Origin of the sequence: Streptomyces sp. NBC_00464, from assembly GCF_036013915.1 — a bacterium.
GTDB lineage: Bacteria > Actinomycetota > Actinomycetes > Streptomycetales > Streptomycetaceae > Streptomyces.
On sequence record NZ_CP107899.1, the window covers coordinates 2,466,785 to 2,522,121 of the forward strand.

57 protein-coding genes (2 of these 57 running past the window's edge) are annotated in these 55,337 nt (G+C 71.4%); 36 read left to right on the top strand and 21 right to left on the bottom strand.

Annotation, left to right across the window (positions count from 1 at the left end; genetic code table 11):
* The 3 genes from trhA to OG912_RS10700 all read left to right on the top strand — a co-directional run.
* On the top strand, positions 1-405 hold the 3' portion of the coding sequence (gene trhA / locus OG912_RS10690) for a PAQR family membrane homeostasis protein TrhA (RefSeq protein WP_326738381.1). The gene continues 297 nt to the left of window position 1, outside the view; the window shows 405 of its 702 coding nt (coding positions 298-702); the start codon falls outside the window, past its left edge; its stop codon occupies positions 403-405.
* Positions 406-559: 154 nt separating this feature from the next.
* Positions 560-2,077, top strand: a complete 1,518-nt coding sequence (locus tag OG912_RS10695; RefSeq protein WP_327709152.1) for an MFS transporter — start codon at positions 560-562, stop codon at positions 2,075-2,077.
* Positions 2,078-2,088: 11 nt separating this feature from the next.
* Positions 2,089-2,721 carry a TetR/AcrR family transcriptional regulator gene (locus OG912_RS10700; RefSeq protein WP_326738379.1) on the top strand — a complete coding sequence of 211 codons (633 nt, stop codon included), beginning with the start codon at positions 2,089-2,091 and terminating at the stop codon, positions 2,719-2,721.
* Positions 2,722-2,727: 6 nt separating this feature from the next.
* On the opposite strand, the gene OG912_RS10705 is transcribed toward OG912_RS10700, so the two are convergent.
* On the bottom strand, positions 2,728-4,749 hold the full coding sequence (locus tag OG912_RS10705; RefSeq protein WP_327709153.1) for a thioredoxin domain-containing protein: 2,022 nt from the start codon (positions 4,747-4,749) through the stop codon (positions 2,728-2,730).
* A 244-nt stretch (positions 4,750-4,993) separates the two neighbouring features.
* Between OG912_RS10705 and OG912_RS10710 the strand changes: the two genes are divergently transcribed.
* The 4 genes from OG912_RS10710 (at position 4,994) to OG912_RS10725 (ending at position 10,710) form a co-directional block, all read left to right on the top strand.
* Positions 4,994-6,289: a hypothetical protein gene (locus OG912_RS10710; RefSeq protein ID WP_327709154.1), complete on the top strand. Its 1,296-nt coding sequence runs from the start codon at positions 4,994-4,996 to the stop codon at positions 6,287-6,289.
* A gap of 131 nt (positions 6,290-6,420) precedes the next feature.
* Positions 6,421-7,008, top strand: coding sequence for a DUF2975 domain-containing protein (locus OG912_RS10715; protein WP_327709155.1), 588 nt, complete (start codon positions 6,421-6,423; stop codon positions 7,006-7,008).
* Positions 7,008-7,241 carry a helix-turn-helix domain-containing protein gene (locus OG912_RS10720; protein ID WP_327709156.1) on the top strand — a complete coding sequence of 78 codons (234 nt, stop codon included), beginning with the start codon at positions 7,008-7,010 and terminating at the stop codon, positions 7,239-7,241. Before OG912_RS10715 ends, OG912_RS10720 begins: the two co-directional genes overlap by 1 nt.
* Positions 7,242-7,482: 241 nt before the next feature.
* A complete protein-coding gene (locus OG912_RS10725; RefSeq protein ID WP_327713390.1) occupies positions 7,483-10,710 on the top strand; it encodes a tetratricopeptide repeat protein in 3,228 nt (1,075 codons plus the stop codon).
* Between the two features lie 98 nt (positions 10,711-10,808).
* Here the strand turns inward: OG912_RS10725 and OG912_RS10730 are convergent, their stop codons facing one another.
* Positions 10,809-11,531 carry an ArsR/SmtB family transcription factor gene (locus OG912_RS10730; protein WP_327709157.1) on the bottom strand — a complete coding sequence of 241 codons (723 nt, stop codon included), beginning with the start codon at positions 11,529-11,531 and terminating at the stop codon, positions 10,809-10,811.
* 109 nt (positions 11,532-11,640) lie between these two features.
* Between OG912_RS10730 and OG912_RS10735 the strand changes: the two genes are divergently transcribed.
* The 5 genes from OG912_RS10735 (at position 11,641) to OG912_RS10755 (ending at position 16,185) form a co-directional block, all read left to right on the top strand.
* On the top strand, positions 11,641-12,141 hold the full coding sequence (locus tag OG912_RS10735; RefSeq protein ID WP_327709158.1) for a GNAT family N-acetyltransferase: 501 nt from the start codon (positions 11,641-11,643) through the stop codon (positions 12,139-12,141).
* Positions 12,142-12,148: 7 nt separating this feature from the next.
* A complete protein-coding gene (locus tag OG912_RS10740) occupies positions 12,149-13,141 on the top strand; it encodes a transposase family protein (RefSeq protein ID WP_327709159.1) in 993 nt (330 codons plus the stop codon).
* 443 nt (positions 13,142-13,584) lie between these two features.
* Entirely contained in the window at positions 13,585-14,727 is a 1,143-nt protein-coding gene (locus OG912_RS10745) for an MFS transporter (protein WP_327713391.1), read from the top strand.
* 1 nt (position 14,728) lies between these two features.
* Entirely contained in the window at positions 14,729-15,568 is an 840-nt protein-coding gene (locus OG912_RS10750) for a sulfurtransferase (RefSeq protein ID WP_327709160.1), read from the top strand.
* Entirely contained in the window at positions 15,565-16,185 is a 621-nt protein-coding gene (locus tag OG912_RS10755; RefSeq protein ID WP_327709161.1) for a VOC family protein, read from the top strand. Before OG912_RS10750 ends, OG912_RS10755 begins: the two co-directional genes overlap by 4 nt.
* A gap of 80 nt (positions 16,186-16,265) precedes the next feature.
* Here OG912_RS10755 and OG912_RS10760 read toward each other — a convergent pair whose 3' ends face one another.
* Both OG912_RS10760 and mca read right to left on the bottom strand, forming a co-directional pair.
* On the bottom strand, positions 16,266-16,511 hold the full coding sequence (locus tag OG912_RS10760) for a hypothetical protein (RefSeq protein WP_327709162.1): 246 nt from the start codon (positions 16,509-16,511) through the stop codon (positions 16,266-16,268).
* Position 16,512: 1 nt separating this feature from the next.
* Positions 16,513-17,394 carry a mycothiol conjugate amidase Mca gene (gene mca / locus OG912_RS10765; protein WP_326738367.1) on the bottom strand — a complete coding sequence of 294 codons (882 nt, stop codon included), beginning with the start codon at positions 17,392-17,394 and terminating at the stop codon, positions 16,513-16,515.
* 151 nt (positions 17,395-17,545) lie between these two features.
* On the opposite strand from mca, the gene OG912_RS10770 reads away from it, so the two are divergent.
* Both OG912_RS10770 and greA read left to right on the top strand, forming a co-directional pair.
* On the top strand, positions 17,546-17,956 hold the full coding sequence (locus OG912_RS10770; RefSeq protein ID WP_327709163.1) for a DUF4307 domain-containing protein: 411 nt from the start codon (positions 17,546-17,548) through the stop codon (positions 17,954-17,956).
* A 189-nt stretch (positions 17,957-18,145) separates the two neighbouring features.
* Positions 18,146-18,643, top strand: a complete 498-nt coding sequence (gene greA, locus OG912_RS10775; RefSeq protein WP_326738365.1) for a transcription elongation factor GreA — start codon at positions 18,146-18,148, stop codon at positions 18,641-18,643.
* A gap of 141 nt (positions 18,644-18,784) precedes the next feature.
* Here greA and OG912_RS10780 read toward each other — a convergent pair whose 3' ends face one another.
* The 3 genes from OG912_RS10780 to ilvA all read right to left on the bottom strand — a co-directional run bounded on the left by OG912_RS10780 (position 18,785) and on the right by ilvA (position 22,025).
* Positions 18,785-19,636 carry an ABC transporter permease gene (locus tag OG912_RS10780; protein WP_327709164.1) on the bottom strand — a complete coding sequence of 284 codons (852 nt, stop codon included), beginning with the start codon at positions 19,634-19,636 and terminating at the stop codon, positions 18,785-18,787.
* Positions 19,633-20,637, bottom strand: a complete 1,005-nt coding sequence (locus OG912_RS10785; protein ID WP_327709165.1) for an ATP-binding cassette domain-containing protein — start codon at positions 20,635-20,637, stop codon at positions 19,633-19,635. The genes OG912_RS10780 and OG912_RS10785 overlap by 4 nt, the downstream gene beginning before the upstream one ends.
* Positions 20,638-20,795: 158 nt before the next feature.
* Complete coding sequence (ilvA, locus tag OG912_RS10790; RefSeq protein ID WP_327709166.1) at positions 20,796-22,025, bottom strand: threonine ammonia-lyase; 1,230 nt, start codon at positions 22,023-22,025, stop codon at positions 20,796-20,798.
* A 316-nt stretch (positions 22,026-22,341) separates the two neighbouring features.
* On the opposite strand from ilvA, the gene OG912_RS10795 reads away from it, so the two are divergent.
* The 6 genes from OG912_RS10795 to OG912_RS10820 all read left to right on the top strand — a co-directional run bounded on the left by OG912_RS10795 (position 22,342) and on the right by OG912_RS10820 (position 25,673).
* Positions 22,342-22,872, top strand: a complete 531-nt coding sequence (locus tag OG912_RS10795; RefSeq protein WP_327709167.1) for a MarR family winged helix-turn-helix transcriptional regulator — start codon at positions 22,342-22,344, stop codon at positions 22,870-22,872.
* 71 nt (positions 22,873-22,943) lie between these two features.
* Positions 22,944-23,438 carry a sigma factor-like helix-turn-helix DNA-binding protein gene (locus tag OG912_RS10800; protein ID WP_326738360.1) on the top strand — a complete coding sequence of 165 codons (495 nt, stop codon included), beginning with the start codon at positions 22,944-22,946 and terminating at the stop codon, positions 23,436-23,438.
* Entirely contained in the window at positions 23,435-23,686 is a 252-nt protein-coding gene (locus OG912_RS10805) for a hypothetical protein (RefSeq protein ID WP_327709168.1), read from the top strand. Before OG912_RS10800 ends, OG912_RS10805 begins: the two co-directional genes overlap by 4 nt.
* A 152-nt stretch (positions 23,687-23,838) precedes the next feature.
* Complete coding sequence (locus tag OG912_RS10810) at positions 23,839-24,246, top strand: YciI family protein (RefSeq protein WP_327709169.1); 408 nt, start codon at positions 23,839-23,841, stop codon at positions 24,244-24,246.
* Positions 24,247-24,262: 16 nt separating this feature from the next.
* Entirely contained in the window at positions 24,263-25,408 is a 1,146-nt protein-coding gene (locus tag OG912_RS10815) for an RNA polymerase sigma factor (RefSeq protein ID WP_327709170.1), read from the top strand.
* A 73-nt stretch (positions 25,409-25,481) separates the two neighbouring features.
* Positions 25,482-25,673 carry a DUF1059 domain-containing protein gene (locus tag OG912_RS10820; protein WP_327709171.1) on the top strand — a complete coding sequence of 64 codons (192 nt, stop codon included), beginning with the start codon at positions 25,482-25,484 and terminating at the stop codon, positions 25,671-25,673.
* Between the two features lie 97 nt (positions 25,674-25,770).
* Here OG912_RS10820 and OG912_RS10825 read toward each other — a convergent pair whose 3' ends face one another.
* On the bottom strand, positions 25,771-26,916 hold the full coding sequence (locus OG912_RS10825) for a cystathionine gamma-synthase (protein ID WP_327709172.1): 1,146 nt from the start codon (positions 26,914-26,916) through the stop codon (positions 25,771-25,773).
* Positions 26,917-26,983: 67 nt separating this feature from the next.
* Here OG912_RS10825 and OG912_RS10830 point away from each other — a divergent pair, with 67 nt between their 5' ends.
* From OG912_RS10830 to OG912_RS10850, 5 genes are all read left to right on the top strand, one after another.
* Positions 26,984-28,087: a hypothetical protein gene (locus OG912_RS10830; protein WP_327709173.1), complete on the top strand. Its 1,104-nt coding sequence runs from the start codon at positions 26,984-26,986 to the stop codon at positions 28,085-28,087.
* 88 nt (positions 28,088-28,175) lie between these two features.
* Positions 28,176-28,298 (top strand): hypothetical protein, encoded by a 123-nt coding sequence (locus OG912_RS10835; RefSeq protein WP_327709174.1) that lies wholly within the window; start codon positions 28,176-28,178, stop codon positions 28,296-28,298.
* A gap of 74 nt (positions 28,299-28,372) precedes the next feature.
* Positions 28,373-29,038: a peptide-methionine (S)-S-oxide reductase MsrA gene (gene msrA / locus OG912_RS10840; RefSeq protein WP_327709175.1), complete on the top strand. Its 666-nt coding sequence runs from the start codon at positions 28,373-28,375 to the stop codon at positions 29,036-29,038.
* A 46-nt stretch (positions 29,039-29,084) separates the two neighbouring features.
* Positions 29,085-29,486 carry a YrdB family protein gene (locus OG912_RS10845; RefSeq protein WP_327709176.1) on the top strand — a complete coding sequence of 134 codons (402 nt, stop codon included), beginning with the start codon at positions 29,085-29,087 and terminating at the stop codon, positions 29,484-29,486.
* 159 nt (positions 29,487-29,645) lie between these two features.
* A complete protein-coding gene (locus OG912_RS10850) occupies positions 29,646-30,014 on the top strand; it encodes a hypothetical protein (protein ID WP_327709177.1) in 369 nt (122 codons plus the stop codon).
* Between the two features lie 119 nt (positions 30,015-30,133).
* Here OG912_RS10850 and gdhA read toward each other — a convergent pair whose 3' ends face one another.
* Positions 30,134-31,507, bottom strand: a complete 1,374-nt coding sequence (gene gdhA, locus OG912_RS10855) for an NADP-specific glutamate dehydrogenase (RefSeq protein WP_326740747.1) — start codon at positions 31,505-31,507, stop codon at positions 30,134-30,136.
* A gap of 628 nt (positions 31,508-32,135) precedes the next feature.
* Between gdhA and OG912_RS10860 the strand changes: the two genes are divergently transcribed.
* The gene (locus tag OG912_RS10860; RefSeq protein WP_327709178.1) at positions 32,136-32,600 is read left to right on the top strand and encodes an RDD family protein; all 465 of its coding nucleotides are present in this window, start codon (positions 32,136-32,138) and stop codon (positions 32,598-32,600) included.
* Positions 32,601-32,659: 59 nt separating this feature from the next.
* Here OG912_RS10860 and OG912_RS10865 read toward each other — a convergent pair whose 3' ends face one another.
* The 4 genes from OG912_RS10865 to OG912_RS10880 all read right to left on the bottom strand — a co-directional run bounded on the left by OG912_RS10865 (position 32,660) and on the right by OG912_RS10880 (position 37,070).
* Positions 32,660-33,343, bottom strand: a complete 684-nt coding sequence (locus OG912_RS10865; RefSeq protein WP_327709179.1) for an ABC transporter ATP-binding protein — start codon at positions 33,341-33,343, stop codon at positions 32,660-32,662.
* Between the two features lie 123 nt (positions 33,344-33,466).
* A complete protein-coding gene (locus tag OG912_RS10870; RefSeq protein ID WP_327709180.1) occupies positions 33,467-34,921 on the bottom strand; it encodes an ABC transporter permease in 1,455 nt (484 codons plus the stop codon).
* A gap of 157 nt (positions 34,922-35,078) precedes the next feature.
* Positions 35,079-36,347 (bottom strand): L,D-transpeptidase, encoded by a 1,269-nt coding sequence (locus OG912_RS10875; RefSeq protein WP_327709181.1) that lies wholly within the window; start codon positions 36,345-36,347, stop codon positions 35,079-35,081.
* 285 nt (positions 36,348-36,632) lie between these two features.
* A complete protein-coding gene (locus OG912_RS10880) occupies positions 36,633-37,070 on the bottom strand; it encodes a hypothetical protein (RefSeq protein ID WP_327709182.1) in 438 nt (145 codons plus the stop codon).
* Between the two features lie 139 nt (positions 37,071-37,209).
* On the opposite strand from OG912_RS10880, the gene OG912_RS10885 reads away from it, so the two are divergent.
* Positions 37,210-37,497, top strand: coding sequence for a hypothetical protein (locus OG912_RS10885; protein ID WP_327709183.1), 288 nt, complete (start codon positions 37,210-37,212; stop codon positions 37,495-37,497).
* Positions 37,498-37,560: 63 nt separating this feature from the next.
* On the opposite strand, the gene hutH is transcribed toward OG912_RS10885, so the two are convergent.
* The 5 genes from hutH to OG912_RS10910 form a co-directional block, all read right to left on the bottom strand.
* A complete protein-coding gene (gene hutH / locus OG912_RS10890) occupies positions 37,561-39,111 on the bottom strand; it encodes a histidine ammonia-lyase (RefSeq protein ID WP_327709184.1) in 1,551 nt (516 codons plus the stop codon).
* A gap of 35 nt (positions 39,112-39,146) precedes the next feature.
* Positions 39,147-40,361: a GGDEF domain-containing protein gene (locus OG912_RS10895; RefSeq protein WP_327709185.1), complete on the bottom strand. Its 1,215-nt coding sequence runs from the start codon at positions 40,359-40,361 to the stop codon at positions 39,147-39,149.
* Between the two features lie 96 nt (positions 40,362-40,457).
* Positions 40,458-41,270 carry an enoyl-CoA hydratase/isomerase family protein gene (locus OG912_RS10900; protein WP_327709186.1) on the bottom strand — a complete coding sequence of 271 codons (813 nt, stop codon included), beginning with the start codon at positions 41,268-41,270 and terminating at the stop codon, positions 40,458-40,460.
* A 78-nt stretch (positions 41,271-41,348) separates the two neighbouring features.
* Positions 41,349-42,518, bottom strand: coding sequence for an adenylate/guanylate cyclase domain-containing protein (locus OG912_RS10905; protein WP_326738339.1), 1,170 nt, complete (start codon positions 42,516-42,518; stop codon positions 41,349-41,351).
* A 137-nt stretch (positions 42,519-42,655) separates the two neighbouring features.
* Complete coding sequence (locus tag OG912_RS10910) at positions 42,656-43,558, bottom strand: biotin--[acetyl-CoA-carboxylase] ligase (RefSeq protein ID WP_327709187.1); 903 nt, start codon at positions 43,556-43,558, stop codon at positions 42,656-42,658.
* A 157-nt stretch (positions 43,559-43,715) separates the two neighbouring features.
* Between OG912_RS10910 and OG912_RS10915 the strand changes: the two genes are divergently transcribed.
* The 4 genes from OG912_RS10915 (at position 43,716) to OG912_RS10930 (ending at position 46,414) form a co-directional block, all read left to right on the top strand.
* Positions 43,716-45,299 carry an acyl-CoA carboxylase subunit beta gene (locus OG912_RS10915; protein ID WP_326738337.1) on the top strand — a complete coding sequence of 528 codons (1,584 nt, stop codon included), beginning with the start codon at positions 43,716-43,718 and terminating at the stop codon, positions 45,297-45,299.
* A gap of 14 nt (positions 45,300-45,313) precedes the next feature.
* A complete protein-coding gene (locus tag OG912_RS10920; protein ID WP_250968010.1) occupies positions 45,314-45,520 on the top strand; it encodes an acyl-CoA carboxylase epsilon subunit in 207 nt (68 codons plus the stop codon).
* A 72-nt stretch (positions 45,521-45,592) separates the two neighbouring features.
* Positions 45,593-45,721, top strand: a complete 129-nt coding sequence (gene mmpB, locus OG912_RS10925; protein ID WP_093900106.1) for a morphogenic membrane protein MmpB — start codon at positions 45,593-45,595, stop codon at positions 45,719-45,721.
* 75 nt (positions 45,722-45,796) lie between these two features.
* Positions 45,797-46,414 carry a Maf family protein gene (locus tag OG912_RS10930; RefSeq protein WP_327709188.1) on the top strand — a complete coding sequence of 206 codons (618 nt, stop codon included), beginning with the start codon at positions 45,797-45,799 and terminating at the stop codon, positions 46,412-46,414.
* A gap of 16 nt (positions 46,415-46,430) precedes the next feature.
* Here the strand turns inward: OG912_RS10930 and OG912_RS10935 are convergent, their stop codons facing one another.
* On the bottom strand, positions 46,431-46,889 hold the full coding sequence (locus OG912_RS10935; RefSeq protein WP_326738335.1) for a hypothetical protein: 459 nt from the start codon (positions 46,887-46,889) through the stop codon (positions 46,431-46,433).
* 393 nt (positions 46,890-47,282) lie between these two features.
* On the opposite strand from OG912_RS10935, the gene OG912_RS10940 reads away from it, so the two are divergent.
* Both OG912_RS10940 and OG912_RS10945 read left to right on the top strand, forming a co-directional pair.
* Positions 47,283-49,037, top strand: a complete 1,755-nt coding sequence (locus OG912_RS10940; RefSeq protein ID WP_327709189.1) for an acetyl/propionyl/methylcrotonyl-CoA carboxylase subunit alpha — start codon at positions 47,283-47,285, stop codon at positions 49,035-49,037.
* A 211-nt stretch (positions 49,038-49,248) separates the two neighbouring features.
* A complete protein-coding gene (locus tag OG912_RS10945) occupies positions 49,249-49,875 on the top strand; it encodes a TetR/AcrR family transcriptional regulator (protein ID WP_443061083.1) in 627 nt (208 codons plus the stop codon).
* 77 nt (positions 49,876-49,952) lie between these two features.
* Here the strand turns inward: OG912_RS10945 and OG912_RS10950 are convergent, their stop codons facing one another.
* Both OG912_RS10950 and OG912_RS10955 read right to left on the bottom strand, forming a co-directional pair.
* A complete protein-coding gene (locus OG912_RS10950) occupies positions 49,953-50,906 on the bottom strand; it encodes a DeoR/GlpR family DNA-binding transcription regulator (RefSeq protein WP_326738332.1) in 954 nt (317 codons plus the stop codon).
* A gap of 197 nt (positions 50,907-51,103) precedes the next feature.
* A complete protein-coding gene (locus OG912_RS10955; RefSeq protein WP_327709191.1) occupies positions 51,104-52,543 on the bottom strand; it encodes an NAD(P)H-quinone dehydrogenase in 1,440 nt (479 codons plus the stop codon).
* A gap of 218 nt (positions 52,544-52,761) precedes the next feature.
* Here OG912_RS10955 and OG912_RS10960 point away from each other — a divergent pair, with 218 nt between their 5' ends.
* The 3 genes from OG912_RS10960 to OG912_RS10970 form a co-directional block, all read left to right on the top strand.
* A complete protein-coding gene (locus OG912_RS10960) occupies positions 52,762-53,199 on the top strand; it encodes a gamma-glutamylcyclotransferase (protein ID WP_024490113.1) in 438 nt (145 codons plus the stop codon).
* A 135-nt stretch (positions 53,200-53,334) separates the two neighbouring features.
* Positions 53,335-54,159: a purine-nucleoside phosphorylase gene (locus OG912_RS10965; protein ID WP_327709192.1), complete on the top strand. Its 825-nt coding sequence runs from the start codon at positions 53,335-53,337 to the stop codon at positions 54,157-54,159.
* Positions 54,160-54,391: 232 nt separating this feature from the next.
* A protein-coding gene (locus tag OG912_RS10970) for a phospho-sugar mutase (protein ID WP_327709193.1) crosses the window boundary here: on the top strand, positions 54,392-55,337 show its 5' portion. 698 nt of this gene lie beyond the right edge of the window; the window shows 946 of its 1,644 coding nt (coding positions 1-946); it begins with the start codon at positions 54,392-54,394; its stop codon lies beyond the right edge, outside the window.

Below are 55,337 nucleotides of genomic sequence, written 5' to 3' on the forward strand. Positions count from 1 at the left end.
CTGATCATCGCGGGCACCTACACCCCGCTGACCCTGCTCCTGCTGCCCGAGTCCACCGGGACCCCGCTGCTGTGGGCGGTCTGGGCGGCGGCGGTCGCGGGCATCGCCTTCCGGGTCTTCTGGGTCGGCGCCCCGCGCTGGCTCTACACCCCGTGCTACATCGCGATGGGCTGGGCGGCGGTCTTCTTCCTGCCGGACTTCATGCGCACCGGCGGGATCGCGGTGCTGGTCCTCGTCGTCGTCGGCGGGCTGCTCTACAGCGCCGGCGGCGTCATCTACGGCATCAAGCGACCGAACCCGTCACCGCGCTTCTTCGGCTTCCACGAGGTCTTCCACTCGCTGACCCTGGCGGCCTTCATCGTCCACTACGTCGGCATCTCGCTGGTGGCCTACAACCACAGCTGAGCACTCCACTCCCCTTTCCCCTCGATCAGGGCCGCGGCTGCCGAGCCGCGGCCCTTCTTCATGCCCGGACGCAGGAGGTGCACCCGGATAGATTGACACTCACCATCTTTTGAGAGTTACTGTCACTTGACTGCAACTCTCAAAGGAGTAGGCCATGAACCGACGCTGGTGGGCCCTGGGCGCGCTGGTGGCGAGCATGCTCGTCCTCGGCTTCGATATGACGATCCTCAATGTGGCCCTGCCGACCATGGCGGGAGATCTCGGCGCCACCACCGGTGAACAGCAGTGGATGGCCGACGCCTACGTCGTCGTGTTCGCCGCTCTGATGCTTCCGGCGGGCCTGCTCGGCGACCGGTTCGGCCGCCGGCAGATGCTCATCACCGGCCTCGGCATCTTCCTCGTCGGTTCACTCGCCGGCACGCTCGCCGACGGAGTGCCCACCGTGATCGCCGCCCGCTGCGTCATGGGCGTCGGCGGCGCGCTCATCATGCCGCTCGCCCTCGCCGTGCTGCCCTCGCTCTTCGGCGAGCCGAAGGACCGGATCAAGGCCATCGGCATCGTCTCGGCCGCCTCCGCGCTCGGCATGCCGCTCGGCCCGATCCTCGGCGGCTGGCTCCTGGACCACTTCTGGTGGGGCTCGATCTTCCTGGTCAACGTGCCCATGGTCGGCATCGGCATCACCGCCTGCGTGTTCCTGCTCCCCGAGACCCGGGACCCCGCGTCGCCCGAGGTCGACATCGTCTCCACCGCACTGACCGCGACCGGCCTCGGCGCCCTCATCTACGCGATCATCGAGGCGCCGGGCCGCGGCTGGGGCGACCCGCTGGTGCTCGTCGTGCTGGCCGCCGGTGCGGCGCTGATCGCCGCGCTCGTCGTACGGGAACGCAAGGCCGCCCGCCCGATGCTCGACATGTCCCTGCTGCGGCAGCGGCCGTTCCTGCTCAGCGCGCTCGCCGCCACACTCGTGATGTTCGTGATGGCGGGGCTGATGTTCATCCTGCCCGGCTACCTCCAGGCCGTCCTCGGCCACGACGCCTTCGGTACGGGGCTGCGGATGCTGCCCATGATGGGCGGGCTGATCGTCGCCGCGAAGGCCGGCGGCCCGGTCACCGCACGGTTCGGAGCCCGCGCCACGATGTCGGCCGGACTCGTCGTCCTCGCCTTCGCCGCACTGCTCGGCAGCCGTACGACGGTCGACAGCGGCTACGGCTTCACCGCACTGTGGCTCTCCGTCGCCGGGGTCGGCTTCGGCTTCGCCGTCGTCCCCGCCATGGACGCGGCCCTCGGTGCCCTGCCCGCGGACCGGGCGGGCAGCGGGTCCGGACTGCTGATGACCGTGCGACAGACGGGCAGCGCGCTCGGGATCGCCCTGCTGGGCAGCCTGCTCGCCGGCGCCTACAGCGGCCGGCTCGACACCACGGGTGTACCCGCGGGTGCCGCGGACACGGCCGGGGACTCCGTCGTCGCCGCCCACGCCGTCGCCGCGCGGCTCGGGGCGCAGCGGCTCGCGGACTCCGCCGACGCGGCCTATGTGCACGGGATGAGCCTGGTCCTGCTCGTCATCGGCGCGACGGCACTGGTCAGCGCCCTGCTGGTCGGGGCGTTCCTGACCACGGCGGACCGGCGGCCCGCGGAGTCCGCGGACGTGGCCGCCGCCCCCGTCGATGCGTGACAATGGCGACCATGGCCGCCACCTCCCGTATCCCCTCCTTCACCGCACCCGGCGCACAGCCCCCGATGGGGCTGCGCGAGCGCAAGAAGCTCAAGACACGGGTCGCGATCCGGCAGGCGACGTACCGCCTCATCCAGGAGCAGGGCTACGAGGCGACGACCATCGAGCAGATCGCGGAGGCGGCCGAGGTGTCGCCGAGCACGGTGTTCCGGTACTTCGCGACGAAGGAGGACATCGTCCTCACCGATGAGTACGACCCGATCATGGAGGCCGTCCTGCGGAGCCGTCCGCTGGACGAACCTCCGCTGGAATCCCTGCGGTTGATGATGCGCGAGGCGCTGACGTCGTTCGTCACCGCGGAGGACGAGGAACTGCGCCAGCGCACCCGCCTGATGGTGGAGGTCCCCGCCATCCGGGCCCGGATGACGGAGACCATGTCGGACACGGCGAAGGTGCTCACCGGGGTGCTCGCCGACCGCACCGGCCGCAGCCCGGACGACCTGCAGATCCGGGTCTTCATCGCGGCGGTGCTCGGCGCGCTGCGCGAGGTCACGCTGTACTGGGGCGAGCACGGCCAGGAGGGCGACCTGATCACCATGGTCGACGAGGCGCTGAACATGCTGGAGGGCGGCCTGCTGCTGTGAGCCGCCTCAGGAGCCGGCGCCCCTGAGCGCGCCGGCCAGCACCTCCGGGTCCGTGGTCGGCGCCTCGCACACGAAGTGCCTGCACACATAGGCCGTCGGCGCACCGTCCACCATCGGGCGGTCCGCCAGCAGCGGGAACTCCGTACCGGCCGTCTCCCCCGCCGCCACCACCGCGCCGGGCGCCTGCCCCAGCAGAGCCGTACGGTGCAGCGCACCGCCGACCGGTCCGGCGACCGCCACCTCGCGCGGCCCGTCGAGCAGCGCCTCGGCCACCGCCAGCCCCCAGCCGGTGAACCGCGGCGCCCGCGGCCCCAGCGCCTTCACCACGCCCAACGCCCCCTCCGCAGCCGTGCGGTGGGGTTCCGATCCGGTGTACGCGGCGTACGAGAGCAGCGCTCCGGCCGCCGCGGTCCAGCCCGCCGGCGTGGCACTGTCGGTGGGGTCCTGCGGACGGCGGATCAGCTGCTCGGCGTCGTCCGCCGTGTCGTACAACTGCCCGCCCTCGCCGGTGAAGTGCTGGAGCACGATGTCCGTCAGGAAGCCCGCGAACTCCAGCCAGGCGCCCTCGCCTGTGACGGCGGCCAGGGCCAGGAGGCCCTCCGCCACATCGCCGTAGTCCTCCAGCACCCCGGCGTGCTCGCCGGCACGGCCGTCCTTCGAGGTACGGACGAGCCGGGCGACGGGGCCCATGTGGAGCCGCACCAGCAGATCCGCCGCCTCGGTGGCGCGCTCGATCAGGTCGGGGCGGCCGAAGTAGGCACCCGTCTCGGCGAGCGCGGCAATGGCCAGCCCGTTCCACGCCGCTACCACCTTGTCGTCCCGCCCCGGCCGCGCGCGCAGCTCACGGGCGGCGAGCAGCCGGGCCCGTACATCGGCGGCGCGGGCCTCGTCCGTGGCATCCGCCGACGGGAGCTGGAGCACCGAGGAGCCCTCCTCGAAGGTGCCCTCGTCGCTCACCGCGAAGAGCTCCGCGGCGAACACGGCGTCCTCCTCGCCCAGCACCTCGCGCAGCTGCGCGGGGGTCCAGACGTAGTACGCGCCCTCGACGTGCTTCCCGCTCGCGTCCTCGCTGTCGGCGTCCAGCGCGGAGGCGAAGCCGCCCTCGGCCGTGCGCAGTTCGCGGACCATGAAGTCGGCGGTCTCCAGCGCCACCCGGCGGGCGAGCTCGGAGCCGGTGGAACGCCACAGGTGGGCGTAGACGCGGCAGAGCAGCGCGTTGTCGTAGAGCATCTTCTCGAAGTGCGGGACGACCCACTCGCGGTCCACCGCGTAGCGGGCGAAGCCGCCGCCCAACTGGTCGTAGATCCCGCCCCTGGCCATCGCCTCGCAGGTGTCGGCCGCCATCTGGAGTGCGCCGTCCGCCCCGGTGCGGGCGTGGTGGCGCAGCAGGAACTCGATCGTCATCGACGGCGGGAACTTGGGCGCGCCACCGAAGCCGCCGTGCTTCTCGTCGTACTCGCGGGTCAGTCCGAGCAGCGCCTGGGCGAGCTCCGACTCTCCGGGAACACCCTCGCCGCCCTGGGTGAGGGTGCGCTCGGACAGGTCGCGGACGATGCGCGAGGCGACCTCGCCGACCTCGTCCCGGCGGTCGGTCCAGGCCGCCGTCACGCCTTCGAGCACCTGCCGGAAGGACGGCAGGCCGTGGCGGGAGTCGGGCGGGAAGTACGTGCCGAAGTAGAAGGGCTCGGCGTCCGCGGTGAGGAAGACGGTCATCGGCCAGCCGCCCTGGCCGGTCGCGGCCTGCACGGCCTCCATGTAGACGGCGTCGACGTCGGGGCGCTCCTCGCGGTCGACCTTGACGTTCACGAAGTGCTCGTTCATGTACGCGGCGGTGGCTTCGTCCTCGAACGATTCGTGCGCCATGACGTGACACCAGTGGCACGCGCTGTAGCCCACGCTCAGCAGGACGGGCACGTCGCGCCGTCGGGCCTCCTCGAAAGCCGCGGGCTCCCACGCCCACCAGTCGACCGGGTTGTCCGCGTGCTGAAGGAGGTACGGGGACGTGGCGTGCGCGAGTCGGTTGGACATGCCTCCATCCTTGCGCACGCCCGTGCGTGCCACCTAAGCGCCACGGGCGGGCACTGCTGGTGCTGGATACGCGACTCCGGTGGATCGACGGAGATCTGGTTCGTGTCCGTTTCCAGGGATGCGATCCGAATGTTCGCCACTCCCGTACAACCCCAGGGCGGTGCCGGAGGTCTCCTGAACGAACAAACGTTCTTGCGTTGTTCCGATGCCCGTATCAGTCAAGCCACTTCATACAGAGGTTTCCATGGCCCATGCTTCTCCTCGCCGCCGCACTCTCCGCCGGACCGCAGGCGCCGTCGGCGCCGTAGCCCTGATGGTGCTGGGTGCCGCGCCCGCAGACGCCGCAGACCCGGACACCGGTCTCGTGATGGGCAAGATCGGCCCGATCGACGGGGTGAAGCCGGGCAGCGAGCTCGACCTGCCGGGGTCCTTCACGAACACGGGCACCGAGGCGCTCGACAAGGTCTGGATGATCTGGTCCGCGACCATCGGCCTCAGCTATTCCCACCCGACGCCCTCCAACTGCTCGACCGAGAACTACGGTGGCGCCGACGAGGCGCCTCAGTCCTACCTCCTGATCTGCGAGTTCGACCAGCCGGTGAGCCCCGGTGTCGTCTACGCGCCCGAGGGGCTGAAGCTGGGGATCAACGACAGCGCCCTGAACGACGAACTGTCCGTGAGAGTCAGCAAGAGCCCCATCCAGATCCCGGAGGGCGGGCCGACCCCGGGCACCGGGCCCGCGGTCAAGCTGGTGGAGCGACCCGACGAGACCCCGGCCGCTCCGGGCTCCACCGAGCCCGCCTCGGCCAGGACGAACGTGACCGCCAAGAGCTCGGCCGACTTCCAGGTGACGGGCGCCCACCTGAAGGGCAAGGTCGGCGACACGGTCCCGCTGGCGGTGAAGTTCACCAACGCCGGACCCGGCTGGGTGGCAGGGGAGCCCTACGAATCCGTGGTCAACGTCCATATCAAGATGCCTGCCGGCACGACGGTCACCGGGACCCACTCCTGCCGGGAGGAGGGGCAGGGGGCGTACGTCTGCGGCACCGACGCCTCGTTCATGCACCCGAACACCGAGCACACCTACAAGTTCAACCTGAAGATCGACAAGGCCGTCCCCGGGGCCAAGGGCTCGGTGACCCTCGACAAGAAGTCCCGGCCCTTCGACCCGGTCAAGTCGAACGACTCGGCGGACATCCTGCTCGACGTCGAGGGCGCCGGCTCCACGGGCGGCAGCGGCTCCACGTCCGGCTCCGGCGGTTCGGGGACGTCCGGCTCCGGCAGCTCCGGCTCCACGTCCGGCTCCGGCGGCTCGGGCACGGCCGCCTCCGGCGGTTCCGGCTCGGCGTCCGGCTCCGGGACCTCCGCCACGGGCGGCAGCTCCGCCTCGGGCACCTCGGGCTCGTCCGCCACGGGCGGTGACCTGGCGGAGACCGGTTCCGGCTCCACCCTGCCCCTCGCGGCCGCGGCCGCCGGCGCCGTCGTCCTCGGGGCCGGCGGAGTCCTGGTGGCACGCCGTCGCGCCGCCCGGCAGCGGTAACGACGCCTGACCGGACGGGGCGGGCTCACGCCCGCCCCGTCGCATCAGGCCGCGCCGGAAGCATCGACTTGTCGAATATCGATATGCTCCACTAGTGTCCTCCATATCGACCATCGATATGGAGGACTGCGGTGAACACGCGACTCATGAAGACTCTGGCCTCGGTCACCTTCGGCCTGGCGGTGCTCTGCGGGCTCGCGTTCCTGGGCACGGCGGCCTCGCACATGCTCGACGACGGCGCGGTCTGCGTGAAGACGGATTTCTGGGCCAACGCCTCGTTCGGGCCGGAGGGCCCGCCTGTCGGCAAGGGCGTGGACGCGTCCAGCAGCACCGCGCTCCTCTGCCAGGACAGCCCCTCCGCGGGACAGCGGGCCGCCGACCTCGGGGGCGAACTGCCCTGGCTCCTGTTCGGTTCGCTCGCGCTGCTGCTCTTCTCCCGGCTGCTGTCGGGCGTCCTGGAGCAGGGGCCGTTCACGGACACGGTGGCACACCGGCTCTCGGCTCTCGGCTGGCTCGTCACCGCGGGCACGCCGCTGGCCGGCCTCGTCGCCGGCTCGTCGCAGTCCTGGCTCGCCGGGAGCATGGCGCCCGTGGTGGGCTCCGAGTTCGAACTCTCCGGCCCGATGGCACTCGTCCTCGCCGGCCTGGGCGCGGTGATCATGGGGAGGATCATGCGCGAGGGTGTGCGCATGCGCGAGGACATCGAAGCGACCATCTGATGCCCGAAGACGAGATCCACGGGATCCGGATCCACCTCGACCGGGTCCTCGCCGAGCGCGGCATGACCCTCACCGAGCTGTCCGCACAGGTGGGCATCACCGTCGTCAACCTGTCCGTGCTCAAGAACGGACGGGCCAAGGCCGTACGCTTCTCCACCCTGTCGAAGATCTGCGAGGTCCTCCGGTGCCAGCCGGGGGACCTGATCACCTTCGACCCCGCCGGACCGGCCTGACCATCACCGGCACGGGCGAGGCGGGACCCCTCCGTCCGCCACGGGTGTGCGCATGGACGGCGCTTCAACTGCCCTGTGATCACGTCCACTTGTGATACCGAGTAACCCCGGCGGCGTCACCGCGTCGGCGCAGTCCCGCAGACTCCCTGTTGCGCACCGCCCCCAGGCAGGAGACTGGTCCTCCATCGCGGCCGGACGCCGGACCGGTCCAAGGGGCAGGAACCGAGGGGGACCCATGCGGATGCGGGACAGCCACCGGGCGGAAGCCGAACGGCTGTTGGCACGGGCCGTGGAGGAAGAGGTACGCCGCTCGGGCGGCCGGACCGACCCCGGCGCGCTGATGGCACGCGGGCGGGCCGCGCTCGATTCGCTGGCGGCCGGGGTGGGCGAGGAGTACGCCGCGTACACCCAGGCGCTCGATGCCACGACGGCCGGGCAGCAGCCGCTGGCCCAGCGGTTCAGCCGGGCGACGCTCGGAACACCGCTGCTGGTCACGGGAGTTGCCGCCGTCGCAGCTTTCGGCGCGGACGTGGCGCTCGGCACCGCGGGCGGCCTGGCACTCGGCGCGGGCGCCGTCGTGGCGGTCGCGGGCGCCACCGCCACCGTCGCCAAGGTCACCGCCTCGCACTGGCCGGCCGCCCACCGCCGGGCCGGTGCGCTCGGGCAGCCGGGCGGGACGGAACAGCTGCGCCTGCAGTGGCTGACGGCGCTGGAGGTACGGGGCATCCGCCCCTTCGTCGACCAGCAGCGCATGCTCACCGCCTCGTCCCGCACCCCGGCGAAGAAGAAGGCCGCCGCCGACCGTTCGACGCCGCAACTGCGCGGCGGGGACCGCAGCGCGGCAGCCCGGATGCGCTCGCTGCTTGAGCAGTCGTTCAGTCATCTGCCGGATCCGGAAGGGCTGTTCGCGGGCCGGCGGGCCGAACTGGCCCGGATCGCCCAGTGGGTGCACGCGGCCCGCGCGTCGACGGAGACGAAGCCGACGGTCGTCGTGCTGCACGGGCCCCCTGGCGCCGGGCGCACCGCGCTGGCCGTGCGGGCGGCGCACAGCCTGAAGGACCAGTTCCGGGGTGCCTGCGTGGTCGATCTGCGCGGCGGCGCCGACGACGAGCCGCCGCTGCCGACCCGGGACGCGCTGCTGCATCTGCTGAACCGGCTCGGCGCCCCCCGCGAGCAGCTGCTGTTCCGCGACAGCTCCTCCGCCGAACAGCAGGTGCGCCGGCTGAGCGAGCTGTACCACCAGCATCTGACCGGCACCCCGGTGGCGGTCGTCCTCGACGACGCGAGCGATGCCGAGCAGGTCCGCACCCTGATACCGGAGCGTTCGGACAGCCTCGTCCTGGTCACCGCCCGTGAGCCGCTCGATCTGCCGGAGTCCCTGCCGGCCTGGGTGCATCAGCTGGAGGTCGGGGCGCTGGACGCGGCGGGGGCGGAGGAGCTGCTGCGCGAGGCGTCCCAGGAGGACGGGCAGGGGCTGTACGACCACGCGGCAGGCGAGGCGATCACCGAGCTGTGCGGCGGGCTGCCGCTGGCGTTGCGGATCGCGGGGTCCTCGCTCGGGGAGCGCACCCCGAGCGCGCTGGCCGCCGACCTGGCCGCGTACGGGCCGGTTCCGCCGGCCGAGCGGGCCCTGTGGCTGCGCTACACCGACCAGCCCGAGCAGGCGCGGCGGCTGCTGCGCCGGCTCGCGCTGGCCGGCCGGGCCAGCCTGGGCGCCGCGGCGGCCGCCGCGCTGCTGTCGGCCGACGAGCAGGAGGCCGGCCGGCTGCTGACGGCCCTGTCCGGGGCCGGCCTGCTGGACCATGTGCGGGGCTCTCGCTACCGGCTGCACGATCTCGTACGGGGCTTCGCCCTGGCCCGGCTGAACGACGAGGAGGAGGCCGCGGACCGCACGGCCGCGCAGGAGCGGCTCATCGCGAACTACGCCGAGCTGGCGGGTGCGGTGATCCGGATGGTGGACGGCAAGATGTCCACCCGGGCCGGGCAGTTCGGGCCGCACGGCTTCGGCTCCCTCGACGCGGCGCTGCGCTGGCTGGACGACGAGTCGAGCTTCATCACCTCCGCGCTGCGGCACAGCGAGGGCGTCGACCAGGGCGCGGTGCTCGACCTGCTGGGCGCGCTGTGCGACTACTGCCTGCTGCGTGGTGACCTCTACCGGCTGGGCGAGATCAGTGAGTTGACGCAGGCGGTCGACCAGGGGCTGCTGGAGCGGTCGGTGCAGTGGCGGACCGGAATCGCGGCCCGTCAGCTCGGCGAGCTGGACAAGGCCCGCACCACGCTGTCGTCCGTCGTCGGCCTGTACCGGGAGGCGCAGAACGATTCGGGTACGGCGCTGGCGCTGTGCTCGCTCGGCATCACGCTGCACCACCAGGGCAATCTGACGGAGGCCGCGGCGCGGCTGCGCGAGGCGATCGAGCTGCAGGCCTCCGCGGCGCAGGCGGAGGACCGGGCCTGGTCGCTGCACGCGCTGGCCGCGGTGGAGCGCGACCAGGCCCATCTGGCCGAGGCGCTTGAGCTCCTGGACACGGCGCTGGTCCTGCACCGCGAGGGCGAGTCGCTGCACGGGGAGGCGTGGACGCAGTTCCAGCTGGGTCAGGTGCTGCTGCGGATGGGCGATGTGGAGCGGGCCGAGGCGGCGCTGCGTACGGCGCTGGATCTGTACGGGCGGACGCGTGACGACCGGGGCGAGGCGTGGGCGCTGACCCAGCTGGCCCGGGCCCGGCTGCTGGACGGTGATCCGGCCCCGGCGGTGGAGCAGTTGAACGCGGCGCTGGGCCGCCACCGCGACAACGAGGACGCGCGGGGCGAGGCGTGGACGCTGTACTACCTGGGCCAGGCCCTGGAGGAGGCCGGCGACACCGATCAGGCGGTGCGGCAGCTGGAGCGGGCCCGGACGATGTTCTCGCGGATGCGGGACGTGTACGGGCTGGCGTGCGCCCGGCACCATTCGGGGCGGGTCACCCGCGATCAGCGGGCCGCGCAGACGGGCAACCTGCGCAATTCCGGTTTCGCCCGTCAGCTGCTGGTGGACGCGCGGGCCGATTTCCGTCGTATCGGGGTCGCCCACGGGGAGGGGTGGACCTGTCTGGAGCTGGCCCTGATCGATGCGGGCAACCAGCGTGCGCCGCAGGCCCTGGAGTTGTGCGGTGAGGCGGCGGCGCTGTTCGACTCGTACGGCGATGCGCGGGGTGCGGACTGGGCCCGTTTCCTGCGGTGCACGCTGCTGCCGTACGCCTCGCCGGGCGGCATCGAGGTGGGCACGGTGGTGGCCCAGCAGGAGCTGGCCGACCTGGTCGCGGCCGGCCATGCGACGCGGGACGCGAAGTTGGAGGACTGCGCGGAGGCGTTCCGGGTGGTCCTGAACCGGGGTGTGCACCTGGAGGACGGCTGGCAGGCCTGGCGTCTGGGCCTGACCCCGACCCGTCAGGCCCGGGAAATCATGGGTGTGCCGGTCCCGGGAAGGCCGTGAATGGGCGCTTTCCCGGCAGCGGGACCGTCAGGGCGGGGAGAGTCCTTTTCGCCGGCTTGATCACGCGTAGGTGTGGCCCGGTCAGGTCCGGTTCAGGATCAGAGTTCAGCTGGTGGCAGGCCGAGGTGGTCGTGCAGTGCCCGGCGGCCGGCGGGTGTCACGAGGAGGGCGCGGGTGGTGCCGATGCGTGTCATCCACCCGGTGCCGAGTGCGTGGGCGGACAGCGCGGCGCCCACCGCGCCGGCCAGGTGGGGACGGCGCTCGGTCCAGTCGAGGCATGCGCGCACCGGTGGCCGGCGTGAGCCGGCGGGTACCGTGATGCCGACCTCGGCAAGCCAGAGGGCGCCCTTGCCCGTCAGGCCCGGCTCAGGTCCCCACTCCAGGAGTTGGCGTTCGACCATCGCGTCGGTGATGGCCAGAGCGGTGGTTCCGGCCAAATGGTCGTAGCACAGCCGGGCGCGGGCCAGTGCCTGCTGCCGGCCGGAGGCCGACAGCGAGCGTGGTGGGGCGCTGGGCTTCGGGGCCAGCGCGGCAAGGCTCTCGATCAGTTCGACCACTCTGCGGTCGGCCACCCGTACGTAGCGGTGGCGTCCGTGCCGCTCCTCGACGAGGAGCCCGCCGTTCACGAGCAGGTTCAGGTGCGAGGTCGCGGTGGACGGCGCGACTCCGGCATAGCGCGCGAGCTCGTTCGCCGTCCAGGCCCGGCCGTCGAGCAGCGCGAGGCAGAAGGCGGCCCGGGTGCCGTCGGCCAGCAGTCTGGCCACGCCCGCCAGGTCCACACCCACATCCTGGCCTGCACGCTGAATGTCCACGGTGCCCATTGTCGCCGACGTCCCTTCGACGTCCGTCGAAGCGTCCCCGTCCTAGCGTCGGCCCGTGCGCCGGGCTCACCGGCCCCGCACCCGCATCCGCTCACGTACTGGAGCAACCATGCCTGCGTCCGACACTGCCGTCACCGCCTCCCACCAGCCCGACCCCCAGACGGACTGCGTACTCACCGACGCCCCCAACCCGGAGGACGCCGCGGCAATCTCCGACGCGCTGGACCGCTTCAACATCGAACACACGGGAATCGCCGACCGCAGACCTCTGGCCGTCCTGGTCCGTGATCCCGATACCCACCAGGTGGTCGGCGGACTGACCGGGCGTACCTCGCTCGGGCTGTTCTTCCTCGACCTCTTCTACCTGCCGGCCCGGCTGCGTGGCAGCGGGCTGGGAACAGAGATCCTCCGGCAGGCCGAGGACGAGGCTCGTGCCCGTGGCTGCCGCACGGCCGTGCTCTACACCATCACCTTCCAGGCCCCCGGCTTCTACCAGAAACACGGGTGGAAGCGGCTGGGAGAGGTGCCCTGCGATCCGCCGGGCACCAGCCGCGTCTTCATGACCAAAGAACTCACCGCATCGACTGGTGAACCAGTCCGGTCCCGGTAAGGTCGCCGTGCTCGATGCACCATCATCTGTTCCGTCCGCTCTGCACCTGCCACAGGCCGCGTCCGGGGCGTCACGGCCCGAGGCGGTGGTGCCGTCCGGTCTGCTCGCCGCACTGTCCCTGGTGCCCGATCCGAGGAATCCGCGCGGCGTGCGGTTCCGGCTGGCAACGCTGCTCGCAGTCGGCGTGTGTGCACTCACCAGCGCCGGACGCAACTCCCTGACCGCCATTGCCGCGTGGGTACGCCGCTGCGACCAGGATGTACTGGCCCGGCTGGGCTGCCCCTTCGATCCCTTTACCGGCCGGTTCAAGGCTCCGGGCGAGCGCACCCTGCGCGATGTATTCGCCCGCGTCGACCCCGCGCTACTCACCGCCGCCGGTTTCACCAGACTCACCACACTCCAGGCCCGCCCGGTGACCGCGACCGGCCCGGACGGGATCGTCGAGCGCGAACAGCGCCGCGCCCACCGGATCGCCCAGAACGAGACGGACCCGCCGCAACCGCGTCGTGCGGCCTTCGCCGTGGACGGCAAATGCCTGTGCGGAGCGGTCCGCGCGGACGGCAGCCGTGTCTTCGTCCTGTCCGCAGTGCGCCACCACGATGCGTTGACTGCTGCTCTGCGCGAGATCAGTGCGAAGACGAACGAGATACCCGAGTTCGCTCCGCTGCTGGACACCCTCGACGGTCAGGACCTGACCGGCTCCGTCGTCACCGTCGACGCCCTGCACGCCCAGACGAGCCACGCTCGCTACCTCGTCGAGGACCGCCAGGCCCACTACCTGCTGTCGGTGAAGAACAACCAGCCCACCCCGGCCCGCCAGTTGACCAAACTGCCCTGGTGGCAGGTACCGCGATCGACCCGCAGGACCGTGCGGACGCCCTGCGGGAGCGCCTCGCTGCTCTCCTCGCGCGGATGCTGCGCGGACCTGCCGAGATCACCGAGTTCGCCGAACGGCTCGCCCTGGAGCTGGAGTTCCTCGACGAGTTCCAGACGGAGCTGATGCGCCGGCACGCGGTGAGCCGGCTCGCCGACGAGGCCACGGCACACGGCCTGCGCCCCTCTCCGCTTCAACTGCGGGCGGTCCGCGAGTCCGTCGCCGTCGCGCACGGCTACGAGGACTGGCCCTCCCTGGCCGGCGACGTCACCCCGGCCGGCGTGGACGGCACGGAGCGTCTCTACGGGGCGCTGCCGCTCCACTGGGTCGAGGAGGCCTGCGACCGGCTCGCACTCGCCCGCGCCTGGCAGGCCGGAAACACGCCGGCCGGCGGCGCCGCAGCCCGGATCCCGGCAGCCGCAAGCGGTCAGGACCGCATCCCCGGAAGCCGCGCCGCGGCGGACGGCGGACGGGGCATGACCGCGTCCGACACCGACCGGCCGGACACGCAGGAGACCGCCAAGGCCGGCGCGCTCGTCACCTGGCGCGAGGCGCCGGCGGCGGCCCGGATGCTGGTGATCGGCACCTTCGTCCACCGCCTCGGCAGCTTCCTGGTCCTCTATCTGACGCACCGCGGCTTCTCCGACGGGCAGGCGGGCACCGCCCTCGGTGTGTACGGCGCCGGCATGGTGTTCGGCGTCCTGGTCGGCGGCTGGCTCTCGGACCGGCTCAGCCCGCGCACCACGATCGTCGGCTCGACAACGCTCACCGCGCTCCTGCTGCCCGCCCTGCTGTACCTGCACACCATCGGCCCGATGCTGGTACTGGTGGCACTGATCGGCGCCGTCGGCCAGGCGTACCGGCCCGCCTCCACCAGCGCGTTGAGCAAGCTGGTGCCCGAGAGCAGGCATGTGATGCTCTTCGCCATGGTCCGCCTGGCCACCAACCTGGGCACCGGCATCGGGCCCGTGCTCGGCGCGGCCCTGGTCCTGGTCTCCTACCAACTCCTCTTCTGGGGCGAGGCCCTGGCAACCCTCGGCTTCGCACTCGCCGCCTTCTTCGCCCTGCGCGGCGGCGGCGTCGGCCTCTCACACCCCAAGGGCGGGGCGGCCGGAAAGGAGGAGACCGGCAGCTACCTGGAGGTGCTGCGCGACCGCCGCTACCTGATGTTCCTGTGCGCGCTGCTGACCACCTCGGCCGTCTACATCCAGTACGTCTCCACGCTCCCGCTCGCCGTGACGGCCGCCGGGCTGAGCGTGATGTCGTACGGCATCCTGGTCGGACTGAACGGCGTCGTGGTCGTGGCCTTCGAACTCCTGGTCGCCAAGCGGGTCCAGCACTGGCCGCGCCGCGTCGCGGCCGTCACCGGGGTGGTGCTGACCGCCGTCGGCGTGGCCGCGTACGCCCTCCCGTGGGGCATGGCCGGCTTCGTCCTGGCCACGGCGGTGTGGTCGTTCGGCGAGACGGTCGGCTATCCGACGCTCTCCTTCGCGTACCCCGCACAGGCCGGACCGCGCCGGCTGCGCGGGCGCTACCTCGGCGCGTCCAACTCCGTCTACGGGCTGGGCTGCGCGATCGGACCGGTGATCGGCACGGCGGTATGGAGCGGCGCCGGTCGCGGACTGTGGCTCTGGTGCGGGGCGTTGGGCCTGGTCGCTGCCATCATGACCTGGGCGGGAGTGGTACCCGCCCGGCCCGAGCCGAAGGAGTGAGATGACCGAGACGAACCCGCTGATCCAGGTCGACGAACTGCGCGCGCTGCTGGCGGACGGGGCACCGCCCACCGTGCTCGACGTCCGCTGGAGCCCGCAGGGCCCGACGCCGGCCCAGCGCTACCTGGACGGCCACCTCCCCGGAGCCGTCCGGGCCGACCTGGACGCCGACCTGGCCGCACCGCCCGGCCCCGGCGGCCGGCACCCGCTCCCGGACGCCGAGACCTTCCTGGCGGCGACGCACCGGCTCGGCATCGACCGGGACCGGCCCGTCGTGGTCTACGACCAGCGGGACGCCACCATCTCCGCCCGTCTGTGGTGGATGCTGCGCCACTACGGCCATCCTTCGGTCCGGGTCCTGGACGGCGGCTACGAGGCGTGGGCCGGGGCCGGCGCACCGGTCGAGACCGGGCCGGGCACACCGGTGGCCCCGGGCGCCTTCACCGGCACGCCCGGCGGGCTGCCGCTGCTGACGGTGGACGAGGTCCCGGACGCCGCCGCCAAGGGCTTCCTGCTCGACTCCCGGCTCCCGGAGCGCTTCCGCGGCGAGGTCGAGCCCCTGGACCCCGTCGCCGGGCACATCCCGGGGGCGCTCTCCGCGCCCACCTTCGACAACAGCGCCCCGGACGGACGGTTCCGCTCCCCCGAGGAACTGCGCCGGCGCTTCACCGGCCTGGGCCTCACCCCGGACCGTCCGGTGGCCGCCTACTGCGGTTCCGGGGTGACCGCCGCACACCAGGTCCTGGCGCTGCGGCTGGCCGGCTTCGACGCCGCCCTGTACGCGGGCTCGTGGAGCGAGTGGGTCGCGGACCCGGCCCGGCCCGTGGCCGTGGGTGCATGACCGCGCTCGATCATCTGATCCTCGCGGCCCCCGACCTGGAGCGGACCGTCGCCTGGCTGGAGGAGGGGCTCGGCATCCGGCTCGCCCCGGGCGGCAGCCACCCCACCGCGGGAACCCGCAACTTCCTGCTGGGCCTGGGCGATTCAGCCTATCTGGAGGTGCTCGGCCCGGACACCGGGCAGAGCGTGCCGCCCGCGCAGCTGCCGTTCGGCCTGGGCCGGCCCGGCCACCCCCGGCTCTGCACCTGGGCCCTGCGGGTCACCGATGTGGACGCCCGGGTGGCCGCCGCACGCGCTGCGGGCCACGACCCGGGTGAACCCGCGACGATGAGCCGGGTGGATCCGCGCGGAGGCGTCGTGAGCGGCAGGATCACCCCGCCACGGGCCTTCGAGGACGGCGGTCTGCTGCCGTTCCTGGTGGACTGGGGCACCACGCCGCACCCCGCCCGCGACCTGCCCAGGGCCGAGCTGGCCGCCCTGCACGGCTACCACCCGGCCCCGGACCCCGTCCGTCACGCCCTGCGGGCCGTGGAGGCGGACCTCACGCTCCGCCGCGGGAGCCGTCCCGCCCTGGTGGCGACGGTGCGCACGCCGGACGGCGAGCTCACGCTGATCTGATCAGCGTGCCCCGTCGCCGTACCGGCGGGCAGGGGCGGGGCGGGACCGGTCACCCGGTGCCGCCCCGCCCCTGCCCGCGCCTACTTCCGCTTCGCGGAGCCCGCGGGCTCCGCCGCACCCTTCGCGCCGGCCTGCTCCTTCGGCTCCTGCGGAGCCTCCTCGAAGTCGACCTTGCCCATGTGCCGGTTCATCGACTTCATCAGCAGCCACACGCCCACGGCGAGCGCTGCGAAGACGATGAAGCCGAGGACCCCGGGGGTCACCTTGTTCTTGTCCAGTTCCTCGGCGAGCGGGACGAGGTGCGTCAGTGCCTGAGTCGCGTACATATCAGGCATTGTCGCGGATGCCCGCGAAGAGGTCGCTCTCGGGGAGGGAGGTATCGACGAGAGACTTCGCCAGCTCGTACTCCTCGGTCGGCCAGACATCCCGCTGGATGTCCATCGGAACGCGGAACCAGCCACCGTCCGGGTCGATCTGCGTCGCGTGCGCGATCAGCGCCTTGTCGCGGATCTCGAAGAAGTCCGCACACGGAACGTGCGTGGTCAGCGTGCGCTCGGCGCGCTCGAACTCCTTCCAGCGCTCCAGCCAGTCCCCGTACGGCGACTCCAGGCCACGGGCGAGCAGAGCCTCGTGCAGCGCGACCGTGCGCGGCTTGTTGAAGCCCTGGTTGTAGTAGAGCTTCTGCGGCGTCCAGGCGGGGCCGAACTCCGCCTCGGGGAACTTCTCGGTGTCCGCCGCACCCTCGAACGCGATCATCGAGATCGTGTGGGTCATGATGTGGTCGGGGTGCGGGTAGCCGCCGTTCTCGTCGTACGTGGTGATGACCTGCGGCCGGAACGCGCGGATCTTCGCGACGAGGCGGCCCGCCGCCACGGTCTCGTCCTCCAGCGCGAAGCAGCCGTCGGGCAGCGGCGGCAGCGGGTCGCCCTCGGGCAGACCCGAGTCGACGAAGCCGAGCCACTCCTGCTTGACGCCCAGGATCTCCCGGGCCTCGTCCATCTCCTTCTTGCGCACCTCGTGGATGTTCTTCTCGATGTACGCGTCGCCCTGGAGTTTCGGGTTGAGGATGGAGCCACGCTCGCCTCCCGTGCAGGTCACGACCAGCACGTCCACCCCCTCGGACACGTACTTGGCCATGGTGGCCGCGCCCTTGCTCGACTCGTCGTCGGGGTGGGCGTGCACGGCCATCAGTCGAAGCTGCTCAGTCAAGACTCGATCCTCAGTGATTGGTCGCCATCAAGGGTGCCGTCCCGCGGGGACGTCGGTGTGGGGTGGCGGTCGGGTGGCGCACGGGCGGCTTCTATAGTGACCGAACACGGGGGTGGAAAATTCCTCGATCCCCGGTACGGGAGGAACGATCATGACGGCGGTACGCGAGACGCCTCCCGAGAACCGCTACGGCCGCTCCGCGGACCAGCGCGCGGACCGCAAGCTCAAGATCATCGGTTCGGTCCTCGGCGTCGCCCTGCTGGGTGTGGTCGGCTGGATCGGTTACGACTACGTGGGCGGCCAGGGCCTCAGCGCCGAGATGATCAAGTTCAAGGTCGCATCGGACGACCGCGTCGAGGTGCACCTGGAGGTCCGCAAGGACCGGGACGCCAAGGGCTACTGCACGCTCCGCTCGCTGAGCGAGGACGGCATGGAGGTCGCCCGCAAGGACTTCCGCTTCGACGGGGAAACCGACCGGATCGACCAGGTCCTCACCCTGCGTACGACATCCAGGGCGACCGCCGTCGAACTGCTCGGGTGCACGGACGACGACGGGGCGTAGCGTTGACCGCCGCACGGGTGACCTGAGCGACTCCTGGCCGTCCTGACCTGCGGTTCGACACTCTCAGCCATTTACCTCCTCCCCCTTTCCCCGGCGAATTGTTAGGCTCGTGGTTTCGCCCACCCGTGGAAGCGCATGCTTCGGGGTAGGGCGATGCTTTGTATTCCCAGTACCGACGAGGAGCACCCTGTGACCCAGACCAGCGAAAACGTCACCTGGCTCACGCCGGAGGCGTACAGCCAGCTCAAGGCCGAGCTGGAGCACCTGTCTGGTCCCGCGCGCACGGAGATCGCCGTCAAGATCGCGGCGGCCCGTGAGGAGGGCGACCTGCGCGAGAACGGCGGGTACCACGCGGCCAAGGAGGAGCAGGGCAAGATGGAGCTCCGGGTGCGCCAGCTGACCCAGCTCCTGGAGCACGCGAAGGTCGGCGAGGCACCGGCCGACGACGGCGTGGTCGAGCCCGGCATGGTCGTGACGATCGCCTTCGACGGCGATGACGACGACACGACGACCTTCCTTCTCGCCTCCCGCGAGTACGCGAGCTCGGACATCGAGACGTACTCCCCGCAGTCCCCGCTCGGCGTGGGCGTGAACGGCAAGCGGATGGGCGAGAGCGCCGAGTACGAGCTGCCGAACGGCAAGACCGCCACGGTGAAGATCCTGTCGGCGAAGCCGTACTCCGGCTGATCCGCACACCCGACGCACACAGCACGAAGCCCCGGCCGCATCCTGGATCTCCAGGGGCCGGGGCTTCCTGCTGTGCTGGGACGGCGCGCTCAGGCAGCGAGATCAGGCGGCAAGATCAGGCGGCGTGCTCGGACGGCGTGGTCAGACGGCCACCGAGCGGTACTTGCGCACGGCCAGGGTCCGGAAGACCACGATGATCACTACGGACCAGATCAGCGAGGCCCAGACGGGATGCTGCATCGGCCAGGCATCGGACGTCGAGACGCCCGGGTTCCCGAAGAGCACCCGGCACGCCTGGACCGTCGCGCTGAACGGGTTCCAGTCGGCGATCGGCTGGAGCCAGCCCGCCATCTGGCTGGAGTCCACGAAGGCGTTGGAGATGAACGTCACCGGGAAAAGCCAGATCAGCCCGCCCGAGGTGGCCGCCTCGGGGGTGCGGACGGACAGACCGATCAGTGCGCCGATCCAGGAGAAGGCGTATCCGAGGAGAAGGAGCAGCCCGAACGCGCCCAGCGCCTTGGGGATGCCCTCGTGGATGCGCCAGCCGACGATCAGGGCGACGATCGTGAGCACCAGGACGGTGAACATGGTCTGGACGAGGTCGGCGAGCGTGCGGCCGGTGAGCACCGCGCCGCGCGCCATGGGCAGCGAGCGGAACCGGTCTACGAGCCCCTTGTGCATGTCGTCGGCGATCCCGGCGCCCGCCCCGGCCGTGGCGAAGGTGACGGTCTGCGCGAAGATCCCGGCCATCAGGAAGTTCCGGTAGACGACGGGGTCCGTCGAACCGGCGATGTTCATGGAACCGCCGAACACGTAACTGAACAGCACTACGAACATAATTGGCTGAATAAGCCCAAAAAGTACCACTTCGGGAATCCGGGTCATGCGAATCAGATTCCGACGTGCCATGACAAGCGAGTCGCGGGCGGACTGACCGATTCCGCCGGCGCCTCGGGGTGCGCGACCTGTGGTCGTCTCGGTAACGGCACTCACTTCTCTGCCTCCGTCCGGGCGGCGGTCGCCGCGTCCGCCCCGTTCTCGTCGCCCTTCTCCTGCTCGGCCGCGTGGCCGGTGAGGGAGATGAACACGTCGTCCAGGGTGGGGCGGCGCAGCCCGATGTCGTCGATCTCCACGCCGCGGGCGTCCAGGTCGCGGATGACCTCGGCGAGGAGCTTGGCGCCGCCGTCGACCGGAACGGTCAGCTTGCGCATGTGCGGGACGACGGCGACCTCGCCCTTGCCCAGGTGGGCGAGGACCTCGCGGGCCGGGTCGATCTGGTCGCGCTGCTGGACGACGACCTCGACGCGTTCGCCGCCGGTGCGGGCCTTGAGCTGGTCGGAGGTGCCGCGGGCGATGACGAGGCCGTGGTCGATCACGCAGATGTCGTGGGCGAGGCGGTCGGCCTCCTCCAGGTACTGCGTGGTGAGCAGCAGCGTCGTGCCGCCGGCGACGAGCTCCTCGATGACGTCCCACAGCTGCTGCCGGTTGCGGGGGTCGAGTCCGGTGGTCGGCTCGTCCATGAACATGACCGGCGGGGAGACGACGAGCGCCGCCGCGAGGTCGAGGCGGCGGCGCATGCCGCCGGAGTAGGTCTTGGCGGTGCGGTCGGCCGCGTCGGCGAGGTTGAACCGCTCCAGCAGCTCCGCGGCCCGGACCTTCGCGTCACGCGAGGACATCTGGTAGAGCTGGCCGACCATCTGGAGGTTCTCGCGGCCGGTCAGGTATTCGTCGACGGCGGCGAACTGGCCGGAGAGCCCGATCGAGCGCCGCACCTCGTTGGGCTTCTTCAGTACGTCGATGCCCGCGACGAAGGCGCTGCCGCTGTCGGGCCTGAGCAGCGTCGTGAGGACGCGTACGGCGGTCGTCTTGCCGGCCCCGTTGGGGCCGAGAAGTCCGAGGACGGTGCCTTGCGGCACGTCGAGGTCGACGCCGCCGAGTGCGGTGACGTCGCCGAAGGTCTTCACCAGACCTTCGGCGTAGATCGCGCCTGGCATACGGGATTCCCCCAGTGCGTTCGGGTGACTTCCTCACAGATCCTAGATTTGCCCGAGTTGCCGCGCCTGGTGAACGCGCGGACGAACGCGACGAACGCGCGTACGCCACCGGGCCGGGCGCGGGCACAGTATCGCGATACATCGCGACCAACAAGAGGTCAGGCCATCACGAGATAGCCCGCTCCGCGCAGCGCCGCGGCGACCTCCTCGCAGTGCTCCGGGCCCTTGGTCTCCAGGTGGAGCTCCACCTCGGCCTCGGTGAGGCCGAGCCTCGGGTCGGTACGCACATGGCTGACGTCCAGCACGTTGGCGTCGGCCACCGTGAGCACGCCCAGCATGGTCGCCAGCGCGCCGGGGCGGTCCGTCAGGCGCAGCCGCAGGCTCAGATAGCGGCCGGCCGCGGACATGCCGTGGGTCAGGATGCGCTGCATCAGCAGCGGGTCCACGTTGCCGCCGGACAGCAGCGCCACGACCGGTCCGCGGAACGATTTCGGGTCGCTGAGCAGCGCGGCGACCGGGCTCGCACCGGCCGGCTCCACCACCATCTTCGCCCGCTCCAGGCAGAGCAGCAGGGCGCTGGACAGCTCGTCCTCGGAGACCGTACGGACTTCGTCGACCAGTTCCTGGACCAGGCCGAACGGCACGTCGCCGGGGCGTCCCACCTTGATGCCGTCCGCCATCGTCTGGAGCGAGCCGATCGACACGGGGTGGCCGGCTGCCAGCGACGGCGGGTAGCAGGCCGCGCCGGCCGCCTGCACGCCGACGATCCGCACATCGGGCCGGATCGCCTTCACCGCCACGGCGATCCCGGCCGCGAGGCCGCCGCCGCCGATGCCGACGACGATCGTGCGCACCTCGGGGCACTGGTCCAGGATCTCCAGGCCCACCGTGCCCTGCCCCGCGATGATGTCGGGGTGGTCGAAGGGGTGGATGAAGACCGCGCCGGTCTCGTGCGCGTACTCCTGGGCCGCGGCCAGTGTCTCGTCGACGACATGACCGTGCAGCCGCACCTGCGCCCCGTACTCCCGGGTCGCGGCGACCTTGGGAAGCGGCGCCCCGACCGGCATGAAGACCGTTGCCCGTACGCCGAGCAGCGCAGACGCGAGCGCGACACCCTGCGCATGGTTTCCGGCGCTCGCGGCGACGACGCCTGCGGCGCGTTCGACCGGGGTCAGGCCGGAGATGCGTACGTACGCGCCCCGCAGTTTGAACGACCCGGTCCGCTGCAGGTTCTCGCACTTGAACTGGACGGGCGCGCCCACCAGGGCGGACAGATGGCGGCTGCCCTCCAGCGGCGTGACCCTGGAGACGCCGGAGAGCATCTTCTGCGCGCCGCGGACGTCGTCGAGGATCAGCGGGGGAAAACGGCCGGGCGGTGGGAAGTTCATACCGCAAGTCTTGCAGCTGAGACCGACCGGCGGGCGGGGGGTGGAAGAAGGAGCGGGGCTGGGTGCGTGCAGCTGCAAGGCGGAGGATTGAGCAATGGCGGAGCCCTGGCGATTGACGACAACGCCGCAGATGCGCGTGCCCAGCCCCGCGACGCCGCCCCCGCCCGCCGGTCGGTCTCAAAGGGGTTGTGGCCGCCGCAAGCGATCCCGTCCTGCGTCGATGTCCGCAGGTTTGTGCGGCACTGGTACGCGTTGCCCCGGGGCCGCGTACTCTGTCCCCCACCCATCCGACACCGCACGAAGAGAGCCCCCGGCCATGCCCCCTCAGGACATGACGACTGCCGCGTCTCCCTCCGGGGGCGCCACCCCGGAGAACCCGGGTCACGACCACCTTCTCGACGCTCTGCAGCACCAGGTGGCGGTCTTCGCCCGGCGTGCCGAGCAGACCCGCCTCGGCGGTGTCGGACAGGTGCGCAACTCCATGGACCGGGCCGCGTACCTGCTGCTCAACCGGCTGGACCGGGAAGGCCCCATGGGCGTCAAGGCGCTGGCCGCCGGCATGGGGATCGACTCCTCGACGGTGACCCGGCAGGTCGCGCCGCTCGTGGACACCGGTCTGGTCAAGCGCACCTCGCATCCGGAGGACGGCCGGGCGGTCGTGCTCCAGCTGTCCCCGCGCGGCCAGGCCCGCCTGGAGGAGGTCCGGGCCTCGCGGCGCGAGTTGATGTCCCAGGTGACGGACGAGTGGACCGAGGACGAGCGGGACACGTTCTGCGCGCTCCTCACCCGTTTCAACGGTTCCCTGGCCGCGCGGCAGGCGTCGCACCAGACACCGCCGGCGGGGTAGGGCGCTTTCGGTCAGGCCCCGCCCGTCCCCGGGGGTTGACCCGGGGCCTGCCGAGCGCTCCGATTGACCTCGTGCAGGAGCGCCATGCGGGCCGACAGCGGCGCCGCGCCCAGGAGTTCGAGGCCTTCGTGGCGGGCGCGGCGGGCCGGCTGCTGCACACCGCGACCCTGCTCACGGCCGAACCCGCGGACCCGCCCGGCGCCAACGAGCGCGCGCAGCGGCTTCTGACGGCCGCCCTGGCCCGGACGTACGCGGACTGGGACCGGCTGCACGGCGAGGATCCGTACAACCGCACCCGGCAGGATCTGGCCGCCCGGTTCGCCCGGGAGGCGTGGCGCCATCACCGCCCGCGCGGCGGACTGCTGGACCGGCTGACCCCGCAGGAACGCCTCGTCCTGGTGCTGCGCCTGTACGAGGGTGTCCCCGAGGAGCAGACGGCGGCGCTGCTCGGGGTGCCGGTGGACCGGATCCGCGCGGTCTGCAACCGCTCGGTGGCCACGATGCGCGGCACCAGGAGTCCGACCGCGCGACGGGGTCACACCCGGCCCCTGGGGGCTGCGCCGTGAGCGGGACCGGACGCAAGGAGGACGAGGTCCGGCGGATGCTGGAGGGCCCCCGTCCGCAGGTGCCAGCGGAACTGGCGGCGCGGGCGGAGGAACGCGGCGTGCGGCTGCTGCGCCGCCGGCGGGTGCTGCGCCGGCTGTGGCTGCTCGTGGTGACCGCGGCGGTCGTGGCGTTCACGGTGTGGGCGGTGGTGGCCCAGCCCTGGCAGGCCCCGCCCGCCGAGACGACGCCGCCGCTGGAGGGCTGGTAGGGCGGCGGACCCGGACATCGCGGAACGGCTCCCCTACGCTCGTCCGCGAACCCGGAAAAAGAAAATCGGGCGGCGATGTCGAGAACCCGTGACCGGCTCCGTCCCCGCTATGAACGCGACCACAAGGGGTCGCACCGGCAAGGAGACACACCATGGCCAAGTACCTGCTGCTGAAGCACTACCGCGGCGCCCCGGATGCGGTCAACAACGTGCCCATGGACCAGTGGACGCCGGAGGAGATCTCGGCGCACATGCAGTACATGAACGACTTCGCGGCCCGGCTGGAGAAGAACGGCGAGTTCGTCGACGGTCAGGCGCTCGCCCCCCAGGGGGCGTGGGTCCGCTACGACGGCGAGGGGCGCCCGCCGGTGACCGACGGCCCGTTCGCGGAGACCAAGGACCTCATCGCCGGCTGGATGACCATCGACGTCGACAGCTACGAGCGCGCCGTCGAACTGGCCGGGGAGCTGTCGGCCGCCCCCGGTGCGGGCGGCAGCCCGATCCACGAGTGGCTTGAGCTGCGCCCGTTCCTGACCGAGCCGCCCACCATCACGGAGTGACACTCAGGTGACTCAGGTGACTCAGGCGAACGAGGCCCTGCTCAGGAGCCTCACGCCGAGCGTGCTCACCGTCCTCGTCCGCCGCGGAGCCGACTTCGCGGCGGCCGAGGACGCCGTGCAGGACGCTCTGGTCGAGGCGCTCCGGGCCTGGGCGGCCGACCCCCCGCGGGATGCCAAGGGCTGGCTGATCACCGTGGCCTGGCGCAAGTTCCTGGACACGACGCGCGCCGACACCGCCCGCCGCCGGCGCGAGGACCGCGCCGAGGAGGAACCGGCGCCGGGCCCGGCAGCCGCGGTGGACGACACGCTTCAGCTCTACTTCCTGTGCGCCCATCCGTCGCTGACCCCGGCGTCGGCGGTCGCGCTCACGCTGCGCGCGGTCGGCGGGCTGACCACCCGCCAGATCGCCCAGGCCTATCTGGTGCCCGAGTCGACGATGGCGCAGCGCATCAGCCGGGCCAAGCGCACCGTCTCCGACGTGCGGTTCGAGCGGCCCGGCGATGTCGCGACCGTGCTGCGCGTCCTCTACCTCGTCTTCAACGAGGGCTACTCCGGCGATGTCGACCTGGCCGCCGAGGCCATCCGGCTCACCCGGCAGCTCGCGGCCCGTATCGACCACCCCGAGGTGGCCGGGCTGCTCGCCCTCATGCTGCTCCACCACGCCCGGCGTGCCGCCAGGACCGCGTCCGACGGCAGCCTGGTGCCGCTCGCCGAGCAGGACCGCGGCCGGTGGGACACCGACTCGATCGCCGAGGGCGTCATGATCCTCCAGGCGGCCCTGGCCCGCGACCGGCTGGGCGAGTTCCAGGCCCAGGCCGCGATCGCGGCGCTGCACGCGGACGCGCCCACTGCGGAGGAGACCGACTGGGTGCAGATCGTCGAGTGGTACGACGAGCTCGCGGGCCTGACCGACAGCCCGGTCGTCCGGCTCAACCGCGCGGTCGCCGTCGGAGAGGCCGACGGACCGCGCGCCGGCCTGGCGGCGCTCGCGGCGCTGGACGCCTCGCTGCCCCGCCATGCCGCGGTGGCGGCGTACCTCCACGAGCGTGACGGCGATCCGGCGACGGCGGCACGGCTGTACGCCGAGGCGGCCCACAAGGCGCCCAACCTCGCAGAGCGCGATCATCTGACGCGCCAGGCCGCCCGGCTCAACGCCCGCTGAGGTCACACCACCGGCACACGCATGCCGGTTTTATCCCGTCTATCCTGGAATGGCATCGGCCGAGGAGGCTGTAATGACCAGGAAGATCGCCGACTGCCGTAAGTATCCGAGCGTGTCGAACTGCTCGCTGACCATCTCCGGCGAGGAGGAGGAAGTCGTGCGGGCCGCGACCGAGCACGCGGTCTCCGTCCATGAGCACACCGACAGTCCCGAGCTGCGGGAGCAGGTCAGGGCTTCGCTGGAGGACGAGAAGGTCTCGGCCTGAGGACCAGAAGCGCGGAGGCGGGACCGGTTTCTTCCGGCCCCGCCCCGAGTGTGCTCACGTACAGGGACTACGCGTACGAATAATCCGCCTGCAAGAACTAGCCGAGCGCCTGCGTCAGGTCGGCCAGCAGGTCGTCGCCGTTCTCGATGCCGACGGAGAGCCGGACCAGGTCGGCCGGGACCTCCAGCGGGGAGCCGGCGGCGGAGGCGTGCGTCATCCGGCCCGGGTGCTCCAGCAGCGATTCGACGCCGCCGAGGGATTCACCGAGTGTGAAGAGCTTCGCGCGGTTGCAGACCTCGACGGCCGCTTCCTCGCCGCCCGCGACGCGGAAGGACACCATTCCGCCGAAGGCCTTCATCTGCTTGGCGGCGATCTCGTGGCCCCGGTGCTCCGGCAGCCCGGGGTAGAGGACCTGGGTGACCTTGGGGTGGCGGGTCAGCAGCTCGGTGACCTTGGTGGCGTTCTCGCTGTGCCGGTCCATCCGGACGGCCAGGGTCTTGATGCCGCGCAGCACCAGCCAGGCGTCGAACGGCCCGGCGACGGCACCCATCGCGTTCTGGTGGTACGCCAACTCGTCCGACAGATCGGGGTCGTTGACGATCAGTGCACCGCCGACGACGTCCGAGTGGCCGCCCATGTACTTGGTCGTGGAGTGGACCACGACATCGGCGCCCAGGGCGAGGGGCTGCTGGAGGTAGGGGCTGGCGAAGGTGTTGTCGACGACCAGCCGCACACCCGCCGTGCGGGCGACGTCTGCGACGGCCGCGATGTCGGTGATGCCGAGCAGCGGGTTGGAGGGGGTCTCCACCCAGATCGCCTTGGTGCGCGGGGTGATCGCCGCCCGTACCGCCGCCACGTCCGAGGTGTCGGCGACCGAGAACTCCACGCCCCAGCGCGAGGCGACCTTCGCGAACAGCCGGAACGTGCCGCCGTAGGCGTCGTTCGGGATGACCACGTGGTCGCCGGGGGTCAGCAGCGTACGGAGCAGGCAGTCCTCGGCGGCGAGGCCGGAGGCGAAGGCGAGTCCGCGGCGGCCGCCCTCCAGGGCCGCGAGGTTCTCCTCCAGCGCGGTGCGGGTCGGATTGGCGCTGCGGCTGTACTCGTAACCGCCGCGCAGCCCGCCCACGCCGTCCTGCTTGTACGTGGAGACCTGGTAAATGGGCGGAACAACGGCGCCGGTGAGGGGATCGGCGGTGTTTCCCGCGTGGATCGCGAGAGTCTCGAAGCTGTGCTGGTCGCTCATGGGCACCGAGCGTAGTTCGTTCCGAGGGCCCTCACGGAGCACCGGGCCGTCCGGTGACAATGGGGGCATGGAGATTCTGTGGTTCCTGCTCGCGCTGTGCCTGCTCGCCGCGGTCGTCGGCCCCTATGTGCGGCGCCGTCGCGGTGGTATCCGTCTGGTGGCGCCGGGCTCCCCCGACGCCGCCGACCCGGACAACTACGGCTTCATGCGTCAGGAGGAGCTGGACATCCGGATGCCGGGCCCCGACCAGGATCTCCTCGACGTGCTCGATGTCGTCCAGCACACCCAGGAGTGGCGGGCGGCGTCCCAGCTGCTGTCCGGGACGCCGAAGGAGGGCGAGGTGCGGTGGCAGCGGGTGCAGGCGTTCGCCGGGGCCGCCTCGCTGGAGCTGATGCAGCGGCCGGGCGTGGGCGGGGCGTGGCTGCGCAAGTGGCGGGCGGAGGCGCCGAAGGACGCGGGCGCCGCGGCCGTGCATGCGGAGTTCCTGGTCCAGCAGGCATGGCGTTCGTCGACGGCCGGTACGGACGACTTCCGGATCATTCTCGAGGAGGCCCGCACGGTGGTCGGCGAGGCGGCCCTGCTGGCGCCGGGCGACCCCGTCCCGTACCTGGTGGAGCTGGCCGTGGCCCGCGGACTCGGTTACTCCCACGAGGAGTTCGACCAGCTCTGGGCGAAGATCATCGACCGGGCGCCGGCCCACATGGGCGCGCACATCGCGGCGCTGCACTTCTGGTGCGAGAAGTGGCACGGCTCGCGCGAGGAGGCCGACCGCTTCGCGACGGCGGCGGCCGCCCGCGCCCCGCAGGGCTCCCTGCTGGCCGCGCTGCCGCTGTTCGCGGTGTACGAGCACCTGCCCGAGGTCAATCTGGTGCAGGGGTTCTACCGGAGCCAGGTGGTGACCAAGGCGGTCGAGGGCGCGATGTTCGCCGTCCACGCGGCCCGCGCCGACGACCCGATGCTCGCGCACGTACGCCATCTCCTGGTGCTGTTCCTGGTCCGGATGGAGCGCTGGTCCGAGGCGATGAACCAGCTCGTCCACATCGACGGGCACGTGGGCGCGCTGCCGTGGACGGAGAACTCCGACCCGGCCGCCGAGTACACCGTGTACCGGGCGTTGGCGGTCGCCGGCTACGAGGCGAACGGCGGCAGCCCGGCGACGCTGCTGCGGTAGCCGGGAAATCCCGCGGCCGCCGGTGTGCGACCGTGGGGGCACCCGTCCCGCGAAAGCGGCCGACCCCACGACAAGGACCGGTGTTCCCGTGGCACGACTGATACCCCTGTTCCTGATCGGCCTCGGCCTCTACTTCTGGTTCAAGGCCCGCAAGCGTGCCGCCGCGTACGTCGAGGACGTGGAGTCCGAGGACGGCACGCCCCGCGGCTGAGCGCCGGGGCCGGAATCCACGGCGGTCCCGGTGCGTTGTACGGACAGCACGCCGACCCCAGGAGGAGCCCCCGCATGTTCCTGAACCGCCGCACCCCGCAGCTCCCGACCCCGGAGGAGGCCCTGCGCGGCCGCGCCATCCCGGAATTCACCGTCCCGTCCCGCCACACGGTCCTGGGCAACGCCCTGCTGGGGCCGTACCCGGAGGGTCTGGAGGTCGCCGACTTCGCGATGGGGTGTTTCTGGGGGGCCGAGCGCAAGTTCTGGGAGACGGACGGCGTCTGGACGACGCTCGTCGGCTACCAGGGCGGCTATACGGAGAACCCCGCGTACGAGGAGGTCTGCTCGGGCCTGACCGGGCACACGGAGGCGGTCCGCGTGGTGTACGACCCGAAGGTGGTCACGTACGCCCAGCTCCTGAAGGTCTTCTGGGAGTCCCACGACCCGACCCAGGGCTTCCGCCAGGGCAATGACGTGGGCACACAGTACCGCTCCGCGGTCTACACCCACTCCCCCGAGCAGGCGTCAACCGTGGCGGCATCCCGCGAGGCGTACCAGAAGGTCCTCACGGGTTCCGGCTACGGCGAGATCAGCACGGAGATCCTCCCGGCGGAGGGCCGCACCTTCTGGCCCGCGGAGCCGGCGCACCAGCAGTACCTCGACAAGAACCCGGCGGGCTACTGCGGGATCGGCGGGACGGGTGTCTCGTGCCCCATCGGGGTGGCACCGGCCGCGGGCTGATCCGGTTACCCTCGCCCCGGACGTGTTCGTCGAGGGCGGGGGCATCATGCGTGACAACCGTACGGACAGACCGGCGATCCGTTCGTTGAGCGGACGCCCCTGGTGGGCGGCCAACGAAGCACTGGCGTTCCTGGTGGAACTGGTCGCGCTGGCCTGCCTGTTCTGGTGGGGGTTCAGCCTCGGGGACGTCCTGGCCGTCCAACTACTGCTGGGCACCGGGGTACTGGCGATAGCCATCGCCCTGTGGGGGACGTTCGCCGCACCCCGTGCCCGGGTCCGGCTGCCGCTCGCCGGCGTGCTCGTGGTGAAGGCCGTGGTGCTCGGCGGCGGCGCGCTCGCGCTGTACGGGGTGGGGCATCCGGTGGCGGCCGTGGTCCTGGCCGTCGTGGTGACGGGGAACACGGGCCTGGCGGAGACGTTCCGGCGCGGGCCGGATCGTACGGAGTAGCCCAGGCCTGTGCCTGGTCATCAGCATCGTCCGCCGGGCGCCTTGAGATCGTTTTCGGTCAAGAGACCTGGGACACCGCACGCGGTACCGGCCGCCCCTTCACCATGGACGCATGGCGACTTCGGCGGCACGTAGCGTTCGGCTCGGTGGGTTGCGACAGTGGTGGGGGTCGTCGCTGCCGCGTTACTGATCGCCGCCTGGGTCAACAAGGCCGCAGGGCCGGCAAGCGTCGCCGCTCTGTCGGGGCTGGTGCTGATCTGGTGCTTCTTCCAAGCCCCTGTGACGTGCGCGGCCCCGGTCAGGGGAAGGGAAGACGGTTGCCGGAACAACGCAACCGGCCTCCTTCTGGGCTGCCACATCCGCCAGCATCGCTGGCAGAAGCTGAAGATGCTGATCCTCCGGCGGCAACTGCGCACGTTCTTCTCCGGCCTCTTCTCGGACGGCAAGGCCGCGCTCGTCAGTCTGGCCGCGATCGGCAGCTTCCTCTCCGGGATCGTGACCTTCGTTCCTGGCGTGGCTGTCGGGTGACCTGAAGCACGCCGGTGACCGGATTACCTAACTGCGTACACACGCCCGCTTGTCCGTACGGACCACGGGGCCGGAACGCATCCGCGTCCCGGCCCCGTGTCAGCACACCGGGAACCCGGTCAGATCAGCCCCTGCGCCAGCATCGCGTCCGCGACCAGCTCGAAGCCGGCGATGTTCGCGCCGACCACGTAGTTGCCGGGGCTGCCGTAGCGCTCCGCCGTGGTGTAGCAGGAGTCGTGGATGTGGCGCATGATCTCCGCCAGCCGCTCCTCCGTGTGGGCGAACGTCCAGGAGTCGCGCGAGGCGTTCTGCTGCATCTCCAGGGCGCTGGTGGCCACACCGCCCGCGTTGGCCGCCTTGCCGGGGGCGAAGGCCACTCCGGCGTCCTGGAAGACGCGGACGGCCTCGGGGGTGGTGGGCATGTTGGCGCCCTCGGCAACCGCCTTCACCCCGTTGCGTACGAGGGTCAGCGCGTCGGCCTCGTGGAGTTCGTTCTGCGTGGCGCAGGGCAGGGCCACGTCGCAGGGCACGTTCCAGACGCCGGTGCCGGGTACGAAGACGGCCTCGGGCCGGCGTTCGGCGTATTCGGAGACACGGCCGCGGCCGGTCTCCTTGATCTCCTTGAGCAGGGCGAGGTCGATGCCCTTCTCGTCGACTACGTAGCCGTCGGAGTCGGAGCAGGTCACCACCGTGGCGCCGAGCTGCTGGGCCTTCTCGATCGCGTAGATCGCCACGTTGCCCGAGCCGGAGACGGCGATGCGCCGGCCGTCGAGGCTGTCGCCCTGGCTGCGGAGCATTTCGGCGGTGAACAGGACGCAGCCGTAGCCGGTCGCCTCCGTACGCACCAGGGCGCCGCCCCAGCCGAGACCCTTTCCGGTCAGGACGCCGGACTCGAAGCGGTTGGTGATCCGCTTGTACTGGCCGAAGAGGTAGCCGATCTCGCGGCCACCCACGCCGATGTCACCGGCGGGAACGTCGGTGTACTCGCCGAGGTGGCGGTGGAGCTCGGTCATGAACGACTGGCAGAACCGCATGATCTCGGCGTCCGAGCGGCCCTTCGGGTCGAAGTCGGAGCCGCCCTTGCCGCCGCCGATGGGCATGCCGGTGAGGGCGTTCTTGAAGATCTGCTCGAAGCCGAGGAACTTCACGATGCCGAGGTTGACCGAGGGGTGGAAGCGCAGTCCGCCCTTGTACGGGCCGAGCGAGCTGGAGAACTCGACCCGGAATCCGCGGTTGACGTGGATGTCGCCGGAGTCGTCCGACCACGGCACCCGGAAGATGAGCTGGCGCTCCGGCTCGCATATGCGCTCGATGATCCGGGCGTCCACGAACTCCGGCCGCCGGGTCAGCACCGGGCCGAGCGTCTCCAGGACTTCCCGTACGGCCTGGTGGAACTCCTTCTCGCCCTGGTTGCGGCGGAGGATCTCCGCGTACAGCGGCTCGATGACACGGTCTGCGGCGTGCGGCGTTGCGGAGTCAGGGGTGACCAGCATCTGATCAAGACCTTCCATGGGTCGGCTCATGCGCGAAGGCGCCCCCGTCCCGAGGGGCACCAGGTCCCCCCTCGCCGTTGAGGGCGTCGCCCGACATCACGCATACCGTGCTCACGAAAGCGACGTACAGGACCGTTGTGGCGTATCGAGTGTCCCAGCGGGACGACGCGATGCTCCACGGCCATCCACATGGTGATCCCTCCGCGCCACGCACGGGAAGGGCGCAACCACACGGCCCCGGGCCGGTTCCGGGGAGGATTGGCCCGGTTGCGGCCGGGTCGCGCATCATTCGAAGTGGCGAACCTCACAGTGGTTTGCGGGTTGTTGTGAGGTCCGCGGGCGGGCGGGCGGGCCGTCCTCAGTTCTCGCGCGGGCCGCGCGACATCCACACATACGGCCGGCCGCGTTCACCGGAGGTGCGCGTCCCGGCCCGCGGTGACGGGCAATCAGACATGATTCCGTCATGACAACTTCACGGGGGAACCGCAGGGTCCGTACTGCTCGTACTCCTTACGCGCCACCGCCGTTGACCGCGGGTCCCCAGCCCGGCCACGGACGGTCAAGACCCTCGTACGTCCCCGGCGGGAGCGGGCGTCCCGCACCGCGCACACCGCCCCGGGCGGGCGAGATGCGCCGCTACCTCGCCGTGGGGCTCGACTGCTATCTCTGCCTGGTCACCAGCGGCTTAATCGTCCGGCCCTACGCGGACTCGGCGGCCGTTCCGCAGGCCGTCGGGCTGCTGATCGGGCCGGTGCTCGTCCTCTCGTTCCTCAATCAGGTGGTGCTGACCGCGGTCGTCGGCGCGGGCGCGGGGAAGCTGATCATGGGGATACGGGTGGTGAGCCTGCCGGACGCGGGGCGCCCCGGCCCCGGACAGCTGGTGCGGCGCTGGCTGTACGGGCTGTGCTGGCTGCCGCTGCAGCCCTGGTACGGGCTCCGCACCCGTCCGGTGGGGACCGCCGGCGCGGGCGGGCCCGGTCCGCGGACGGCCTGCGAGGAGGGCCTGGCGTCCACCGACCCTGCCGGGCTGCGCCAGGTCCGCCGCAGCGATCTGGCGGCACACCGCAGGGCCGTTGCCGGGCGGGCGGTCTGAGCCGGCGGGCCCGTCGGTGCGGGCCCGCCGGCTCATGGCGGCACGGGTGCGTGGCCGGGTCAGGCCGCGGCGTTCTCCGTGATGGTGACCTTGCCCTTGCGGATGGTGGCCAGCCGCGGGGCCCGGCGGGCGATCGCGCTGTCATGGGTGACCATGATGAAGGTGAGCCCGTGCTCCTTCCACATGGTCTCCAGCACCTCCATGATCTCGTCGCGCATGGACTCGTCGAGGTTGCCGGTGGGCTCGTCGGCGAGCAGCACCTTGGGCTGCTTGACCAGGGCTCTGGCGATGGCCACCCGCTGCTGCTGGCCGCCGGACATCTCGCCGGGCAGATGGCCGAGACGTTCGCCGAGCCCGACCGAGTCGAGCGCCTCAGCGGCTCTTCTGCGCCGCTCGGACGCCTTGCCGCCGAGCGGGACGAGGGCGGACTCGACGTTCTCCTGGGCGGTGAGCGTCGGGATGAGGTTGAAGCTCTGGAAGACGAAGCCGATGTTCTCGGCGCGCACCTTGGTGAGCTTGGCCTCGCTGAGCTTCGCGAGGTCCACCCCGTCGAGTTCGACGCTGCCGGCCGTGGGGCGGTCCAGGCCGCCGAGCATCTGGAGCAGTGTGGACTTGCCGCCGCCGGTGGGGCCCTGGATGACCAGACGGCCGCCGTCCTCGATGGTCAGGTCGACGCCGGCGAGCGCGTGGACCTTGGACTTTCCGCGTGTGTACTGCTTGGTGACGCCTTGAAGCGTGTACATGGGTCAGCTCCTGCTGGACGATGATCACGGATCCCGGGCGACCGCCTCGGGGATCGCCACGGGGATCGCGGATCGCTGGGGACGGGATACGGGATGCCCGTGCGCCGGGCATCCCGCGGCGGGCTACTCGACGCGGCGCAGCGCGTCCGCGGGGCGCAGCCGGGAGGCGCGCCAGCCGCCGAAGGCGCCCGCGATCAGTCCGCCCGCGACGGCCAGGCCGACGGCCATCAGGATGACGGAGAGGGAGACGGGTGCGGTCAGCGCGATGTCGAGTGCCTTGGACGCGGTCTGCCGGCCGGGGCCGCCCATCCCGCCGCCGCGCATCCCGCCGCCCCCGCCGGAGGAGCCGAGCTGGGCGGTGAGGGTGGGACTGACGGCGGTGACGGCGTAGGCACCGGCAAGGCCGACCGCGATGCCGAGGACGCCGCCCATCAGGCCGTTGACGAGTGCTTCGCCGATGACCTGGCGGGTGACCCGGCCGCTCTTCCAGCCGAGCGCCTTGAGGGTGCCGAACTCCCGTACGCGACGGCTGACCGCGGAGGAGGTGAGGAGGCCCGCCACCAGGAAGGCGGCGATGAGCACGGCGATGGAGAGCCACTTGCCGACGCTGGAGGCCAGGTCGGACGCGGTGGACAGGGAGCCGGACACGGTGTCCGCGAGGTCGGCGGAGGTGGTGACCGTGGTGCCCGAGATGTTCTTCTGGATCGTGGACTTGACGCTGTCGATCGCCTGCGAGTCCGCGGCCTTGACGTAGACCGTGGTGACCTTGTTCTTGGCGTCGGCGAGGGTCTGCGCCTGCTGGAGCGGGATGTAGAGGTTGGCGGCCGCGTCACCGCTGTCGGCCGTCGAGACCCCGACGATGGTGAACTCGGTGCCGTGGATCGTCACGGTCTTGCCGGCCGAGAGCTTCTTCTCCTTGGCGTAGGCGGCGTCGACGACGGCCACCTTCGCGTTGGTCTCGGTCGCCTTGAACGTACGTCCTGCGGTGATCTTCGACGAGGTGAGCGGGCCGAGGTCCTGCTTGGTGACGTCGGTTCCGTACACCGTGTAGGAGTTGACGTCGAAGGAGGCTCCGCCGCCCTGGACCTCGCCCTGCGGCTGGCCGCTGCCGCCACCGGGGCCGCCTCGGGTGCCCTCGGCCGTGCCGCCCTCCTGCTTGAACTCACCGCGCTTGAACTGGCCGTCGACCTTCATGACGGTCATGCTCAGCCCGCCGACGGCGTCGGCGACGCCGTTCTGCTTGTCCACCTTGTCGACGGTGGTGGAGGCGAGCGTCTGGAAGCCCTGGACCATGACCCGGTCCGTGCTCTGTGTCGAGTCGTCGTCGCTGCCCTTGGCGTCGAACTCGAACCTGGGGCGCTCCGTGCCGGAGCCCGGAGCTGCGGCGGCCTTGGTGACGGTCATGTCCGTGCCGAGGCCGTACAGCGATTCCAGGACCTTGTCCTGGGCCTTGCTCATGCCCGAGGAGACCGAGCTGACGATGATGACCAGCGCAATACCGAGGGCGAGCCCCGAGGCGACGACGAGCGCCGCCTTTCTGCGGCGGCGCAGCTCGCGCCGGAGGTAGGTGAAGAACATGGGGCGAGGCTAGGGACCGCTTGTGATGGTGGGTTAAGGCCGGGATGAGAGCGGGATGAGAACAGTCGGGTACGCCGAAGGCGGCGGCACCGGGATCCGTGCGGATCCGGTGCCGCCGCCTTCGGCGTACGGGATGGGGGTAAAGCGGCCGGCCGGCTCAGGCCTGGGAGCCCGCCGTCCACTCGGCCCAGCTCAGGTTCCAGCCGTTGAGGCCGTTGTCGGGCTTGATGGTCGCGTCCGGGGAGTTCTTGACGATGACCACGTCGCCGATCATGGAGTTGTTGTAGAACCAGGCGGCGGGCTGGTTGGCGTCACCGGCACCCTTGGCGTCGGCGAGACCGACGCAGCCGTGGCTGGTGTTGGCACTGCCGAAGATCGACTTGGCGCCCCAGTAGTTGCCGTGGATGAAGGTGCCCGACGTGGACAGCCGCATGGCGTGCGGCACGTCCTTGATGTCGTACTCGCCCTTGCCGTCGTCGTCGGTGAAGCCGACCGTCGAGCCGTCCATCCGGGTCTCCTTGAACTTCTCGGAGATCACCATCTGGCCGTTGTACGTCGGGTTGTCCGACGAACCGGCCGAGATCGGGATGGTCTTGATCGTCTTGCCGTTCTGGGTGACGGTCATCGTGTGCGTCTTGGCGTCCACGGTCGACACCTGGTTGCGGCCGATCTTGAAGGTGACCGTCTTCTGCTGCACGCCGTAGACGCCGTCCGCGCCCTCGACGCCGTCCAGTGCCAGCTTCAGCGTGACGGTGGAGCCGCCCGTCCAGTAGTCCTCGGGACGCAGGTCCAGGCGCTGGGAGTTGAACCAGTGTCCGGCGACCTGCTGGCCGCTGCTGGACGTCACGGTGATGCCGGCCTGGACGGCCTTCTGGTCGGTGATCGGCTTGTTGAAGTTGATCGAGACGGGCATGCCGACGCCGACCGTGGAGCCGTCCTCGGGGGTGAAGTTCCCGATGAAACTGTTGGCGGGCGACACGGTGGTGAAGGAGGAGTTCTCGTGCGCCTCGCGGCCCTTCGAGTCCTGTGCCGTCGCGTTGATCTTGTAGGTGGTCGAGCGCTCCAGCTGGGCGTCCGGCTTCCAGCTCGTGCCGTCGGCGGACAGCGTGCCCTTGACGCTCTCACCGGCTGCGGTGGTCATCGTGACGACCGTCAGCTTGCCCTTGGTGACGGTGACCTTGGCGGCGTTGTTGATGCTCGCGTTGGTGGCGCCGTTCTTCGGCGAGATCGCTATCTGCGCCTCCGAGGCCTCCTCGGCCGCCGCCTTGTCGACCTCGGCAGCCTGTGACTTCGAGCTGTCGGGGCTAGGGCCGCCCTTGTCGCCGCCGTCGTTGCAGGCCGAAAGCACCAGCACGCCGCCGAGCAGTGCGGACGCGGCCATGAGGCCCCTGCGCCGTTTGCTGTCCGTCATCACACGCTTCTCCATCGTTGCCGAATCCCCAAAAACCCCGAGCAAGGCCGTTGACCGGCGTTACCCCGTCAATGTTCCAAGAACACCCGGAACGGGTGTCCCGTTCCATATCCGTCCCGGATGTGGGGAACACCACTCATCGACGCGGTGCCGACAGCCGTGGTTCCCGCTGTTCATCACCTAGGTGTCCGCCGGTGCACGACCCGGTTGTACCGCACGTCCGCGATCCGTACCCACCGGCTGCTCACGCACACCGGCCCCGGCCCGCCGGAAGCGGGCCGGGGCCGGTGTTCCCAGCCGCTAGACCCGCTGTTCCGTGCTGACGCCCTTGTCGTCCTCCTCCCCATTGTGCGGGACACCAAAAGCGCTCTCGTCGCCCTCGGTCGCGTCGTCGTACTCCTCGCCGTCATCGTCCCGGCCGTCATCGAGGTCCCATCCGTCCGGGTCCTCCGGGTCGTAGTCGATGACCTCGCTGCTCCAGGAGGCCTGGGTCAGCTCGACCCCGGGCACCTCGCTGACCAGGTCGAACGGGTCGATCAGCGAGGCGAGGGCCTCCGCACCGTCTTCCCGTACCGCGGTCTCGGCATGCGTGCGCTCCTCGGCGGACTCGCCACCGGGCTCGCCGTACTCGGCCGCGAGGCTTTCCAGCGCCGTTCCGCTCAGGGCGTCGGCGTCCGTGATCTCCACCACCATTTCGACACGAACGCGAACGAATCGTGATGTCTCAGAAGTGCTCATGAGGTGGAGCGTAGGCCGACCGGCCGCCATGGCTTTCCCGCGACCCGCTGCGTTCACTAGCATCGGTGCAACAGGCCTGAGGGGACCCGGCATTCGGGGAGCCCTCTCCCTTACGGCTGCCCCAAGGGGGATCGATTCCGTGGCCATCACCCGCCGCCCGCTCCTGACCGCCACCGCTGCGGGAACGCTGCTGTGTGCCCTGTGGTTCGTCCCGTCCGCCAATGCGGGCGACGCGTCCACCGCGCCGGGCACGACCGGCCGCAACGCCACCACCACCGGCCCGGACCTGGGCTCCACCACACTCGCCGAGACCGGGACCGGGATCGACACGACGCCGTATCTCGTCGGCGGCATGACACTCCTGGGCATCGGAGCCGGCTTCGTCACCTACGCGGGCCGTCGCGGAGGTCCCCGGCCGGCCCTGTGAGCGGTACGCGGGAGCGGCCACCGGGTCCGCCCGGTGGCCGCTCCCGCGTGTGTACGGCCGTGGTCAGGCCAGCGGCCCCGTGACGGGCTCGACCGCCGCGACGAGCTTGCCCGAGCGGACGAAGGCGTCCGCCGCGGCCAGGTCCGGCGACAGGAAGCGGTCCGGTCCCGGGCCCTCGACGCCCGCCGCCCGCAGCGCCTCGATGGCGGCGAGCGAGGCGGGGGCCGGGGTCAGGCCCTGTGCGGCGCGCAGTTCGACGGCGCGGGTCGCCGCGTACAGCTCGACGGCGACGATCCGGGCGAGGTTGTCGACGGCGGTACGGAGCTTGCGCGCGGCCGACCAGCCCATCGAGACGTGGTCCTCCTGCATCGCGGAGGACGGGATCGAGTCGGCGGAGGCGGGGACGGCGAGCCGCTTCATCTCGCTGACCAGGGCGGCCTGGGTGTACTGGGCGATCATCAGGCCGGAGTCGACACCGGGGTCGTCGGCGAGGAACGGCGGCAGCCCGTGCGAACGGTTCTTGTCCAGCAGCCGGTCGGTGCGGCGCTCGGCGATCGAGCCGAGGTCGGCGGCGACGATCGCCAGGAAGTCCAGGACGTACGCGACCGGCGCCCCGTGGAAGTTGCCGTTGGACTCGACCCGTCCGTCGGGAAGCACCACCGGGTTGTCGACGGACGAGGCCAGCTCGCGGTCGGCGACGGTCGCGGCGTACGCGAGGGTGTCGCGGCCCGCGCCGTTGACCTGGGGCGCGCAGCGCACGGAGTAGGCGTCCTGGACGCGCGGCGCGTCGTCCTGGTGGTGACCGGTGAGACCCGAACCGGCCAGCACCCGCAGCATGTTGTCGGCGCTGGCGCCCTGGCCGGGGTGCGGGCGGATGGCGTGCAGCTCGGGGGCGAGGACCTTGTCCGTGCCGAGCAGGGCCTCCAGGGAGAGGGCCGCGGTGATGTCGGCCGAGGTGTAGAGGCTGCGCAGGTCGGCGAGGGCCATCACGAGCATGCCGAGCATGCCGTCGGTGCCGTTGAGGAGGGCGAGACCCTCCTTCTCGCGCAGCTCGACCGGGGTGATGCCGTGGGCGGCGAGGAGTTCACCGGCCGGGCGCACGGTCCCGTCGGGGCCCTCCGCGTCGCCTTCGCCCATCAGGGTCAGGGCGCAGTGCGAGAGCGGTGCCAGGTCACCTGAGCAGCCGAGGGAACCGTACTCGTGAACGACGGGTGTGATTCCGGCGTTGAGTACGTCCGCCATGGTCTGCGCGACCTCGGGGCGGACGCCCGTGTGGCCGGAGGCGACCGTCTTCAGCCGCAGGAACATCAGCGCCCTGACGACCTCGCGCTCGACCCGCGGGCCCATGCCGGCGGCGTGCGAACGGACGATGTTGCGCTGGAGCTGCGCGCGGAGCTCCGGGCTGATGTGGCGGCTGGCGAGCGCGCCGAATCCGGTGGAGACGCCGTAGACCGGCTCGGGCTTGGCGGCGAGCGCGTCCACGATCTCGCGGGCGGCGGCCAGGGCGCTCACCGCGGCCGCGGAGAGCTCGACACGGGCGTTGCCGCGGGCCACGGCGATGACGTCCTGAGCGGTGGTGCCGGACGTCCCCACCACGACTGTATGCATATCCATATTCAGAAGCGTACGGATTGAAACCCTTCATGTCACTAGTGGTCCTCGGGTTGACCCCTTACCGGATCCATCGCCTCGGGGACGGCCCCGCGCAGCCGGCGGCGGTCGTGGGCGGATTTCGGCGGGGAGTCCGCCAGCCGGATGACCTCGCCGTCCCTCCCCGCCACCACGGGCTTCCCGGAACGGGCCGCCTTCGCCCGGTACTGGGCCGCGTCCGCGAGCCGGAAGAGCCGCCGAGCGGAGACCACCGGACCGATCGGATCCCCCGTGGACGCGATCCCGCAGGCGACCCCGTTGCCGAACTCCAGCTCGGCGGCCCGCTCGCAGAGTTCCGTGGCCACCGCGATCACCTCGTCCGCCTCGGGACCCAGGGCCAGCAGACAGAACTCGTCCCCGCCGAGCCGGGCCGCCAGCGCCCCCGGCAGCATGGCCCCGCACCGGGACAGCACAGAGCCGAAACGTTCCAGCAGGCGGTCACCGACGGCATGCCCATGCGTGTCGTTGACCCATTTGAGGCCGTTGAGATCGCAGACGACCAGGCTCACCACCGAACCGTCCTCCCGGTGCCGCTCCACCGCCTCGTCCAGCCGCATGTCGACGGCCCTCCGGTTGGCGAGGCCGGTCAGCGGATCGGTGAAGGCGAGCTTGCGCACCTCCTCCAGGCGCTCCGTCTGGGAGATCCCGGCGGCCACGACGGCGGCCAGCACGGTGGCGAAGTCCGCGTCCCGGCGGCCGAACACCGGCTCCCCCACCCGTCGCGCCACATAGAGCTCGCCCCAGGCCCGCCCGTGCAGCACGATCGGCGCGACCACACAGCAGCCGCGCCCGCGCCGGCGCAGCGCCGCCACCCGCTGATGGCAGTAGCCGTGCCCGTAACCGTGCGCACCCGCCACGCCCGCACCCCCGGGCTCCGGCTCCACCGGCCCGTCGGCGGTCTCCACCCAGGCGTCCGGCTCACCGCCCCCGGCCCACCGCTCATGGAGGAACTCGGTGATCTCCGGGAACTGATGCACCGGGTACGTCTCCGCGTCGGGGAACTCCTCCTCCCCCTCGGCCCGCTCGCCCGCGTTGACCAGGACCCGCAGCCGCCCGCGTCCGCGCTCCCAGACCGACAACGCGGCGAAGCTGCCGCCCAATGCCTCGCACGCCCCCAGCGCGGCCGCTCGCCAGCACCCCCGCGGGGTGTGCGCCGCCGCCATCGCCTGCGCAAGCGAAACCACGGCCCGCAGCCGTGCATCGTCACCACCCATTGCACCAGCTTATGTAGTTTTGTGGTGATTTGATCAGTTTGCGGATCGGGTCATGTGCGGTGCGTCGCGAGTCGGGCACAAAGGGTCATGGCCGTCTCACTCCCCGGGCCAGTTCGCCTTCCGCTTCTCGTTGAACGCCGCCACACCCTCCGCCCGGTCGCCGGAGAAGGCCACCGACCGCCACGCGGAGTCCTCGACCTCCAGACCGGCCCGCAGATCCAGCCCGTGCCCGAGCCGCAGCGCCCGCTTGGCCGCCCGCAGCCCCACCGGGGAGTTCGCCGCGATCCGGCCGGCCAGCGCGAGCGCCTCGGCCCGGTCCTCGCCCTCCGCGACCAGCTCGTCGACCAGCCCCAGCTCCCGCGCCTCGGCCGCCGCCACCCGGCGGGCGGTGAAGATCAGCTCGGCGGCACGCGCCGCCCCGACCCGGCGCGGCAGCAGCTGGGTGCCGCCGCCGCCGGGGATGACCCCGACCGACACCTCGGGCAGGCCCACCAGGGCGGTCGCGTCCGCGACGATCAGATCGCAGGACAGGGCCAGCTCGAACCCGCCACCGAGGGCGAATCCGTGCACCGCGGCGATCGTCGGCATCGGCAGTTCGAGCACTCCGGTGTAGGCGGCGCGTGCGGTGGGCCGCTGGCGCACCAGATCCGCGTCGGTGAAGGAGTTGCGCTCCTTGAGGTCCGCGCCCACGCAGAAGGCCCGCTCGTGGCTGGAGGTGAGGACGGTGACCCGGACGTCCGGGTCGGCCGCGAGCGCGGCACAGGCGGCGCCGATCGAACGGGCCATGTCCGTGGACACGGCGTTCATGGCCTTGGGCCGGTCGAGAACCAGCTCGGCAACGTGCTCCAGGCCCTCGTGGCCCCGTACGACGACGAACTCCCCGAACCGCTGCTCGGACGTGACGGTCATGGCTGCACCCCTGTGTCGGTTAACGAGCGTTACCGGAGGGATCCTAGAGCTCTCCCGGGGCAGGAGGTCAGGGGGCGGTCAGGACGTGCCGCGACGGGCCAGCAGCCACGGTTCGACGATGCCGAGGCCACGCACCGGGCGCTGCCACATCGGCTGCAGCCCGTAGCGGTACCTGGGCGCGGGAGCCGGCTCCTCGCCGTCCGCGCTCTCCTTCGCGGCAGCGGCCTCCTCCGCGGCCCGTGCCTCGGAGACGGGTGCGTCGCCGGTACGGGTCAGCTCCTCGGCGAACGCCCCGTCCACCAGGACGGCGTCCTTCGGCGCTATCGAGGTCAGCCGGCTGGCGAGGTTCACCGTGGTGCCGAAGACATCGCCCATCCGGGTGGTGACGGTGCCGAACGCGATGCCGACGCGCAGCGCCGGCATCGTCTCGTCCAGGGTCATCGCCTCGATCAGGCGCAGCGCGATCTCGGACGCGGTGCCCGCGTCGTCGGCGGCGAAGAGGACCTCGTCCCCGAGGGTCTTGATGAGCCGGCCGCCGTGCGCGGCGACGAGGTCGGCGCAGGTGGTCTCGAAGGACTCGACGAGTTCGCCGAGCTCCTCCTCCTCCAGGCGGCGGGTCAGCCGGGTGAACCCGACGAGGTCGGCGAAGCCGACGGCCAGGCGCCGGTCGACCATCTCCTCGTCGTCCGCGGCCTGCACGACCCGGCCGGTGGCGGCGGCGAGCTGGCGCCGCCACACGTACACCAGGAACTCCTCCAGCTCCGGCAGGAGCAGTTCGATCAGCGGGTACGTGACCTCGGTGCGGGTCATTCCCGGCTCGGGCGGCTCGGTGAGGCCCTCCAGGAAGGAATCGATCTGCCATTCCGCCAGTCGGGCGGTGGTCTGCCCGGTCGACCGGGCCACCTGGATCGCCATCGGCTCGCTGAGCAGCCCGGCCTCGACCAGACCGGACAGCCGCCGCAGCGCCAGTACGTCGGCCTCGGTGAGCGCCTTGGCCTGACCGATGTCGGCGAAGCCCATGGCCCGCCAGAACCGGGACGCCAGATCCATGGAGACGCCCGCGGTCCGGGCGGCCTGGAACGGGGTGTAGCGCCGGTCGGCCCCCAGGATCAGCTGTTCCAGCCGGATCGCCAGGGGATCGTCGGTCGGTTCCGCCGTGTGGTCGACTTCGTGATGCGGTGTCGCGTGGACCGAGGAGTCCGGCGGGGGCTCCGCGCCCGCGTCGGAGGTCGTGTCGTCGACGGTCACCAGCCGCCTCCTGCCCGTTCCCTGCGCACTGCCCTGCCGATCTGTCGGTGGATCGCCTCAACGATACGGCAGGTGTGCCCTACCTCACGTCGTCGAGGCGTTACCGGACGGGTCGAGGCGTACGACGCGCGAGCCTCTCAGGTCAGTCCGCCCGCCGCGCCGCGCAGATGCACGATGTCGCCCGCCGATACCGGCTCCCGCAGGCCGTCGTCCGACGACAGGACCAGCCGCCCGTCCCCGTCGATCGCCACCGCCTCACCGGTGAGCACGCGGTCACCGGGCAGCTGGGCCCGTACGGTCCGGCCGAGCGTCGCGCAGCCCGCGGCGTACGCCTCCTGGAGCCCGCTGGCGGCCGCGTCGCCGTCGGCCGCGCGCCACTGCCCGTACCACTGCTCCAGCGAGCGCAGTACGCCCCGCAGCAGCGTCTCGCGGTCGGTGGAGACCGCTCCGGCGAGGGCGAGCGAGGCGGCGGTGGGGGCGGGCAGCTCGTCGGCCCGCAGGGAGACGTTGAGGCCGATGCCGATGACGACGCCGTCGCCGGCCCGCTCGGCGAGGATGCCGCCGGTCTTGCGCTCCTCGCCGCATGGGGTCTCCCCCGGACGGAGCTTGTCGGAGTCCTTGGGGATGGTGACCAGCAGGTCGTTGGGCCACTTCAGCGCCGTGTCGACGCCCGCCGACCGGGCCAGGCCGGTCGCCACGGCGACCCCGGCGAGGAGCGGCAGCCAGCCCCACCGCTGCACCGGCACGGCACCCGGCGTCAGGTAGACCGAGAAGAACAGGCCGGAGCGGGCCGGCGCCGTCCAGGTCCGGTCCAGGCGGCCCCGGCCGGCGGTCTGCTCCTCGGCGACCAGGACCGTGCCCTCGGCGAGGGAGGCCGCGCGCCCCGCGAGATCGGAGTTGGTGGAGCCGGTGGCGGCGACGACGTCGAGGGCGGTCCACAGCCCGCCCGGCCGCAGCAGGTCCCGGCGCAGTGCGGGGACGTTCAGGGGCGGCCGGTCCAGGTCCGACCAACGGTTCTGTGGCGCATCCGAAGGTGTCATGCAAGCCACCCTAGGTGTGTCAAACGACGCACTGCCGAACCGTATCCGCGCCGATACGCTACGGATCAGTAGCCGTTCAGCGCTGCGGGCCGTCAGCCGTTCATCCGCTGATCAGCAGCGCAGTCGTCCCCGTGACCAGGCAGGGAGCCGCCACCCGATGTCCGAGCCGGAAGAGATCGACATCCACACCACCGCGGGCAAGCTCGCGGACCTGCAGCGCCGTATCGACGAGGCGACCCACGCGGGCTCCGCGCGCGCGGTGGAAAAGCAGCACGCGAAGGGCAAGTTGACCGCGCGCGAGCGCGTCGATCTCCTGCTCGACGAAGGTTCCTTCGTGGAGCTGGACGAGTTCGCCCGGCACCGTTCGACGAACTTCGGCATCGAGAAGAACCGGCCGTACGGGGACGGTGTCGTCACCGGGTACGGCACGGTCGACGGCCGCCCCGTCTGCGTGTACTCGCAGGACTTCACCATCTTCGGCGGCTCGCTCGGCGAGGTCTACGGTGAGAAAATCGTCAAGGTGATGGACTTCGCGCTGAAGACCGGCTGTCCGGTCATCGGCATCAACGACGGCGGCGGCGCCCGCATCCAGGAGGGTGTCGCGGCGCTGGGCCTCTTCGCGGAGATCTTCCGCCGCAACGTGCACGCGTCGGGTGTGATCCCGCAGATCTCGCTGATCGTCGGACCGTGCGCGGGCGGCGCGGTCTACTCCCCCGCGATCACCGACTTCACGGTCATGGTCGACCAGACCTCGCACATGTTCATCACGGGTCCCGACGTCATCAAGACGGTCACCGGCGAGGACGTCGCCTTCGAGGAGCTCGGCGGCGCACGCACCCACAACACCACCTCGGGTGTGGCGCACCACATGGCGGGCGACGAGAAGGACGCCATCGAGTACGTCAAGTCGCTGCTCTCCTACCTGCCGTCGAACAACCTCTCCGAGGCCCCGGCCTTCCCGGAGGAGGCGGACCTGGCGGTCAGCGACGAGGACCGCGAGCTGGACACGCTGATCCCGGACTCGGCGAACCAGCCGTACGACATGCACACCGCGATCGAGCACGTGCTGGACGACGGCGAGTTCCTGGAGACCCAGGCCCTGTTCGCGCCGAACATCCTCACCGGCTTCGGCCGGGTGGAGGGTTATCCGGTCGGCATCGTCGCCAACCAGCCGATGCAGTTCGCCGGCTGCCTGGACATCAACGCGAGCGAGAAGGCGGCACGTTTCGTCCGCACGTGCGACGCCTTCAACGTGCCCGTGCTGACCTTCGTCGACGTGCCGGGCTTCCTGCCCGGCGTCGACCAGGAGTACGGCGGCATCATCCGCCGCGGCGCCAAGCTGATCTACGCGTACGCGGAGGCGACCGTCCCGCTGATCACGGTGATCACCCGCAAGGCGTTCGGCGGAGCGTACGACGTCATGGGCTCCAAGCACCTGGGCGCCGACATCAACGTCGCCTGGCCGACCGCGCAGATCGCCGTCATGGGCGCACAGGGCGCCGTCAACATCCTGCACCGCCGCACGATCGCCGCCGCGGAGGATCAGGACGCGACCCGCGCCGAGCTGATGGCGGACTACGAGGACGCGCTCCTCAACCCGTACGTGGCGGCCGAGCGCGGCTACGTGGACGCGGTGATCATGCCGCACGAGACCCGGGCCCAGGTGGTCAAGGGCCTACGGCAGCTGCGGACCAAGCGGGAGTCGCTGCCCCCGAAGAAGCACGGCAACATCCCCCTCTAGAAAGGGTCCTGGCCATGATCAAGGTCGTACGGGGCAACCCGACCCCGGAGGAGCTGGCCGCCGCACTGGCGGTGGTCCAGGCCCGCGCCGCGGCGGCGTCCGCCGTGTCGTCCGGCGCACCGGAGCTGCCCGCGCAGTGGTCCGACCCGGGCCGGCTGGCCCGGCGCGGCCGCCATCTGCCGGGACCGCGCGCCTGGGCGCGTACGTACTGGCCCGGTTAGACGTGACGCGTGTGGCGGCGGTTGAGTACGCGTACTCAGGCGCCGCCGCCGTTCGCACAGCAGGATCGGATCATGTTGTGGTCCGACCCCGAGAACAAGCCGCCGAAGGAACTGCGCGACGCCCAGGACATGATGCGGCGCGCGGGCCTGGTGCTCGCGCTGGCCATGGTGGTCGCGATGTTCGTCCTGGGAACGCGCTGATCACCCGGAAAAGCCCCTCCGGCGGTTGAGGAGCGGGGGTCCGGGGGCGGCCCGCGCATCCGGCTGATTTGTACGATGGCCCGCATGACTGATCCCGCACCCCGCCGTCTCGTGCTCGCCTCGCAATCACCCGCCCGCCTCGGACTGCTGCGGCAGGCCGGGTTCGCGCCCGAGGTGATCGTCAGCGGGGTCGACGAGGACGCGCTGAGCGCCCCGACACCGAGCGAGCTCGCGCTCGTCCTGGCCAAGGCCAAGGCCGAGGTCGTGGCCGGGCTGCCGCAGACCGCGGGGGCCCTGGTCATCGGCTGCGACTCGGTGCTCGAACTGGACGGCGAGGCGCTCGGCAAGCCGGCCGACGCCGAGGAGGCCACGGCCCGCTGGAAGTCCATGCGGGGGCGCTCCGGGGTCCTGCGGACGGGGCACAGCGTGATCGACACCGCGAACGGGCGCACCGCATCCGCGACCGCGTCCACGACGGTGCGCTTCGGTGAGCCGTCGGACGCGGAGATCGCCGCCTATGTGGCCTCCGGCGAACCGCTCCATGTCGCGGGCGCCTTCACCCTCGACGGGCGCTCGGCGCCGTTCGTGGACTCCATCGACGGCGACCCGGGCAATGTCATCGGTCTTTCGCTGCCGTTGCTGCGGCGGCTGCTGGGCGAGCTGGGGATCCAGGTCACCGACCTCTGGGTCTGAGGCGGGGCCCCGCCGGTCAGGCGGGGGCCGGAGCCGCCGGCTGCTCGGGCTCGGCGACGGTGGCCGGTTCCTGGCCTGCGGAGCCGTACGCCACCAGCGTCAGCACGATCAGGCCGAGCACCACCATCATGAGCACGAACGCCGTCCAGCCCACCAGGCCGACCGTCAGGGCGCCCAGCACTCCGTGGATGACGGCGCAGCAGATGAGCACGATCCGGGCGATACGGCCGGGGGCCCGGTCACGGATGCCGGCCAGCAGGAGCAGCACGCCGCACAGCACCAGGAACAGTCCCGAGACGCCGCCCAGCACCCAGGTCCCCTTGGACATGACGCCGGGATCCGTGCCCGCCAGGGACATGTCCTGGTTCTTCACGACCGTTCCCAGGACCATGTTGATGATCACGATGCCCACGGCTTCCGCGAACAGCACGAGCGCGGCTATGAAAGCCACCGGCCTGCGCACCACGGTGCCCACCCCCTGTTACCTGCAGTACGTGCGATAGCGCGGACCCTACTAACGGGTAACGCTCCGGACAAGGGGTTCGGCGACCCCTTCGTGCGCCCGCACGCGCCTGGTTCGCGCCGCCCTTGTGTGCGCTCTCGTGCGTCGGGCAAAGAATCGCGCGTCGCTTAGTAGGGATCCCACAAAGAAACACGGGGAGTCGCTGCCCGTACCGACAGAGACCTGGGCCACACCTCGTGGCTACTGTGCGGTCATGGATCCCGGCGTACCGTGGTGCCACAAGGGATTTCGCGACTCGAGCAAGCCTCGAATCACACTCCGTGTGGGCAAGCTCACCATTGGGGACGGGTCGTAGGACCGTGTCGGTTGTCCCTAAACTCAGCTTGTTTCAAGGAGGGAGCCATCGTGCGCAAGGTGCTCATCGCCAACCGTGGCGAAATTGCTGTCCGTGTTGCTCGGGCCTGCCGGGACGCGGGAATCGGGAGCGTGGCCGTCTACGCAGACCCGGACCGCGACGCTCTGCATGTGCGTGCGGCCGACGAGGCATTCGCTCTGGGCGGTGACACCCCGGCCGCCAGCTACCTGGACATGGCCAAGGTGCTCCAGGCGGCCAAGGACTCCGGGGCGGACGCGATCCACCCGGGTTACGGCTTCCTGTCGGAGAACGCCGAGTTCGCCCAGGCCGTGCTCGACGCCGGTCTCACGTGGATCGGCCCGCCGCCCCAGGCGATCCGGGACCTCGGCGACAAGGTCGCCGCCCGTCACATCGCCCAGCGCGCCGGCGCGCCGCTCGTCGCGGGCACCCCCGACCCGGTCGAGGGTTCCGCCGAGGTCGTCGCCTTCGCGAAGGAGCACGGGCTGCCGATCGCGATCAAGGCCGCGTTCGGCGGTGGCGGGCGCGGGCTGAAGGTCGCGCGCACGCTGGAGGAGATCCCGGAGCTGTACGACTCCGCGGTCCGTGAGGCCGTCGCCGCGTTCGGGCGCGGGGAGTGCTTCGTGGAGCGCTACCTCGACAAGCCGCGGCACGTGGAGACCCAGTGCCTGGCCGACTCCCACGGCAACGTGGTCGTCGTCTCCACCCGTGACTGCTCGCTCCAGCGCCGTCACCAGAAGCTGGTCGAGGAGGCCCCGGCCCCCTTCCTCTCCGAGGCGCAGAACGCGGAGCTGTACGCGGCGTCCAAGGCGATCCTGAAGGAGGCCGGCTACGTCGGCGCCGGCACGGTCGAGTTCCTGGTCGGCACGGACGGCACGATCTCCTTCCTGGAGGTCAACACCCGCCTCCAGGTGGAGCACCCGGTCACCGAGGAGGTCACCGGCCTCGACCTCGTACGCGAGATGTTCCGCATCGCCGACGGCGAGGAACTCGGTTACGACGACCCGGCGGTTCGCGGTCACTCCTTCGAGTTCCGCATCAACGGCGAGGACCCGGGCCGTGGCTTCCTGCCCGCCCCCGGCACCGTCACCGTGTTCGCCCCGCCGACCGGCCCCGGCGTCCGCCTCGACGCGGGCGTCGAGTCCGGCAGCGTGATCGGCCCGGCCTGGGACTCCCTGCTCGCCAAGCTGGTCGTGACCGGCGCCACGCGTGAGCAGGCGCTCCAGCGCGCGGCCCGTGCGCTGGCCGAGTTCAACGTCGAGGGCATGGCCACCGCCATCCCCTTCCACCGCGCGGTCGTCGTCGACCCCGCGTTCACCTCCGACCCGTTCCGCATCCACACCCGCTGGATCGAGACGGAGTTCGTCAACGAGATCAAGCCGTTCGCCGCTCCGGCCGAGGCCGAGGCGGACGAGGACGCCGGCCGGGAGACGGTCGTCGTCGAGGTCGGCGGCAAGCGCCTGGAGGTCTCGCTGCCCTCGTCGCTGGGCATGAGCCTGGCCCGTACGGGACTCGCGGCGGGCGCCAAGCCCAAGCGCCGCGCGGCCAAGAAGGCCGGCTCCGCGGCCTCCGGCGACACCCTCGCCTCCCCGATGCAGGGCACGATCGTGAAGATCGCGGTGGAAGAGGGCCAGGAGGTCAAGGAGGGCGATCTGATCGTCGTCCTGGAAGCCATGAAGATGGAGCAGCCGCTCAACGCGCACCGCGCCGGCACCATCAAGAGCCTGGCCGCCGAGGTCGGCAGCTCGGTCTCCTCCGGCGCCGTCATCTGCGAGATCAAGGACTGATCCTCGCGACACCTGTTCCACCGACGCCCCGCTCATGTCATAGGACGTGACCGGGGCGCCGGTCATTGCGGGGCACGGGCCGGCTCGTTCAGCGTTATGGAGGGCACCTCCGGTTACCCGGTGGCATCCTGGACCCCGGGGCGGACACAGGGAGGACTGCGCAATGGCGATCAGTACGGCACGGACACCGGTCCGCACGCCGGACCGGCCCATGCGCGCCGACGCGCGCCGCAATTACGACCGGCTGCTGACCGAGGCCCGTCACTCCTTCGCCGAGCACGGTACCGACGCGTCCCTGGAGGATGTCGCGCGACGGGCGGGCGTGGGCATCGGCACCCTGTACCGGCACTTCCCGACCCGGCACGCGCTGATGAGCGCGGTCTTCCAGGAGGCCGTGGCCGCCCTGATCGCCCGCTCCCGCGAACTGGCCGGGGCGGAGCAGCCGTGCACCGGCCTGGTGGAGTGGCTGGGCGCGCTCATCACTCATGCGGGTGAGTACCGGGGGCTGGCCCAGGCACTCATGTCGACGTGCCGGGACGAGACCTCGGCCCTGTCACCGTGCAATGTGCCGTTGCGCGAGGCGGGTTCGGTGCTGCTGGCCCGGGCGCAGTCGAGCGGGGCGGTACGGGCCGAGGTGTCCATCGACGACCTGATGCAGCTGACGAACGCGATCGCACTGGCCGCCGAGCAGTCACCGGACGATCCGGAACTGGCGGAGCGGTTGCTGACGCTGACGCTGCGGGGGCTGAGCCGTTCCGGCTCCTCCGAGCCTCCCGGCCCCTCGGCGCCGTCCAGCTCCTCCGAGCCTTCCAGCCCCTCGGCCCTCTCCGGCGCTTAAGGAGCGGGGGTCCGGGGCAAATCAAGCCCCTCCGGCGTTTGAGGAGCGGGGGTCCGGGGCGGAGCCCCCGAAACCCGCTACCGGCGGCGCAGGTCCGCCACCCGCGCCCGGTCCCCCTGACCCCCCTGGTCGGCCAGCACCGCAGCCCCCCGCACCTGCTGCGCATGCGTACGACGCTGCCCCGGCAGGGGCATGTCGCGCCGGGCGCCCCGGCCCGGCGGCGCGGTGTCGGCCGAGGCAGGCACACCTCCGGCGCCCGCCACCGCGATCTGCACGCCCTGGTCCGCCAGGGCCTGCAGCTCCGCGGCTGCCCGGTCGTCGTGCGCGGCCGGTTCGTCCGTCACCAGACGGGTGATGAGATCCGTCGGCACGGTCTGGAACATGGTGTCGGAGCCGAGCTTGGTGTGGTCGGCGAGGACCACCACCTCCCCCGCGGCCTGCACCAGCGCCCGGTCCACGCTCGCGGAGAGCATGTTGGACGTGGAGAGTCCGCGTTCGGCGGTGAGGCCGCTTCCGGACAGGAAGGCACGCGAGACCCGCAGCCCCTGGAGCGACTGCTCGGCCCCACTGCCCACCAGGGCGTAGTTGGAACCGCGCAGGGTGCCCCCGGTCATCACCACTTCCACCCGGTTGGCATGGGCCAACGCCTGGGCGACCAGCAGCGAGTTGGTGACCACGGTCAGTCCGGGGACCCGCGCGAGCCGGCGGGCCAGCTCCTGCGTGGTCGTACCGGCGCCGACCACAATGGCCTCGCCCTCTTCGACGAGACCGGCGGCCAGGTCGGCGATGGCGGTTTTCTCCGCGGTGGCGAGATGGGATTTCTGCGGAAAGCCGGACTCCCGCGTAAAACCGCCCGGCAAAACCGCACCGCCGTGCCGGCGGTCGAGGAGTCCTTCTGCCTCCAGTGCCCGCACGTCCCGCCGTACGGTCACTTCGGAGGTCTGGACGACGCGGGCGAGCTCACGGAGCGATACCGCCCCGTTGGCACGCACCATTTCGAGGATCAACTGACGACGTTCTGCAGCGAACACAAAACTGACAGTAACGTGACCGCCCGAGCGTTTTCAGGTGTTTGCGTCGAATAGCAGAAGTTGTACACACAAGGGGCCGCCAAGTGGTATAGGCGGCCCCGTTGTTGGTCCGTACTGATCGAGCGGCGGTCGCCTGACCGCCTGAGTTGCCGGGGGTTGCCGGGGAATGCCGGGTTCCCGAGGCTCCTCCGGGGCGGCTACCCCTCGCCCGCCTGCTTCCGGGTGTGCAACTGACGGGCCACTTCCGCGATCGATCCCGACAGGGACGGATACACAGTGAAGGCGTTTGCGATCTGTTCCACGGTCAGATTGTTGTCGACCGCGATCGAGATGGGGTGAATCAGCTCGCTCGCCTTCGGTGCGACGACACAGCCGCCGACCACGATGCCGGTGCCGGGCCGACAGAAGATCTTGACGAAGCCGTCCCGGATGCCCTGCATCTTCGCGCGCGGGTTGCGCAGCAGCGGGAGCTTGACGACCCGGGCGTCGATCTTGCCGGCGTCGACGTCGGCCTGGCTGTAGCCGACCGTGGCGATCTCGGGGTCGGTGAAGACGTTCGACGAGACCGTCTTCAGGTTCAGCGGGGCCACCGCGTCACCGAGGAAGTGGTACATCGCGATCCGGCCCTGCATGGCCGCGACGGAGGCGAGGGCGAAGATCCCGGTGACGTCACCGGCCGCGTAGACGCCGGGCGCACTGGTGCGGGAGACCTTGTCGGTCCAGATGTGACCCGAGTCCTTGAGCCGGACCCCGGCCTCCTCCAGGCCCATGCCCGCGCTGTTCGGGATCGCGCCGACCGCCATCAGGCAGTGCGAGCCGGTGATGACCCGGCCGTCGGCGAGGGTCACCTCGACCCGGTCGCCGACCCGCTTGGCGGACTGGGCGCGGGAGCGGGCCATCACGTTCATGCCGCGGCGCCGGAAGACGTCCTCCAGGACGGCCGCCGCGTCCGGGTCCTCGCCCGGCAGCACCCGGTCCCGGGACGAGACGAGGGTGACGCGCGAGCCGAGGGCCTGGTAGGCGCCGGCGAACTCGGCGCCGGTGACACCCGAGCCGACCACGATGAGCTCCTCGGGGAGCTCGTCGAGGTCGTAGACCTGGGTCCAGTTCAGGATCCGCTCGCCGTCGGGGAGCGCGTCCGGGATCTCCCGGGGGTGACCGCCGGTGGCGATCAGCACGGCGTCGGCAGTGAGCGTCTCCTCCGTGCCGTCGGCCGCGGTGACGACGACCTGACGCGAGCCGTCGGCGGCCTGGAGGCCCTCCAGCCGGCCACGTCCGCGCATCACCCTGGCTCCCGCCCGGGTGACGGATGCGGTGATGTCATGGGACTGGGCGAGCGCCAGGCGCTTCACCCGTCGGTTGACCTTGCCCAGGTCCACGCCGACCACGCGCGCCGCCTGCTCCATGTGCGGCGTGTCGTCCGCGACGATGATGCCGAGCTCCTCGTACGAGGAGTCGAAGGTGGTCATCACCTCTGCCGTCGCGATCAGGGTCTTCGAGGGCACGCAGTCGGTGAGCACGGACGCGCCGCCGAGGCCGTCGCAGTCGACGACGGTCACCTCCGCGCCGAGCTGGGCGCCCACCAATGCCGCCTCGTACCCGCCGGGTCCGCCGCCGATGATCACGATCCGGGTCACGAAAAGTCCGCCTCGCGTTTCTCGTCCCTCGGCCGTCTGCTGTCCCGGCCGGGGGTCCGGGGGGCCGCCCCGGGGGAATGCAGTACGTACTTCATTGTCCCGCACGCGCCAAGGTGCTTCGCCCCGGGGCCCTCCATACGTGCGCCGGGGCGCCCCGGACAGGGTTGTTCCTCTCAGGAATCGACGCTCCCGGTGTCACCTCCCGTACCCTCGATCCCATGTCGCTCTACGCCGCGTACGCCGGCAACCTCGACGCGCGGCTGATGACGCGCCGCGCACCCCACTCCCCGCTGCGCGGCACCGGCTGGCTGAACGGCTGGCGGCTGACGTTCGGCGGCGAGCAGATGGGCTGGGAGGGCGCGCTGGCCACGGTGGTCGAGGCGCCGCGCTCCCAGGTCTTCGTGGCGCTGTACGACCTGGCGCCGATGGACGAGGACTCCATGGACCGCTGGGAGGGCGTCGGCCTGGACATCTACCGCCGCATGCGGGTCCGGGTGCACACCCTGGACGGCGAGGAGCCGGCCTGGATGTATGTACTGAACGGGTACGAGGGCGGGCTGCCGTCCGCCCGCTACCTGGGCGAGATCGCCGACGCCGCCGACTCCGCGGGCGCGCCGCACGATTATGTGATGGAACTCCGCAAGCGCCCCTGCTGAGCTCCACGGGGCCGCCCTGATCTGCTCTTTCACCTGATCACGGCGCGCTGACTGTGGGAACACACGAACGAACACGGTGAGACTCTGTACAGGAGCATCTACGCGCGTAGGGCTTCAGCGGTTACGCTCATCCGCGTGAACGCATCAGTTATTCCGGACCACATCCAGGGCGACCCGCACGCCGCCGCCGCCGACGCCGCCGCCCGCCTGCGCGAGCTGACCGGCGCCGAGACCCACGACGTCGCCCTCGTGATGGGCTCCGGCTGGGCGCCGGCCGGCGATGCGCTCGGCACACCGGAGGCCGAGTTCCCGGTGACGGACCTGCCCGGATTCCCGGCCCCGGCCGTCGAGGGCCACGGCGGCACGATCCGCTCGTACCGCATCGGCGAGAAGCGCGCCCTGGTCTTCCTCGGCCGTACGCACTACTACGAGGGCCGTGGCGTCGCCGCCGTGGCGCACGGGGTGCGTACCGCCGTCGCCGCGGGCTGCAGGACCGTCGTGCTGACGAACGGCTGCGGCGGACTGCGCGAGGGCATGCGCCCCGGACAGCCGGTCCTGATCAGCGACCACATCAACCTCACGGCGGCGTCGCCGATCATCGGCGCCAACTTCGTCGACCTGACCGACCTGTACTCCCCGCGGCTGCGGGCGCTGTGCAAGGAGATCGACGAGACCCTCGAAGAGGGCGTGTACGTGCAGTTCCCCGGCCCGCACTACGAGACCCCGGCCGAGATCAACATGGTCCGCGTGATGGGCGGCGACCTCGTCGGCATGTCCACCGTGCTGGAGGCCATCGCGGCCCGCGAGGCGGGTGCGGAGGTGCTGGGCATCTCCCTGGTGACGAACCTGGCGGCGGGCCTGAGCGGGGAGCCGCTGAACCACGAAGAGGTGCTGCAGGCGGGGCGCGACTCGGCGACTCAGATGGGCTCGCTGCTGGCGAGGGTCCTGGACCGGATCTGACCGCGCGGCGGCGCCTTTCGGGGCGCTGCCCCCGTACCCCCGCTCCTCGATCTCCCCCGGACTCCGTCCGGGGGACCCCCAGGGGCTTGAGAAATCCAGCCCCGCCGGCGTTTGAGGCGCGGGGGCCCTGGGGCGGAGCCCCCGGTTACGGGAAGGGGCGGGCAGGGGACAAGGCCCGCCGCAGGCGCCCACCCGCAACAACCCCACACAGACCGCGAGGAAGGCGGACACCGTGACGACGCAGGACCTCATCGCCCGAGCCAGGACCTGGCTCGCCGAGGACCCCGACCCCGAGACCCGCGACGAGCTCGCGAAGCTCATCGACGCCGAGGACCTCGACGAGCTCGGCGCACGGTTCGCCGGCACGCTCCAGTTCGGCACCGCCGGACTCCGCGGTGAGATCGGTGCCGGGCCCATGCGGATGAACCGCGCCGTCGTCATCCGCGCCGCTGCCGGGCTCGCCGCGTACCTGAAGGACCGGGGGCAGGAGGGCGGCCTCGTCGTCATCGGCTACGACGCCCGCTACAAGTCCACCGACTTCGCCCGGGACACCGCAGCCGTGATGACCGGCGCCGGACTGCGGGCCGCGGTACTCCCCCGCCCGCTCCCCACCCCCGTACTGGCCTACGCCATAAGGCATCTGGGTGCCGTCGCCGGCGTCGAGGTCACCGCCAGCCACAACCCGCCGCGCGACAACGGCTACAAGGTCTACCTCGGCGACGGCTCGCAGATCGTGCCGCCGGCCGACGGCGAGATCGCCGCCGCGATCGCCGCGGTCGGCCCGCTGGACACCGTGCCCCGCCCCGACAGCGGCTGGGAGACCCTCGGTGACGAGGTCCTGGGCGCCTATCTGGCGCGTACGGACACCGTGCTGGCCGCGGGCTCGCCCCGTACCGCCCGGGTCGTCTACACGGCCATGCACGGCGTCGGCACCTCCGTGCTCACCGCCGCCTTCGACCGCGCCGGCTTCCCCGCCCCGGTCCTCGTCGCCGAACAGGCCGAGCCCGACCCCGCGTTCCCCACCGTGGCCTTCCCCAACCCGGAAGAGCCCGGCGCGATGGACCTCGCCTTCGCCACCGCGCGCCGCTCGGACCCCGACATCATCATCGCCAACGACCCGGACGCGGACCGCTGCGCCGTCGCCGTCCCGGACCCGGCGGCGGACGGCGGCTGGCGGA

Excerpts from the sequence above, each read along its gene's own strand:
- OG912_RS10695 (WP_327709152.1), top strand. The coding sequence starts at position 560 with ATGAACCGACGCTGGTGGGCCCTGGGCGCGCTGGTGGCGAGCATGCTC.
- OG912_RS10700 (WP_326738379.1), top strand. The coding sequence starts at position 2,089 with ATGGCCGCCACCTCCCGTATCCCCTCCTTCACCGCACCCGGCGCACAG.
- OG912_RS10705 (WP_327709153.1), bottom strand. The coding sequence starts at position 4,749 with ATGTCCAACCGACTCGCGCACGCCACGTCCCCGTACCTCCTTCAGCAC.
- OG912_RS10710 (WP_327709154.1), top strand. The coding sequence starts at position 4,994 with ATGGCCCATGCTTCTCCTCGCCGCCGCACTCTCCGCCGGACCGCAGGC.
- OG912_RS10720 (WP_327709156.1), top strand. The coding sequence starts at position 7,008 with ATGCCCGAAGACGAGATCCACGGGATCCGGATCCACCTCGACCGGGTC.
- OG912_RS10725 (WP_327713390.1), top strand. The coding sequence starts at position 7,483 with ATGCGGGACAGCCACCGGGCGGAAGCCGAACGGCTGTTGGCACGGGCC.
- OG912_RS10730 (WP_327709157.1), bottom strand. The coding sequence starts at position 11,531 with ATGGGCACCGTGGACATTCAGCGTGCAGGCCAGGATGTGGGTGTGGAC.
- OG912_RS10735 (WP_327709158.1), top strand. The coding sequence starts at position 11,641 with ATGCCTGCGTCCGACACTGCCGTCACCGCCTCCCACCAGCCCGACCCC.
- OG912_RS10745 (WP_327713391.1), top strand. The coding sequence starts at position 13,585 with ATGCTGGTGATCGGCACCTTCGTCCACCGCCTCGGCAGCTTCCTGGTC.
- OG912_RS10750 (WP_327709160.1), top strand. The coding sequence starts at position 14,729 with ATGACCGAGACGAACCCGCTGATCCAGGTCGACGAACTGCGCGCGCTG.
- OG912_RS10755 (WP_327709161.1), top strand. The coding sequence starts at position 15,565 with ATGACCGCGCTCGATCATCTGATCCTCGCGGCCCCCGACCTGGAGCGG.
- OG912_RS10760 (WP_327709162.1), bottom strand. The coding sequence starts at position 16,511 with ATGTACGCGACTCAGGCACTGACGCACCTCGTCCCGCTCGCCGAGGAA.
- OG912_RS10770 (WP_327709163.1), top strand. The coding sequence starts at position 17,546 with ATGACGGCGGTACGCGAGACGCCTCCCGAGAACCGCTACGGCCGCTCC.
- OG912_RS10785 (WP_327709165.1), bottom strand. The coding sequence starts at position 20,637 with ATGCCAGGCGCGATCTACGCCGAAGGTCTGGTGAAGACCTTCGGCGAC.
- ilvA (WP_327709166.1), bottom strand. The coding sequence starts at position 22,025 with ATGAACTTCCCACCGCCCGGCCGTTTTCCCCCGCTGATCCTCGACGAC.
- OG912_RS10795 (WP_327709167.1), top strand. The coding sequence starts at position 22,342 with ATGCCCCCTCAGGACATGACGACTGCCGCGTCTCCCTCCGGGGGCGCC.
- OG912_RS10810 (WP_327709169.1), top strand. The coding sequence starts at position 23,839 with ATGGCCAAGTACCTGCTGCTGAAGCACTACCGCGGCGCCCCGGATGCG.
- OG912_RS10820 (WP_327709171.1), top strand. The coding sequence starts at position 25,482 with ATGACCAGGAAGATCGCCGACTGCCGTAAGTATCCGAGCGTGTCGAAC.
- OG912_RS10825 (WP_327709172.1), bottom strand. The coding sequence starts at position 26,916 with ATGAGCGACCAGCACAGCTTCGAGACTCTCGCGATCCACGCGGGAAAC.
- OG912_RS10830 (WP_327709173.1), top strand. The coding sequence starts at position 26,984 with ATGGAGATTCTGTGGTTCCTGCTCGCGCTGTGCCTGCTCGCCGCGGTC.
- msrA (WP_327709175.1), top strand. The coding sequence starts at position 28,373 with ATGTTCCTGAACCGCCGCACCCCGCAGCTCCCGACCCCGGAGGAGGCC.
- OG912_RS10845 (WP_327709176.1), top strand. The coding sequence starts at position 29,085 with ATGCGTGACAACCGTACGGACAGACCGGCGATCCGTTCGTTGAGCGGA.
- gdhA (WP_326740747.1), bottom strand. The coding sequence starts at position 31,507 with ATGCTGGTCACCCCTGACTCCGCAACGCCGCACGCCGCAGACCGTGTC.
- OG912_RS10860 (WP_327709178.1), top strand. The coding sequence starts at position 32,136 with ATGCGCCGCTACCTCGCCGTGGGGCTCGACTGCTATCTCTGCCTGGTC.
- OG912_RS10865 (WP_327709179.1), bottom strand. The coding sequence starts at position 33,343 with ATGTACACGCTTCAAGGCGTCACCAAGCAGTACACACGCGGAAAGTCC.
- OG912_RS10870 (WP_327709180.1), bottom strand. The coding sequence starts at position 34,921 with ATGTTCTTCACCTACCTCCGGCGCGAGCTGCGCCGCCGCAGAAAGGCG.
- OG912_RS10875 (WP_327709181.1), bottom strand. The coding sequence starts at position 36,347 with ATGGAGAAGCGTGTGATGACGGACAGCAAACGGCGCAGGGGCCTCATG.
- OG912_RS10880 (WP_327709182.1), bottom strand. The coding sequence starts at position 37,070 with ATGAGCACTTCTGAGACATCACGATTCGTTCGCGTTCGTGTCGAAATG.
- hutH (WP_327709184.1), bottom strand. The coding sequence starts at position 39,111 with ATGGATATGCATACAGTCGTGGTGGGGACGTCCGGCACCACCGCTCAG.
- OG912_RS10895 (WP_327709185.1), bottom strand. The coding sequence starts at position 40,361 with ATGGGTGGTGACGATGCACGGCTGCGGGCCGTGGTTTCGCTTGCGCAG.
- OG912_RS10900 (WP_327709186.1), bottom strand. The coding sequence starts at position 41,270 with ATGACCGTCACGTCCGAGCAGCGGTTCGGGGAGTTCGTCGTCGTACGG.
- OG912_RS10910 (WP_327709187.1), bottom strand. The coding sequence starts at position 43,558 with ATGACACCTTCGGATGCGCCACAGAACCGTTGGTCGGACCTGGACCGG.
- OG912_RS10915 (WP_326738337.1), top strand. The coding sequence starts at position 43,716 with ATGTCCGAGCCGGAAGAGATCGACATCCACACCACCGCGGGCAAGCTC.
- OG912_RS10920 (WP_250968010.1), top strand. The coding sequence starts at position 45,314 with ATGATCAAGGTCGTACGGGGCAACCCGACCCCGGAGGAGCTGGCCGCC.
- mmpB (WP_093900106.1), top strand. The coding sequence starts at position 45,593 with ATGTTGTGGTCCGACCCCGAGAACAAGCCGCCGAAGGAACTGCGCGAC.
- OG912_RS10930 (WP_327709188.1), top strand. The coding sequence starts at position 45,797 with ATGGCCCGCATGACTGATCCCGCACCCCGCCGTCTCGTGCTCGCCTCG.
- OG912_RS10945 (WP_443061083.1), top strand. The coding sequence starts at position 49,249 with ATGCGCGCCGACGCGCGCCGCAATTACGACCGGCTGCTGACCGAGGCC.
- OG912_RS10960 (WP_024490113.1), top strand. The coding sequence starts at position 52,762 with ATGTCGCTCTACGCCGCGTACGCCGGCAACCTCGACGCGCGGCTGATG.